This window comes from Halorubrum hochsteinianum (genome assembly GCF_023702125.1).
GTDB lineage: Archaea > Halobacteriota > Halobacteria > Halobacteriales > Haloferacaceae > Halorubrum > Halorubrum hochsteinianum.
On sequence record NZ_CP098415.1, the window covers coordinates 945,887 to 1,003,557 of the forward strand.

Below are 57,671 nucleotides of genomic sequence, written 5' to 3' on the forward strand. Positions count from 1 at the left end.
GGCGAGTCTCGGGTCCGCGAGCGCGTTCGCGAGTACGACCTCGCGGACGCGGTCGTCCACGTCGAGATCACCGGCGAGGGCGACCCGGTCACGCCGGCGGCCGTCGAGGAGTTCGCGACCGAGGAGGGCGCGCTGATCGCCCGCGTCGCGGACCGACGCGACGTCGAGGCCGACGGCGAGGTCGACGTGAGCTTCGCGGACCCCGAAGACGCCGTCCGCGACCGGTTGGACGAACTGTCGCTCTCGACCGCCGCGCGCGACGTGGAGTCGGCGGTCCGCTCGGACACCGTCAGCGACGCCAACGTCCGCGAAACGGTGAAACGACGGGTCGAGGAGCGGCTCGACGAGGATGACGGCCTCGGCGCGTTCGACCCAGTCGATCCGGACGCCGAGACCGACGAGGTCGGTGGAGGGGAGCAGGAAGCCGACGGCGACGAAGCCGAGCGGGAAGCCGACGGCGACGAAGCCGAGCGGGAAGCCGACGGCGACGACGGACCCGACGAGAGCGACGCCTCGGACGAACCGGACGCCGACGAGTCGGCCCCTGACCCGGCGTCGACCGACGGACAGGTCTCAATGGAGGACTACCTGTGAAGTTCGACCGCGTCCGTCTCGTCAACTTCAAGCCGTACGGCGACGCCGACCTGCGACTGACCGAGGGCGTCACCGTCATCCACGGGCTCAACGGCAGCGGGAAATCCTCGCTGTTGGAGGGCTGCTTCTTCGCGCTGTACGGCTCGAAGGCGCTCGACGGCACCCTCGAAGACGTCATCACGAACGGCGAGGAGGAGACCGAAGTCGAACTGTGGTTCACCCACGACGGCGTCTCCTACCGCGTCGAGCGACGTCTCAAGGCCTACGACGGCCGGATCGATCACAAGTGTACGCTCGAATCGACCGACGGGAGCGACGTGACCCGCGACGGCGCGCGAGCGGTCCGCGAGTTCGTCACGGAGCTGCTGCGGATGGACGCCGAGGCGTTCGTCAACTGCGCGTACGTCCGGCAGGGGGAGGTGAACAAGCTGATCAACGCCACGCCGCGCGAGCGGCAAGACACGATCGACGACCTGCTCCAACTGGGGAAGCTAGAGGAGTACCGCGAGCGCGCCGGGGACGCTCGGCTCGGCGTCGAGGACGTGCTGGAGAACCGGCGCGGGCGGCTCGACCAGCTCGACGAGCAGATCGCCGCGAAGGAGGACCGGGATCTCCACGGGCGGCTCAACGAACTCGAGGGGGAACTCGGCGAGGTCACGGCGGAGATCGAGCGCTACGAGACCCAGCGGGAGCAGGCGAGGGAGACGCGCGAGGCCGCCGCGGAGACGCTGTCGACGTACGCCGAGAAACGCGAGAAACTGGAGGCGGTCGAGGCCGAGATCGACGAGATCGAGGCGTCGATCCGGAGCGCCGAGCGCGAGCGCGACGACCACCGGGACGCGATCCGCGAGACCCGCGAGCGGATCGAGGAGATCGAGACCGCGATCGACGGGCAACTCGACGACGCCGGACTCGACGCGGCGAGCGAGGCGGCGATCGGGGAGCGGCGCGCCGAACTCGACGATCGGGAGGCCGAGATCCGCGACGACCTCGACGAGGAGCGGGTGAACGCCGAGGCGCTCCGGAATCAGGCGACGAACCTCGCGGGGAAGGCCGACGACCGCGTCGAGCGGGCCGACGAGGTCGAGTCGGAGGCCGACGGCCTCGCGGACGAGGCCGAGGCGGCCGACGAGGCGGCCGACGAGCGGGAGTCGTCGATCGAGGAACTCACCCAGGAGGCGGAGGCGTTGCGCGAGCGGTTCGCGGCCGCCGACGCCGACGTCGATCGCGACGGCGTCGAGGAGGAGCGGGAGTCGCTGCGCGACGAGCGCGGGGAGGTCCGCGAGCGGGTCGCCGAACTGTCGACGGAGCTGAAGAACGCCCGCGAGCGCGTCGAGGAGGCCGAGGAGCTGCTCGCCGCGGGGAAGTGCCCCGAGTGCGGGCAGCCGGTCGAGGACTCGCCGCACGCGAGCGGGATCGACGAGGACCGCGAGCGCGTCGCGGGGCTGGAGTCGGAACTGGAAGACGCCCGCGAGCGCGAGGCGTCCCTCGACGAGCGGATCGCGGAGCTCGACGAACTGGCGAGCGCCGCGGACCGGCTCGACGAGATCGACGAGGCGGTCGAGACCCTCGGCGACCGGGCGGCGGAGAAGCGCGAGGAGGCGGAGCGGAAACGCGAGGCGGCGGCGGAGAAGCGCGAGCGCGCCGTCGGTCTCCGCGAGGAGGCCGAGGAGACCCGCGAGGTCGCCGCGGAGAAGCGCGAGGAGGCCGAGGCGGCCGCGGAGCGGGTCGAGGAGCTGGAGGCGTCGCTGTCGGCGGTCGACGACGCCCGCGAGGCGGTGACCACGACCGAGGAGCGGCTCGGAGCGATCGCCGACGCGGAAGACGAGATCGAACGCCGACGCGAGAAGCGCGAGAACCTGAAGGAGGTGAACGACGAGCGGCGCGACCGGCTCGCGGACAAGCGCGAGCGCCGCGACGAGCTCGCGGACGCGGTCGACGAGTCCGCGGTGGAGACGGCGAGAGAGCGGAAGCAGGACGCCGAACGGTACCTCGAAGAGGTCGGCGAAGAACTCGACCGCCTCGGCGAGCGACGGACCGAACTCCAGAACGCGATCGGCGGCGTGAAGGGCGAGCTCCGAGAGCTGTCGGAGCTCCGCGAGGAGCGCGAGGCGTTCGCCGACCGCGTCGCGGCGCTCGAAGCCCTCCACGACGAGACGAGCGAACTGGAGTCGATGTACGGCGACCTGCGCGCGGAGCTCCGCCAGCGCAACGTCACCGAACTGGAGCGCACCCTGAACGAGACGTTCGAACTGGTGTACGGCAACGACGCCTACTCGCACATCGAGCTCGACGGCGAGTACGTCCTCACCGTCTACCAGAAAGACGGCGAGCCGCTTGACCCGGAACAGCTCTCCGGCGGCGAGCGCGCCCTGTTCAACCTCTCGCTGCGCTGTGCGATCTACCGGCTGCTCTCGGAGGGCATCGAGGGCGCGGCACCGACCCCACCCCTCATCCTCGACGAGCCGACCGTCTTCCTCGACTCCGGCCACGTCTCGCGGCTCGTCCGGCTCGTCGAGGAGATGCGCGGCTTCGGCGTGGCGCAGATCGTCATCGTGAGCCACGACGACGAGCTGGTTGGCGCGGCCGACGAGCTGGTCACCGTCGAGAAGGACCCGCGCTCGAACCGCTCGACGGTCCGCCGGGAGGACGCGGCGGAGCTCGGCGTTGCGGAACTCGCCGACGACTGAGCGGGCGTCGCGGCGGACGGGACGATCCCGGGTCGGACCGGCCGGGTACGGGCGGGGTCGGTCCGTTGGCGTCGGCGGCTACGCCTGCGTTGGGCTGAACGCGTAGACGAACGCGCCGAGAGCGCCGCCGACGGCCAGCCCGCCGTACAAGGGGAGATACCGCCACGAAGTGGTCGAGGAGTACCGGAACGCGCCCACGGCGGCGACCCCCGCGAGGCCGACGGACGCGTACAGCACGGGCGGTCCCGCCAGTCCGAGTCGATGGGCCAGGACCCGTTCCGAGACGAGCGGAGAGAGGAGTCCGCAGCAGACCGCGAGGAGTCCGGCGGTGACGCGGCGATCCGGCCGAAGCGTCATGAACGGAGATAGCCGGAAGGACCGTAAGTGCTTTTTGTCGGCGTCGAGTGCGCAGGTCGGCCGGATTCAGTCGTCGTCGCGCTCGCCGCCGCGGTCGCCCCGGAGCGACGCCATCGCCTCGACCGCGACCGGGGTCGCCTCGTAGCCCCGCCGGCCCGCGACCTCGGCCTCCCCGACCAGTCCGGCGGCGCGGAACTCGGAGAGCGCACCGTGGAGGTCCGACTCGCCCAGTCGGACGCGTCGAGGAGGTCGATCGCGGCGATCGGCCCCTCGTCGACGACCACCGCGAGCAGGCCGAGCGACCGGTCGTCGCGGACCGCACCGAGCGTCCGCCGGACCGGCTCGGGGACGCCCGACGCGGCGGTCGCGAGCGGCGACTCGCCGTCGACGACGCGGAGGTCGTCGTTGTCGACGTACCGCTCCTCGCCGGTTTCGGGGTCGCGCACCCGGCTCGACTCGGCGGAGCGTTTCACGAGGAGGTACGTCTCGCCGTCGTCGTCGCGGACCGTCTGCATGGTCGAACAGGCGCGCGTGTCGGACATTACGCTTCCGGGGTCGAGTCGGGGACCGGGTCGTTCTCGTCCGCTTCCGCGTCCGCAGTCGACGCGCCGCTCTCGCCGTCCTTCGAGTCCGACTCGTCGGCGTCGTCCCGGGACCGCTCCCACGCCCGGTACGTCTGGTAGGTCCGCACGCTCGCGAGGAGGCCGCCGACGAACAGGCCGGCACCGATCCGGGACCAGCCCTCGAAGAACCACACCATCGGGCCGAGCGCGACGAGGAGGACGGCGGCGTTGGCGTAGATCACCGCGACGACGAACGCGCGGAGCGTGCCGGAGTCGACGTCGCTCGCGCCCTCGAAGTCTCCGCCGTCGTCGAACGTCTTCACCGAGGGGGCCTCAGGGATGTCGGGCGTCATCTCGCGCTCGGCGTCGGAGCTCTCGCCGACGGAGATCTCGCCCTCGTCGTCCTCGTCGAGGCTGAACACGCCCGAGCCTACGCCGCGCCGGGGCAAAGGGGTTCCGTCCGAACGCGGCGCTGACGGGAACGGGCGGGGCCGCAGGGACATCGGGCGGGCGAGCGGGACCGCGGAGGCGTCGAGGGGTCGACGCGCGGCGCTCGCGGTCAGACCGCGTCGGCGAGCCGCACCGTTCGGCTCGCTTCGACCCACGCGAGGGGGTTCGTGGCGTCGAAGATCACCACGTTCCCGTCGTCCTCGTACACCTCCACCTCGTCGTCGACCGTGTCGGAATCGGCCGGGCGAGCCGCCTGAGAGTCGGAACGTGGGTCCGAAGACATACCGCGTGGTAAGCCGTCACACATTAAATGCCTTTCCGTGGCGGGGGACCTCGCCGGACCCGAAAGCCGAGTTTTTTAGCCGGGTGACGCCGAAGCACGGGTATGACTCAGTCGGGGCTGTCGGACTTCTCGTCGACCGGAGACGCGGGCGACGGGGCCGACGGCGACACGGACACCGAACGGGAGGAGCTGGCCGCACAGGAGGCGGCCGTCGTCGCCGGCGGCGGGCGCGGGCGCGTCAGCGACGTGGTCGACGTCGACGAGGCGAAGTTCCCGGAGTCGACGGGAACCGTCGAGCTGATGATCACCCAGGTCGACTACGCCGTCGAGGGGTACGGCAGCGACGAGTACCCGGTCGTCCACGTGTTCGGCCGGCGGCCCGCGGCGAACGTCGACGACGCCGAACACGACGCCGTCGAGCACGTCCGGGTGCTCGGGGTGGAGCCGTACTTCTACGTCCCGACCGCCGACCTCGACAGCGACCCCGTCGAGGAGTACGACGTGGTGATCGGGACCCGCGAGGAGGGGCCGGACGGCGAGCCGTACGAGAGCATCCGCGGCGAGCCGCTCACCCGGATCGTCACGCGGACGCCCCGCGACGTGGGGAACATCCGCGACGACTTCCGGACAACGTTCGAGGCGGACATCCTCTTCCCGAACCGATTCCTGATCGACAACGGGATCAACGGCGGGATCCGCGTCGAGGAGCGGCGGCTCGACGACGAGGACGGGACGATCCAAGTCCATCAGGGCCACCTCGAACCCGCCGACGTCGACGCCGACCTCCGCGTGAACACCTTCGACATCGAGGTCGACGACCGCCGCGGCTTCCCAGAGGACGGCGAAGAGCCGATCATCTGTCTCACCAGCCACGACTCCTACGACGACGAGTACGTCGTCTGGCTGTACGACGCCCCCGAGGCGGAGGTGCCGTCCCCGGAGGACCTCCCCGACTACGAGGGGATCGTCGGGGAGGAGGACGGGAACGGCGAGGACGCGGCGCTCGACTTCGAGGTCCGGACCTTCGAGGAGGAGGCCGCGATGCTCGACGCGTTCGTCGCGTACATCGACGAGACGGACCCGGACGTGCTGACCGGGTGGAACTTCGAGGACTTCGACGCCCCGTACGTCCTCGATCGGCTGGAGGTGCTCGACGACGGGAGCCAGTACGACCTCTCCGTCGACCGGCTCTCCCGGATCGGCGAGGTGTGGCGCTCCGGCTGGGGCGGCCCGGACATCAAGGGCCGGGTCGTCTTCGACCTGCTGTACGCCTACAAGCGCACGATGTTCACGGAGCTGGAGTCGTACCGGCTCGACGCGGTCGGGGAGCGCGAACTCGGCGTCGGCAAGGAGCGGTACACGGGCGACATCGGCGATCTGTGGGAGCAGGACCCCGAACGCTTACTGGAGTACAGCATCCGCGACGTGGAGCTGTGCGTCGAGATCGACCGGACGCAGGACGTGATCGCCTTCTGGGACGACGCCCGGAAGATCGTCGGCTGTAAGCTGGAGGACGCCACGACCCCCGGCGACGCGGTCGACATGTACGTGCTCCACATGGCCTACGGGAACTTCGCGCTCCCGTCGAAGGGGCAACAGGAGGCCGAGGAGTTCGAGGGCGGCGCGGTGTTCGAGCCGATCTCCGGCGTCCGGGAGATGGTGAGCGTGCTCGACCTGAAGAGCCTCTACCCCATGTCGATGGTGACGATCAACGCCTCGCCGGAGACGAAGGTCGATCCGGAGGAGTACGACGGCGAGACGTACCGCACCCCGACTGGCGTCCACTTCCGGAAGGAGCCTGACGGCATCATCCGGGAGATGGTGAACGAGCTGCTCGACGAGCGCGAGGAGAAGAAGGCGCTCCGCAACGAGCACGACCCGGGGACCGAGGCGTACGAGCAGTACGACCGACAGCAGGGGGCGGTCAAGGTGCTGATGAACTCGCTGTACGGCGTGTTCGGCTGGGACCGGTTCCGGCTGTACGACCGGGAGATGAGCGCGGGCGTCACCTCCACCAACCGCGAGGTGATCGCCTTCACCGCCGACGTGACCGACGAACTTGATAGGAAAGTTACATACGGGGACACCGACAGCGTCATGCTTTCACTTGGTGACCTATCGAAAGAAGATGCGATCGAGACCTCCTTCGAGATCGCGGACCACATCAACAGCCGGTACGACGACTTCGCGCGCGAGGAGCTGAACGCCGACTCGCACCGCTTCGAGATCGAGTTCGAGAAGCTCTACCGGCGCTTCTTCCAGGCGGGCAAGAAGAAGCGGTACGCGGGCCACATCGTCTGGAAGGAGGGGAAAGACGTCGACGACATCGACATCACCGGCTTCGAGTACAAGCGCTCGGACATCGCGGGAATCACCAAGGAGGTCCAGCAGAACGTCATCGAGACGATCGTGACGGGCGATAACATCGACGAGGACATGCAGGAGGTGAAGTCGTACCTCGTGGACGTGATCGCCGAGGTGCTCGACGGCGAGATAAGCGTCGAGGAGATCGGGATCCCGGGCGGGATCGGGAAGAAGCTCGACGCCTACGAGACGCCGACCGCGCAGGTCCGGGGGGCGAAGTACGCCAACATGATGCTCGGGACCAACTTCGGGAGCGGGTCGAAGCCGAAGCGGCTGTACATCGAGAAGGTCCATCCCGACTTCTGGGCGCGGATGGAGGACGAGGAGGACCTCGACCCGCAGCGCGACCGCCTCTACGGGGAGTTCAAGCGCGATCCGGACGTGATCTGCTTCGAGTACGCGGACCAGGTGCCCGAGGAGTTCGAGGTCGACTGGGAGAAGATGCTCGACAAGACGCTGAAAGGGCCGATAGAGCGCGTGATCGAGGCGCTCGGGATGTCGTGGGAGGAGGTCAAGACGGGGCAAGAACAGACCGGACTCGGCTCGTTCATGTGACCGTTGGCGAGCGAGAACGCCGTCTATCGAAAGCAGTTTTCGATCGGTAGAAAATTTCTTGGTCGATCTGCGAGTTTTGACGGGGAGATGCGTAACCATTAACCCCCTCAACTCCTACTGTTAGTGTACGAGGCACGAGAATACATATGGCTACTCTCGAAATCAACAATCTCCACGCACGAGTGGCGGAAGAGGGCGGCGAACGCATCCTTCTCGGGGTCGACCTGACCGTCGAGTCCGGCGACATCCACGCGCTGATGGGACCGAACGGGTCCGGGAAATCGACGCTCGCGAAGGTCATCGCCGGCCATCCCGCCTACGAGGTGACCGACGGCGAGATCCTCCTCCACCTCAGCGAGGAGGACGTCGCCGACGTCGACGTCGACCTCGACGACGAGGACTACCACTGGGAACTCCTCGATCTGGAGCCGAACGAGCGCGCCGCGCTCGGCATCTTCCTCGGCTTCCAGTACCCCGCGGAGATCGAGGGCGTCACCATGACGAACTTCCTCCGGCAGGCGCTCAACGCGAAGGCGGACGAGCGCGAGGAGCTGTTCGGCGAGGAAGACGAAGCGGAGGAGGCGGAGGACGACGAAGGCTACGAGACCTCCCCGATGGAGGGCCCCGCGGACGACGGCGAGATCGGCGTCGCCGAGTTCCAGGAGATCCTCTCGGAGAAGATGGAGCTCCTCGACATGGACGAGAAGTTCATGCAGCGCTACCTCAACGCCGGCTTCTCCGGCGGCGAGAAGAAGCAGAACGAGGTCCTCCAGGCCGCGATGTTGGAGCCGAGCGTCGCCGTGCTCGACGAGATCGACTCCGGGCTCGACATCGACCGCCTGAAGGACGTCTCGAAGGGGATCAACGCGCTCCGCGACGAGCAGGGCACGGGCATCCTCCAGATCACTCACTACCAGCGCATCCTCGACTACGTCGAGCCGGACCACGTCCACGTCATGCTCGACGGCGAGGTCGTGAAGAGCGGCGGCGCGGAGCTCGCCGAGAAGCTCGAAGACGAGGGGTACGACTGGGTCCGCGAGGACGCCTTCGAGGCGGCGTAACCGAATGTGGTAACGCGACACACGTAAACACGCAAACCCGTAACAAGACACTATGAGTTCACAACAGGACGACCTCAAGGAGACAGACACCGAGGCCCGCTTCGAATTCAAGAAGGAGGAGAAGTCCGCCTTCAAGAGCGAGAAGGGCCTCACCGAGGAGACGGTCCGCGTCATCTCGGAGGACAAGGACGAACCGGAGTGGATGCTGGAGCGCCGCCTGCGCGCGCTCGAGCAGTTCCAGGAGATGCCGATGCCGACCGACTGGCCCGGCCAGCCGGACCTCTCGGAGATCGACATCGACGAGATCGTACCGTACATCCGTCCGGACATCGACGTCCGCGGCGGCGCGGAGAGCTGGGAGGATCTCCCGGAGGAGATCCAGGACACGTTCGACAAGCTCGGCATCCCGGAGGCCGAGAAGAACGCGCTCTCGGGCGTCGGCGCGCAGTACGAGTCCGAGATCGTCTACCAGAACATGCAGGAGCGGTGGGAGGAGAAGGGCGTCATCTTCTGTGACATGGACAAGGCCGTCCGTGACCACGAGGAGATCGTCCGCGAGCACTTCATGACGAAGTGCGTCCCGCCGAGCGACAACAAGTTCGCCGCGCTTCACGGCGCGATCTGGTCGGGCGGCTCGTTCGTCTACGTCCCGGAGAACACCACCGTGGAGATGCCGATCCAGGCGTACTTCCGGATGAACTCCGAGGGGATGGGGCAGTTCGAGCACACGCTCATCATCGCCGAGGAGGGCTCGGAGGTCCACTACATCGAGGGCTGTTCCGCCCCGAAGTACTCCGCGTTCAACCTCCACTCGGGCGGCGTCGAGGTGTTCGTCGGCGAGGACGCCCACGTTCAGTACTCGACCGTCCAGAACTGGTCGAAGAACACGTACAACCTCAACACCAAGCGCGCCATCGCCGAGAAGGGCGGGCGCATGGAGTGGATCTCCGGCTCGATGGGGTCGAAGGCGACGATGCTGTACCCGTCGACGATCCTGAAGGGCCGCGGCGCGTCCGACAACCACATCACCATCGCCTTCGCGGGCGAGGGGCAGGACATCGACACCGGCGCGAAGGTGTACCACAACGCGCCGGAGACGAAGTCCACCGTCGAGTCGAAGTCGATCGCGAAGGACGGCGGCCGCACGAACTACCGCGGGCTCGTCCACATCGCAGACGGCGCGGAGAACTCCTCGACCGCCGTGGAGTGCGACGCGCTGATGTTCGACAACGAGTCGACCTCGGACACGATGCCGTACATGGAGATCAACGAGTCGAAGGTCGACGTCGCCCACGAGGCGACCGTCGGGAAGATCGGCGACGAGGACATCTTCTACCTCCAGTCGCGCGGTCTCGACGACGACGACGCGAAGCAGATGATCGTCTCGGGCTTCATCGAGCCGATCACGGAGGAGCTGCCGATCGAGTACGCCGTCGAGCTGAACCGGCTCGTCGAACTCGAGATGGAGGGTTCGCTCGGATAACATGAGCACGCAAGCAATCGAGAGCCTCTCGGAGGACACGGTACGACGCATCGCGGACGAACGCGACGAGCCCGAGTGGCTCCGACAGACCCGTCTAGACGCGCTCGCCGCGTTGGAGACGGCGGAGCTGCCGGACGTCATCCAGACGCCCGGCCGCCGCTGGACCGATCTGGAGGCGCTGGACTTCGAGGCGCTCGTCGACCCGCTGAACCAGGCGGACGAGACCGAACGGACCGCGGGCGACGACGAGGTCGTCGTCCTCCCGTTCACCGAGGCGCTCGCCGAGTACGGCGACGTGATCGAGGCGAACTTCGGCTCCGTCCTCGACCCCGAACACAACTACCTCACGGCGCTTTCGGTCGCGCTGTTCACCACCGGCACGTTCGTCTACGTCCCCGAGGGCGTCGACGTCGAGGATGTGACGGTGCGCGCGGAGATGAACTCCCGCTCGCTTTTCAGCCAGACGCTCGTCGTCGCCGAGGAGTCCTCGTCGGTGACGATCCTCGAGTCGATCAAGACGGGTGAAAGCGAGGTCGCCGACGACCGGTACTTCTCGAACCTCGTCGAGGTCGTCGCGGGCGAGAACGCGAACGTCCAGTTCGGCTCGCTCCAGAACCTCGACACCGACTCGTACACCTACTCGCTGAAGCGCGCCGTGACGGACACGTACGCGACGGTCGACTGGATCGAGAGCAACTTCGGCTCGAAGCTCACCCGGTCGGACATCGAGACCGAACTCGACGGCGACGGCTCGGAGAGCCAGATCGTCGGGACGTTCTTCGGCACCGACGACCAGCACTTCGACATCAACGCCCGCGTCTGGCACCAGGCGGAGCAGACGACCGCCGACCTCGTCACGCGCGGCGTGCTCGACGACGTGGCCCGCTCGGTGTACGAGGGGGTTCAGGACGTCGGCGAGGACGCGTGGAACACCTCCAGCTACCAGCGCGAGAACACGCTGATGCTGTCGGACGACGCCGAAGCGGACGCGTCGCCGAAGCTGATCATCCACAACCACGACACCGAGGCCTCGCACTCGGCGACGGTCGGACAGGTCGACGCCGAGGACCTGTTCTACCTAGAGAGCCGGTCGATCGACTCGCGGACGGCGCGGAACATGCTCGTCGAGGGCTTCTTCGTGCCCGTCTTAGAGGAGATCGCGGTCGACGAGTTCCGCGACGACGTCGAGGACCTCGTCGTCGAGCGGCTCCAGTAGGCCGCCGGCATCGCTCGGCTCGGATCCGGTTTTTTCGGCTGGCGCGGCGTTCCGGGAGTGGAGCGGTCGACCCGCGAGGGGAACCGCTTAAGACCGCCCACGCCCGAGACGGAGGTATGCGAACCCGCGTGTCGTACCGTCTCGGGTGGTCGCGGTGAGCGTGAGCCAGCGGGTCGCCTCCGACGACCAACTCGCGCGGCTGCTCCAGATCGGAATCGTCCTTGAGGAGGTCGTCGAAGCGCGAACGCACCGTCACTACCAGCAGTTGGACGCCGAACTCGACGCGGAGGTGGAGACGCTGCTCGCGGACGCGGCCGAGGAGTCGGCCGACCACCGCGAGCGGCTCGAGGGCCTCATCGAGGGGCTGGGCGTGGAGAGTGTCCCGTTCGGCGAGATCGAGTCGCTGGTCGACGCCCGCTACGGCCGGACGCGGCCGGAGGACTTCGACGACGTGTTGTACGACCAGCTGTGTAACGAGGAGACCGCCTACAAGTTCTACGACGACCTCATCGAGGCGATCGAGGGGTCGGACGCGGTGTTCTCGATCGACCGCGAGGATCTGCTCACGACCCTGACGACGATCCGCGACGAGGAGGCCGAGGGAGTGCGCGAGGTCACGGAGGTCATGGAGCGCCGATGAACCGGGCAGATGAGCCGACGACGAGCGCCGACGGAGGACAGCCGTGAACACCGCAGATCAGTACCTCAAGACGATATACGTCGTACAGGACAGCGAAGACGGCCCCGCGTCGACCGGGTCGATAGCCGACGCGCTCGGCGTCAGCCCGGCCAGCGCCAACGAGATGATCGGCAAGCTCGAGGAGCGCGGGCTCGCGGAACACGAGAAGTACAAGGGCGTCACGCTCACCGACGACGGCATCGTGCGGGCGCGAGACGCCCTCCAGACCTACTGTATCATCGAGCGGTTCCTCGCAAACGTCCTCGCGGTCGAGGACTTCCAAGCCGAGGCCCGCGAGCTTGAGGCGGTCATCGACGACACGGTCGCCGAGCGGCTCGACACGATCATCGACCGGCAGCCGGAGTGTCCGGACTGCTTCGACCCCGAGTCGGACGCCTGCGCGTGTCTGGAGATCGCGCCGACGCCGGTCGAACCCGAAAAGCAGTAGCGACGGTCTCAGCGGTCCTTTTCGGGATCTAGACGCCCGTCGAGTACCGCAGAATTCCGGCGATGCCGCCGAACGCGTCGAGCAACTGTTCGCCCTTCTCGAAGTCCGTGGAGATGAACTTCGTGTCCGTGCCGCGCTGTTCGGCGATGGCCATCAGGTGTTCGATGACGTCCTCGCGCTCGTCGACCTCGGCCGGCTCGCCGCACTCGCTACACTCGTGGTCCGGGGTCGAGTGCCGGGAGTCGATCACCTCGTACTCCTCGTGGCCGTTGGGGCACTCGTAGACGACGACGTCCGAGCGGAGGTCCTCCGAGATGAGGAGTCGGTCGACCGATCCCATGATCAGGTTCCGGCGGGTCTGTTCGAACCCGTAGGTCGCCTCCTCGCCGGTGTTGAGGTTCTCGAAGAACGTCTCCATGTCGCGTTTGTCCTCGACGATCTCCTGGTCGGCGAGCACCTCGCTGGCGTTGTCGACGAGGTCCTTCAGGCCGGACTCGTCGGTGTACGCGACGTCGAACTTGCCGAGGACCTTGTCCTGTAGCTCGTGGTGGAGGTAGTCGCCGTCGAGGAACTCGTCTTTCGTCGGGGACGGGCCGCCGACGAGGATGCCGTCGAGCTCGTGGCGCTTGTCGACGAACAGGTCGTCGGCCATCCCCGCGACCTCCTGATAGAAGTTGTCGATCGCTTCGAGCCGCAGGCGGGCGAACCGCTGCGCGGACTGGCCCCCTTTCCGCTGTTTGCCGGGTACGAGCGAGGAGGCGGACTTGACCGGCTCGACGCGTTTCCCCTTCAGCCAGCCGACGTTCGCCTCGCGGCGGTCCAAGACGATGAGCCCGAAGAGCCCGGTGTCTTCGAGCATGTGTTCGAGCGGCTCGGTGAGGAACTCGGAGTCGCAGTGGTAGCGGAACGACGTCACCGGCTGCGGGGGCGACTCCAGCGTCCGGGTGACCATGTCGGTCTGGCCGCCGCCGGCGTCGATGGCCCCGGAGAAGATCACGATCCCGTTCTCCGGCGGGAAGGTGTCGTAGTAGCGCAGTCGGTCCTTGATCGAGGTGAGCGCGTCCTGAACGGCGGTCCGGGTCTGCTTGGACTTGATGTTCGACGCCTCGCTGTGCTCTTGGGTGACGTGGGCCACCACGTCGGATATCTGCTTGTCCTCGGGGATGTAGATGGTGACGAGCTGGGTGCCGGAGCCCTCGAAGTCTTTGAGTTCCTCGATCACCTTGCGGAACTCGTACTTCCGGCGGTCCTCGTTCGCCTCCTGTGCGTCGCTACTCATTGTCGAAACTACGGCGGCGTGCCGGTAAGTAAGCTTTGACCTGCGAGACGCGTCGCCCAGGAAACGGGGCGGAGGGGACGGAAGTTCGGGGGCGAGGCGGTCCGGAGGGGGTTACATCGACTCCGGCGCGTCGACGCCCAGCACGTCAAGCGCGTTCGCCATCGTGTGCTTCGCGGCCGCGACGACCGCGAGGCGGGCGGCGCGCAGGTCGTCCGTCTCGGCGGTCACGACCGGGCACTCGCGGTAGAACGCGTTGTAGGCGTCGGCGAACTCGCGGGTGAACGTCGCGATCGTGTGGGGCTCCAAGTCCTCCGCGGCGGCCTCGATCACCGCGGGGAACCGCGCGACCTCGCGGAGGAGGTCGCGGGCCGCGTCGGTCTCGAGGTCGCTCGCGTCCACGTCGAGCGCGTCGGCGTCGACCGCGCCGTCGGCGTCCGCCGTCACGACCGGCACGTCGATCCCGGCGGCCGCGGCCTCGCTCAGGATGCCGGCGCAGCGCGCGTGGACGTACTGGACGAACGGGGCGGACTGCGCCTCGAAGTCGAGCGCGTCCTCCCACTCGAAGGTGATCGCCTTCGCGGGCTGTTTGGAGACGATGTCGTACCGGACCGCGCCGATCCCGACCTGATGAGCGATGCGCTCGACGTCCGCCTCGGTGAGGTCGTCGTCGCGGATCCGGTCGTCCATCCGGGACTCGACGGCGTCGCGGGCGCGGTCGATCGCCTCGTCGAGCAGGTCGTCGAGCATCACGCCGGTCCCCCGGCGGGTGGACATCTTCCCGTCGGGGAGGTTGACGTACGAGTAGATGACGTTGCCGAGGCGGTCGGTGTCGTTGCCGAGCAGTTCGAGCGTCGCGTCCAGTTGGTCGGCCTGGAGCTTGTGGTCCTCGCCGAGGACGGTGACCGCGCGGTCGTAGTTCGCGAACTTCCACTCGTGGTGAGCCAGGTCGCGGGTGGTGTAGAGGCTCGTGTCGTCCGAGCGCAGGAAGACGAGGTTCTTATCGATCCCCCACTCGTCGAGTTCGAGCTGCCAGGCGTCCTCCTCGTAGACGGCCTGATCGGTCTCTTTGAGCCGCTCGGCGACGTCGTCCGTCGAGCCGTCGCGCATGAACCGCGTCTCCTTGACGAACTCGTCGAACTCGGCGGGCAGGCGGGCGAGACAGTCCTTCATGCCGCCGAGGACGGTGTCGACGACCTCGCCGACGCGCTCGTAGGTCTCCTCGTCGCCGGCTTCGAGCCCCTGAAGGATCGACTGGATCTCCGCTTCGGCCGCCTCGACGGCGTCCTCGTCGGCCTCCTCCAGGTAGGCGTTCCCCTTCCGGTAGTAGCGCACGAGGTCGTACTCGGCGCGGTCGCGGGCGGGCGCTTCGTCGAGGTCGGCCTCGTCGAACCGCTCGTAGGCCCACGTGAACACCGCCATCTGCCGGCCGGCGTCGTTGACGTAGTAGTGGCGGTCGACGTCGTAGCCGGCGTATTCGAGGAGGTTCGCCACCGCGTCGCCGACGATGGGGTTCCGGGCGCGGCCGACGTGGACCGGCCCCGTCGGGTTCGCGCTCGTGTGTTCGACCACGACGGAGGTCTCCCTGTCGGGGAGCGCGCCGTAGCCGGCGTCGGCGGCCGCCGCGTCGAGCGTGTCGGCGAGGTAGCGCGCGTTCGCGTGGAAGTTGACGTACGGGCCGGCGGTGTCGACCGACGCGACGTAGTCGGTCCCAGAGACGTTGACGGCCTCGGCGACCGTCGCCGCGACGTTCGGGGGGGCGTCCCCGACCTCGCCGGCGAGTCGGAAGGCGACGCTGGAGGCGAGCGTCGCGTCCATCTCCTCCGGCGGGCGTTCGATGCCGAGGTCGTCGGTCGGGAGGTCGAGGTCGGCGAGCGCCGCTTCGACCGCGGCCTCGACCTCCGACCGGAACTGCCTGAACATACCGTCCGTTCGACGGGCGGGTTAAAAGGCCCTTCCGAAGCGGCTCGGCGCGGAATGACGGACACTACGAGACCGGCCGACCTGCGGTGGCGTCGTCGGCGGCTCCGCCGCCGGCTGCCAGAGGCGCGTCGCGCCTCACTGCGCGCCTGCGAGCGGTCGCCCCCGCCGACCGCGACGCAGCGCCGCGCGAGGGAGTCGGCCGACCGTAGGGAGGCCGACGAGGTTGGGGAGGCGTGAGGTGCCGTGCGGAGCGGTATGGGGCGGGACTCGAAGGGCCAGTCGCGAGGCGGGCAGAGGTGACGTAAGGACCACAGCGAGTGAGCGAAGCGAACGAGCGAGGACCGCAACGAGCGTCTGCCCGCCTCGCGACTGGGGCTTCGGTGGTCGCAGTCACGGAGGTACTCTCAGCGAAACCACTCACGTACAGCCGAGCGGCTGGGGCTTCGGTGGTCGCAGTCACGGAGGTACTCTCAGCGAAACCACTCACGTACAGCCGAGCGGCTGGGGCTTCGGTGGTCGCAGTCACGGAGGTACTCTCAGCGAAACCACTCACGTACAGCCGAGCGGCTGGGGCTTCGGTGGTCGCAGTCACGGAGGTACTCTCAGCGAAACCACTCACGTACAGCCGAGCGGCTGGGGCTTCGGCGGTCTCGGTTACAGCGTCGATCTCGACGAAAACAGTCCCGTACTGCCGGTCGTCCGCGTCTCAGTCGACGATCCCCTCGATCAGCTCGCGCGCGCTCCGCCGGACCGCATCGTCGCTCTCGATCGAGGGCTCCCAACCCAGATCGACCAGCTTCTCGATCGACAGCCGCATCTTCGGCACGTCGCCCGTCCAGCCGCGGTCGCCGCCCGTGTAGGAGTACTCGGGGTCGACGCCCAGCTCCTCGCTGACGATGTCGGCAATCTGGGTCACCGAGGTCGTCGTCCGCGTCCCGAGGTTGTAGACGTTGTACTCGTCGTCCGCGTGCTCGACGACGTGCTGGATGGCGTCGACGCACTCGGTGACGTGCATGTACGACTTCTCCTGTCTGCCGTCGCCGAGGATCTCGAGTTCCGTCGGGTCCTCGTCGAGTTTCTGGATGAAGTCGGGGATCACGTTCCCGCGCTGGTGCGGGCCGACGATGTTCGCGAAGCGGAACACCCACGACTGAATCCCGTACGAGTGGGCGTGCGTCGAGATCAGTCCCTCGTCGGCGAGCTTCGAGGAGCCGTAGATCGAGATGGGTTCGGGGGGGGCGTAGTCCTCCGGAGTCGGCCGGGGAGCCTCACCGTACACGGTCGACGAGGAGGTGAACGCGAACCGGTCGATCCCGGCCTCGCGCATCCGGTCTAAGACGTTGTACGTCATCTCCGTGTTCTCCTCGAAGAGGACACGGTCGTCGTCGTAGTTCGTGTCCGTGTACGCCGCGAAGTGGAAGACGGCGTCGAGGTCGTCGGTGACCGCGTGGGCGACGTCGTCGGGGTCGGTCAGGTCCGCCCCGACGAACGCGGCCCCGTCCGGCACGCGGTCGCGGGTCCCCTTCGAGAGGTCGTCGGCGACGCGGACGGTCGCCCCGCGGTCGAGCAGGCTCGCGGCGAGGTGGCTTCCGACCAGCCCGGCTCCGCCGGTGACGAGGACGCGCGAATCGGCGAGGTTCATACCGGTCCGTCGGCGGTGGCGGGTAAGTACGTGTGGGATCGCGAGCGCGGTCGGTGGCGCTCGCTTCGGAGCGCGGTCGTTCGTCCGGGCGGAAGACCGGCGTGTTACAGCCCCTCTTGCCCGCCCTCCTGCGAGAGGAGGACGACCATCGAGAGCCCGGAGATGACGAGCAGGATCAGCGTCGGCACCACCGCGTACTGGTACAGCGCTGACGCCTGTGCGCGCCAGATCTGGGTGACGATCGTCTCGAACCCGGAGGGGCGGAGGATCAGCGTGACGGGGAGTTCCTTCATCGCGGTGAGGAACACGAGGGCAGCGCCGGCGACGATTCCCGACCGGGTGAGCGGGAGCGTGACCCGCTTGAACGCCCCCATCGAGGACTCGCCGAGCGTCCGGCCCGCCTCCACGAGCCGGGGGTCGACCTGGAGGATCGACGTGCGGCTCGACCCGACCGCCTGCGGGAGGAAGCGCACGACGTACGCGAACACGAGGAGCGGCAGCGTCTGGTAGATCCACGGCAGGTAGCCGGAGCCGAAGTAGACGAGCGCCAGCGCGAGGACGATACCGGGCACCGCGAAGCCGACGTACGTCGCGCGCTCGAAGAGGACGGCGAGCCGCGAGTCGTGGTTCGCGGCGAAGTACGCGATGGGGATCGCCGCCAGCGCGGCGACGACCGCCGCCGCGAGCGACACCGACAGCGAGTTGAGGACGTAGACCGGCTCGAACGCCATCGACGGGCGGCGGCCCGCCTCCGACCGGAGCAGCCACAGGCCGAGGATCCACAGCGGGACGAGGAGCGCGAGCCCGGACACCCCCGCGGGCAGGAGCGTCGCCGGCCACCGGAGCCGGCCGAGCGACACCCGGTCGTCGGTGCGGCCCGCGTCGTCGCCGTGCGAGGACGCGTCGGAGCGCACGAGCCACTCCAGCGCGAGCACGAACAGGACGACGACGAGCAGCTGTAAGGAGAGCAGCGCGGCGTAGTCGCTCCCGAAGGAGTTGTACTCGACGTATATCTGCCGGGTGAACACCGACAGCCGCATGATCGACGGCGTCCCGAAGTCGGAGACCGCGTACAGCGCCGCGAGCAGCGACCCGGCGGCGATCGCCGGGCGGATCGCGGGCAGCGTCACCCGGCGGAACGACGCGAGGCGACCGTGGTTCAGCGTCCGCGCCGCCTCCAACAGCGTGGTGTCGAACGACAGCAGCGCGGCCCGCGTCGTCAGGTAGACGTAGGGGTACGTGTACAGCGTGATGACGAGTATCGACCCGGGGAGGCCGTATATCTCCGGAACCCGCTCGATCCCGAGCGGCGAGAGAATCTCGTGGAACTCCCCGCGGGGGCCGAACGCGGAGACGAACGAGAACGCGCCGACGTAGCTGGGCACGACGAGCGGGAGCGCGGCCGCCACCGCCCAGAACCGCCGGAACGGGAGGTCGGTCCGGGCGGTGAGGTACGCGAGCGGGACGCCGATCGCGATCGACAGCGTCGTGACGCCGACCATCAGGAGGAGGCTGTTGACGACGGTCTCGGCGGTGCGGATGCTGAGGGTGAGTTCGACGGCGCGCGCGGGATCGACGGTGACCGCCTCGATCACGAGCCACGCCAGCGGGAAGACGAGGACGGCCGCGATCGCCGCACACAGCAGCGTCAGCCCCAGCGGTACTCGGTCCTCCCCGTCGGTCAGCCGGTCGCGGATCCGGGTTATCGGGCTCATGGTCGGGGACGCCTGTCGGTCGAAGGATGGACGCAACCGCCGTTAGGGGTTCCGATCGCGCTCCGACGGATATATTAATTTAGGGCTGCCTAAAACCTCTATGGAACTGACGCGGCGCGACGCGGCGGCGGCGCTGGCCGCCCTCGGCGCGAGCGGCGGGGTCGCGCTCGGCGCGCGGGTCGCCGCGGACCGCGGCCGCGACGCCGACGCCGCCGGCGGTCCGGAAGGCGACGGGACCGGGGACGGCGCGCCGGCCGACGACGAGACGGTCCGCGAGACGCTGACCGCCGTCGCGGCGGTCGTCTACCCCGACGACGCGTCCGGCGTCGACGAGTTCGTCGAGGGGTTCCTCGACGGTCGGCTCGACGGCTCCGCGCACGCGGCGGGCGTCCGCGAGGCGGTCGCGGAGCTGAACCGGCTCGCCCGCTCGTGGCACGGCGGCGCGGTCGCCGACCTCGACCCCGCGGACCGCGACCGACACCTCAGGGAGATCGGCGCTGACGTCGCCGAGGAGGACCCGGACGGGACGACCGCCGAGCGGGTCCGCTACTACGTCGTCAACGAGCTGCTGCTCGCGTTCTACGCCTCGCCGACCGGGGGCGAGCTCGTCGGGATCGAGAACCCGCAGGGACACCCGGGCGGCGCGGAGAGCTACCGACGGGGGCCGCGATGAGCGCGGGGGACGGGCCGGCGGGAAGCGCCGGGAACGCGGCCGCCGTCGACCGGACGCCCGTCCCCGACGCGGACGTCTGCGTCGTCGGGGCGGGCCCCGCCGGGGCGCTCGTCGCCGACCGGCTCGCGGCCGACCGCGAGGTGGTGATACTCGACGCCGGACCGCGGTTCGACGCCGGCGACCGGCTCGCGCGACAGGAGCGGGCGATCCGACCGTCCTACGGCCGACCCGACGTGTGGGACGTGGGCGGTGCGCGCGACGCCTACGAGAACGCCGGGTCGACGGAGTGGCGCTACCCGCTGAACCACGCCCGGGTGAAGGGGGTCGGCGGATCGACGCTCCACTGGCAGGGGATGGTGATGCGGCTCCACGAGGACGACTTCAACTCCGGAGCCGAGCGCGGCGCGGGCCCCGGCTGGCCGATCGACTACGCGGACCTGCGGCCCTACTACGCCGAGGCGGAGCGCGAACTCGGCGTCGCGGGCGCGTCCGACAACCCCTACGCGCCGCCCCGGGAGGAGCCGCACCCGATGCCGGCGTTCGAGCCGTCCTACAGCGACTCGCTGTTCGCCGAGGCCTGCGAGTCGGTCGGGATCGACATGCACTCGGTGCCGAACGCGCGCAACTCCGAGGCGTACGACGGCCGGTCGGCCTGCGTCGGCTACGGCACCTGCCAGCCGGTGTGCCCCTCGGGCGCGAAGTACGACGCGACGGTCCACGTCGAGCGCGCCGAGGACGCCGGCGCGACCGTGATCGACCGCGCGCCGGTCGAGCGGCTCGACCACGACGGCGACGACCGGGTGACGGCCGCCGTCTACGCGACGCCCGACGGCGAGCGACACCGGCAGGAGGCGGACGCGTTCGTCGTCGCCGCCGGCGGAGTGGAGACGCCGCGGCTCCTCCTGCTCTCCGCGTCCGACCGCCATCCCGACGGGCTGGCGAACTCCAGCGGGGCGGTCGGGCGGTTCTTCATGGACCACCTGTTCGCGGGGGCGGGCGGGACGCTCGACGAGCCGACGCGACAGAACCACGTCGGCTTCTACACCAGCGCCTGCGACCAGTTCTACGACGAGGCGGACGAGACGCAGGCCCCGTTCAAGCTGGAGTTCTTCAACTACGCCGGCCCCTCGCCCGTGGAGTCGGCGCTGGCCGGCGACGACTGGGGCGACCCCCTCTTAGAGCGGCTGCGCGGCGAGTACGGGAACCACGTCGCGATGGGCGCGCTCGTCGAGCAGCTCCCCGACGCCGACAGCCGGATCACGCTCGCCGACGACCGCGTCGACGACCGCGGCAACCCCGTCCCCGAGATCGACTGGACCGTCGGCGACCGCGCGCTCGACACGATCGAACGGGCCAACGAGATTCAGGTGGAGGTCTTAGAGGAGCTCGGGGCCGACGTCGAGTGGGTCGCCGGCCCCGACGCCACCGGACCCGCGTACCACCACATGGGCACGACGCGGATGAGCGACGACCCCGATCGGGGCGTCGTCGACGCCCGCTGCCGGACCCACGACCTGGAGAACTGCTGGATCGCCTCCAGCTCCGTCTTCCCGACGAGCGGCGCGATGAACCCCACGCTCACCATCGCCGCGCTCGCGCTCCGCGTCGGCGACGACGTGGCCGGCTGGCTCGCGGGCGAGACCTGACGGCGCTGCGTCACTAATTTAGGCAAACCTAAAAACTCAAGTGCGTGCGGGCGGAGTTCCGGGTAATGAGCGACTCAGCGCACGCGACGAACGGGTCCGCGGCCGCCGTCGACGGCGACGCGGACACGGTGAGCCACGCGGACGAGGCGACCGGCGAGGCCGCCGAACCGTACACCTTCGCGGACCTCAGCGTCGTGATGGGGACGTACAACGAGGAGGAGGCGATCGGGACGGTGCTGGAGGACATCGACGAGGTCACCGACGGGGAGGCGGAGGTCGTCTGCGTCGACGGCTCCTCGGACCGGACGCCGGAGATCGCCCGCGAACACGGCGCGACGGTGATCGAACAGGAGCCGCAGGGGTACGGCGTCGCCGTTCGGGAGGCGGTCTTGACGCCCGACCGCCCCGTGGTCGTCACGACCGACTGCGACGACACCTACCCGATGGAGGCGCTGCCGGAGTTTCTCGCGGCGATCAACGACGGCGCGGACGTGGTGAGCGGCGACCGGCTCTACCACGGCGCGGAGGCGATGCCCGCGTTCAACAGGCTCGGCAACCACGCGTTCGCGGCGATCGCCTCGCTCCTGATGGGCGAGCGCGTCCACGACACCACCACCGGAATGCGCGCGTACCGCCGCGAGGTCGTCGAGGAGATCGGCTGGACCGAGAACACCGGCCTCTCCGCCGAACTCCTGATCCGGCCGCTGATGCGCGGCCACGACGTGCGCGAGCGCCCGATTCACTACGCCGAGCGCCTCGGCGAGACGAAGCTCGACCCGATCGGCGGCGGGGCCGCCATCGCGAAGTCGATCGTCACCGTCTGTCTCGAAGAGCAGCTGCGGCGCTTCTGAGCGGCGACAGCTCTTTTTCAATCATCTGCGGTGGCGCGTGCCTGCGAGCGGTCGCCCTCGGCGACCGCGAGACGGCACGCGCGAGGTTGCCGGCGCTGCGCGCCGGCTGCCAGAGGGGCCGAAGGTCCCTCGCTGGACGCGGCGAGCGCTCGGAGAGCGTGAGCCGCGAGGCTGGGGAGGCGTGAGGTGCTGTGCGGTCGCGGTGGGCGGGGCTCGAAGGGGCAGCCCGGAGGTGGACAGAGGCGACGTAAGCACCGCAGGAACGAGCGAAGCGAGTGAAGAGGAGCGCAGCGAGCGTCTGTCCACCTCCGGGCCAGGGCTTCGGCGGCCATGTCGCCAGAATGGATCGCGTCGTGGTGAGCGGCTGAGACTTCGACGGCCACACCACTCGATCCGGTACCGCGAGCGCGACCGACCTCCCGATCTCACTCGGTTTCGGCGGCCGTCTCGAAGACCACCCACTCCGAGTGCTCGTTGGGCTGGTCGGGGAGGTACGTCCCCTCGCTCCCGCACTCCGTGACGAGCCGACAGACAGACCGCTCGGGCGGCCAGACGACCTCGACGCGACCGGAATCGACCCCGCGGACCGTCGCCTCCTGTCGGTAGGTGAACGTCGAGCCGTCGGGCGCGACCAGCGTCACGGTGAGGACCGCGACGTCGCCCGCCGGGTCGATCGACGCCGAGCCGTTCGGCGCGCCCGCCAGCCGGACCCCGTCGGGACCGACGGACCACTCGACCGCGAGCGGGTCGCCGGCGTCGGGGTCGCTCACCGCGTACGTCGTCCGCCCCTCGCCGCGGCGCGTCTCGATCCGGACCCGAGCGGTGTCGACGCGCTCGGGGACCCCCACCGTCGTCTCGGCGTCCACGCGCGAGCCGGACCGCACCGCGATCGGCTCCAGTTTCGGCGTGACGCGGTCGTCCGGGTCCGCGGTCCACGCCCCGCGGTAGCCGTAACGGTAGTGAGTGCGGTTCGGGTAGGCGTCGAGGACCGCGAAGTCCTCGACCGGGTCGCGGTCGAGCGCGTACACCGCGTCCCCGTCGAGTCCCGGCTCGTTCCGAAGCCCCTGGAACGGGTGGTTGAGCCACTCGCCGTACGGCGTGGGGACGAACACCAGCGCGTCCTCGAACTCGGTCTCCTCGAACGGGGCGTAGGCGGCCTCGTGTTTGGCGTCGATGGCCGCGTTGCGCTCGACCGGCTCCGAGGCGGTCGCGACCGCGGCCCCGCCGGCGGCGAGCAGCGCGACCGCGACGACGAGCGCGACCGCGGCGCGCGCGCTCCCGTCGGACCCGGTCCGGGCCGCGATCCGCGCGCGGAGCCGCGGCAGCGACCGCGCTCCGGCGGCGACGGCGACCCCGCCGAACACCGAGAACGGGACGAGCAGGTCGAAGTGGTAGAACGGCCCGAACAGCGACGCCAGCCCGTCGGCCGGGTCCGACAGCGTCGCGAGCGCGTTGTGCGTCCCCCAGAAGAACAGGTTGCCGACGACGACGGCGGGAACGACGCCGGCGACGAGCAGGGCCGCCGTCCGCCGGAACGCCGGCGACCCGGGTGAGTCGGGGGAGTGGGGAGAGTCGAGTGAGTCGGAGGAGTCGTCCCCGGGGGCGGCGGCCGGGAAGAGGTCGAGACCGGCGCGCCACCGCCGGACCGCGACCGCGCCGCCGGCGAGCGCGAGCAGCGTCCCGACCGGTCCCGCCGCGACCCACCGGGTCGCGAGCACCCACAGCGCGTACCCGTTCGATTCGAGCGCCAGCGCGGGCGTGTACTCGACCGAGTGGCCAAGGATGCGGCGCTCGCCGAACCCGGGACCGTCCATCGGCGCGAACGCCTGATACGGGAAGGTGAGCGCGGAGCCGGTCACCCGCAGGTTGTACGCGAGCGTGACGCCGACGAACAGCGTCCCGAACAGCGCCGTCAGGCCGTGCCTGCGGACCGGGGCGGGGAGCGTCGGGAGGTTCAGGCCCTCGGCCGCGACCGCCGACCCAACCCGCCACAGCGCGTGTGCGATGAACGGGGCCGCGAACAGCACCGCGGTGAACGGGCGCGCGAAGAAGGCGATCCCGATCGCGACGCCGGCGACGCCGGCGGCCGCGGTCGACCCGTCGCGGACGCTCCGGAGGTACGCGACCGCGAACAGGAGGTTGAAGAACGTCGTCGGCGCGTAGGGGAGAAATGTCGCACCGGTGAGGACCGCCATCGGCGACGCCGCGAACAGGACGGCCGCCGCGAGTCCGGCCCGCCGACCGGCGGTCATGGCCCCGAGCAGGTAGACGAGCGCGGCGTTGCCCGCGGCGACCGCCGCGAGCGTCACCCGCGGCTCGTCGAACAGGGCCATCGAAACCGCGTACGTCGCCGCCGGAACGGGGCTGTACTTCGGGTAGAGCCGCCCGCCGTCCTCGACGAAGAACCACGGGTGGACGGCGTCGGCGAGGGGACCGGCGTGGAACTCCAGTTGCCCGCCGAGCAGGAGCGCGGCCTGCGTGAGGTAGACGCCCTCGTCGTGGTTCGCGGAGTGGTGCGAGAACAGGGTGGCGGCGACCGCGAACGTGAGGAGCCCCGCGGCGAGCGAGACGCAGACCGCGGCGGCCGTCGTCCGGTCCGCGCGAGCGACGCGCTGGCGGAACCAAGACGCGGACCACGCGAGAGGGGACGGGGCGGGGCGGGACGACACGGGGCGGGACGCGTCAGATGTCGACGCCGGCCTCGCGCATGAGGTCGACGGTCGCCTCCAGGTCGGACAGCTCCGTCAGGTCGATGTCCGGCACGTCGAGTTCATCGATCGTCGGGAGGTCGCCGATCGGCTCCACGTCGGGGATGAGCGGGTACTCGAACGTCGAGCGCGCGAAGTAGTCCTGCGCCTCCGCGGACAGCAGGTGCCGGACGAAGTTCCCGGCGAGGTCGACGTCCGAGGCGCTGTCGACGATCGCAGCGCCCGCGACGTTGAACACCGCGCCGGCGTCGCCCTCGGTGAAGGCGGTGTCTATCGTCGCGTCCGGGCTGCCGTCGAGGACGCGCTGGATGTAGTAGTGGTTCGTGAACCCGGCGTCGACGGTCCCGTTCGCGATCTCCTCGCAGACGCGGAACTCGTCGTCGTAGGCCGTCGCACCCGACTCGACGACGGCTTCGAGCCACTCGCGGGTGGTCTCGTCGCCTTCGAGGATCCGCATCGCGGTGACGAACGCCTGACAGGACCCGTACGAGGGGGCCCACGCGAGGTCGCCGTCGAACGCCTCGGGGAACTCCATGATGTCGCTCGGCACGTCGTCGGCGTCGTACTCGCCGCTGTCGTACGGGACGGTCCGGGCGCGCCCGGAGGTGCCGATCCACTGGTCGGTCCGGAACTCCTCGCGGACCAGTTCGGCCACGTCGCTCGGGATCGCCTGCGTGCGCCCCTCGTCGGCGAGCGCGCCGAGCGACCCGGCGTTGACGGAGTAGAACACGTCCGCCGGCGACCCCTCGCCCTCGTTGAGGATCGCGTTGACGTGGTCGGTGGAGTCGGCGTACCGGACGGTCAGGTCGAGGTCCGGGTACTGCTCGTTGATGTACTCGACGAGCGGGCCGACGAGGAACTCGTTGCGGCCGGAGTACACCGTCAGTTCGCCCGAGAGGTCGGGCATCTCGGAGATCGGCGTGCCGCCCGGGAGCTCGCGCCCCTCGCGGCCGGAGCCGATCTGTCCGATGTTCGACTGCGCGTCGCCGCCGGAGTCATCCGTCGTCCCGTTACAGCCAGCGAGGCCGACCGCGCCGACCGCGGCGGCGCTCGCGAGGAACCGCCTGCGGTTCGCGTTCGTGAGGTCGTGGTTCGTCATGTGTTTTAGGCTTGCCTAAATGGTTTTAGTCGTGTCGGTTCAGTCGTCCGCGACCGCCGACGTCCGGCTGACGGCGTCGAGGCAGTCGAGCCAGTCGCGCATGTACTCCCCGCAGTGGTTGAGGAACGCGCCGTTGTTCCACTCGTCGAACTCGCCCTCCGCGAGCGCGTCGGCCATCGCGGCGAACGCGGCCGCGTACGAGTCCGCGTCCTCTCCCACGCTGTCGATCACCTCCCAGACGTGTTCGTTCAGCTCCAGTCCGGCCACCTCGTTCGCGAGGTCGTCGAACGTCGAGCGCGGGGCCTTGTTGTGCTCGCAGAGCGGGTCGCCGTTGTAGATCCGCTTTCCGAGCACGTCGCAGGCGCGTTTTAAGAACAGCCCCGACCAGATGTCGTCGAACCGGCCCACGTCCCACTCGTTGTCGTCCATCGGCAGCTGGTAGAACGCGGGGATCACCTCGCGGCGGAACGCGAGGTTCATCGAGCAGACGGTGAGGTAGTTGCCGCGCGCGGCGACGAAGTCACGCTCGAAGTCGGCGGCGCTCGTGCGGGTCTGCGCCTGCCCTTCGAGGTCGCCGTCCATCAGGATCCGAACGGCGTCGAGGTCGGGGACGTTGGTCCACAGCCCCTGCGAGGCGACGACCTCGCCGGACTCGACCGCGACCGAGCCCGTCTCGACCGTCTCGTCCATCGCGGCGTACGGGTATCCGCGGGGGTACAGCCCGTGTTCGTCGGCGTTCTGGTAGAGGACGTTGACCCAGTCCTCGTCGGAGGCGACGCGCTCGATCTCGCCGCCGAACGCGAGGTTCCACATGTGACGGCCGAAGTAGTCCACGTCGTCGTGCGGGAGCGTGTCGTCGTCGATGAACACGCCGTAGTCGAACGACTCGTCGGCCCACATGTAGAGGAGGCCGAAGCTCGTCTCGGCGTGGCTCGCGGCCGGGACGACGTGACCGTACGCCGCCGCGTCGTTCGCCTCGTACCACTCCTCGCGGCGAGTCCCGTCGAACACCTCGCCGGAGACGCCGAGGTCGTCGAGCATCGCGCGCATCTCGTCGGTCTCACAGAAGTCCTCGGTGACCAGGACGAAGTGGAGCCGCGAGACGTCGAACCCGTGTTCGCGCGCGTTCTCGACGTACGCGCGAACGCATTCGTACTCCCGGATCGTCGGGACGATCACGCAGATATCCGGACCGTTGCGGTCCGAGACGGTCGCGTCCATACGAGCTTGTTTTTAGGCTTGCCTAAAAGTTTAGCGGTCCGACGCCGACCGCGTCGCGGCCGCGTCCGGTTCTGGCTCCGGATCGTCCGGGGAGCGGGTCACCGAGAGGTCGAACGCGGCCGCGACGACGCCCCCGCCGGCGATCGTGACGGCGTTTTTCAGCGCGTGGTCGAGCGCCGCCGCGGCGAGCGCGGTCTCGGCCGGGACGGGCGTGACCGCGACGACGATGCCGGTGAACGCCGCCTCGTAGAGGCCGATCCCGCCCTGCGAGAGCGGCAGCACCTTCGCGAGGTTCCCGGCCGAGACCGCGAGCGTGCCGACGACGAGGAGCGTCGCGGGGTCGACCCCGCCCCCGAAGCCGCCCACGAGCGCGGCGAGCACGAGCACCGCGGTCAGGGCGTCCGCCGCCCACACGACGCCGCTCGCGAGCGCCACCCGAGCGACCGCCCCGGCGTCGGCGGCGACCACCCGGACGGCGGCACCGAACCGGACGGCGGCGTCGACGGCCCCGGAGAGCCGGGAGCCGGCCGCGCGCTCGCGGAGGGTCGGACCGAACCGTCGGTCGCCGCGAGCGACCGCGACGCCGACGGCGGAGAGCGCCGCGGCCGCGAGCGCGGTCCCGGCGGCGGCCGCGACCGCCCGCCCCGACCCGTCCGGGGGCACGGACCGGCCCCCGGCGAGGAGGGCCGCGAGCGCGGCCCCGCCGGCCCCGCCGAGCGCGCCGAGCGCGACCAGGTCGAAGGCGCGCTCGACCGCCAACGACGCGACGCCAGTCGGGTACGGTACCTCGCGCCGGCGCTTCAGGAGGTACGCGCGGACCCCGTCGCCGGCCCGCGCGGGGACGACCAAGTTCGCGGTCTGGCTGGCGAACACGGCCGCCGTGAGGAAGCCGGTCCGACAGCGGTGCCCCATCGGCGCGAGGATGTCGCCGTACCGCCGGCCCCGGACCGGCCACGACAGCAGGTAGACGACGAGCGCCGCGAGGAGGAGCCGCGGGTCCGCGGCGGCCGCGGCCGCGACGACGGCCTCGGCGTCCAGCGTCCGCGCCAGCACCGCGCCGCCGACGGCGAGGACGAGGACCGTCCCCGCGACCGCGATAGAGCCCCGCGGGAGCCGCTCGCGGATTCCGGAGAGCCGCTCGCGGAGCCGAGCGGCGACGACGCGCGGATTCATCATTTGTTTAGGTCGCCCTAAAGAACATAACGCTGGCGGTTCGGAGAGGCGAATCTCGGGCCAAGACCGACGGCGTCCCGGCGTAACGCGTTTGCTCGTTGGTGTCGAACGACGCGTCATGAACGCGAGCGAAGCGACCGATGGCGACGGGGTTCGAATGTGGCTCGTCGAGCGAACGTACTCGGACGACGAGCAGAACATGGTGATCCTCACGTACGCGACGCCGGACGGCGAGCGCTACTTCCGTAAGGAGCAGGCGCTCACCTCCTTCGCGGACGTGCGCGACACCACGGCCGCCGTCGACGCGCCGCCGTCGAACGTCGGGACCGTCGACGACCCCGACGACCGCGAGCGGTACGCCGCGGAGGCGACGCGGATGGCGGACGCGCACGACCCCGACGACGTGATCTGACCGACGGCCGACGCGGATCCGCGAGCGACCCCGCACACCCTTTTGACCGTTCGGGCCCAACGGCCGTTCGATGCGTGCGACCCTCGAAACGCTCGGAATCGCCCTCCTCGTCGGCGCTGTTCAGGCCGCGCTCGGCGTCGTCGGTCTCGCGGGGCTGTTCGCGCTGTCGACCCCGCTGTCCGTCGCCCCGTGGACGCTCGTCACCAGCGTGTACGCGCACGGCTCCGTGAGTCACCTGCTGGCGAACGCCCTCTCGCTGCTGCTCGTCGGTCCCCTCGTCGAGCGGCGGACGACCCGCGGCCGCTTCCACGCGTTCGTCGTGACCGCCGGCGCGCTCGCGGGCGTCGCGCAGGTGACCGTCGGCGGCCTGCTCGGTCCCCGGGCCGCCGTCCTCGGACTCAGCGGCGCGGTGTTCGCGCTCGGCGGCTACCTGCTCGCGGGCAACGTTGTGAGCGCGACGCTGTTCGACCGCCTGCGGCTCTCGCCGCGCGTCCAGTTCCTGCTGTTCGGTCTCGTCGCCGTCGCCCTCACCGCGACGACGGCCGCGCCGGGCGTCGCGCTGATCGCGCACGCGACCGGCGCGTTCTGCGGGCTCGCGGCCGGTCGGGTCGGGCTCCTCGACGCGCGGTGAGGCGGAGTCCCGCTCCGGCGGCGTCGCCGGCGCAGTCGCTCGGCGGGTGAAAACAAAGAGAGGGTAGAGAAACGCCCTAGCGCTCAGTCTTCCAGAACGATCTCGATGCTGACGTCGTTCGGCACTTGGACGCGCATGAGCTGGCGGAGCGCGCGTTCGTCGGCGTCGATGTCGATCAGACGCTTGTGGACGCGCATCTCCCAGTGCTCCCACGTCGCCGTCCCCTCACCGTCCGGGGACTTTCGCGACGGGATCTCGAGCGTCTTCGTCGGCAGCGGGATCGGGCCCGACAGGGCGACTCCCGTCGAGTCCGCGATCTCGCGGACGTCGTCGCAGATGTCGTCGAGGTCCTCGGGGCTCGTGCCGGCGAGGCGGACGCGTGCCTGCTGCATCGATTATCGCTCGTTGACTTCCAGCACCTTGCCGGCCGCGATGGTCTGACCCATGTCGCGGATGGCGAAGCTGCCGAGTTCCGGAATCTCGCCGGACGGCTCGATGCTGAGCGGCTTCTGCGGGCGCACGGTGACGACCGCGGCGTCGCCGGACTTGATGAAGTCCGGGTTCTCCTCGGCGACCTCACCGGACGAGGGGTCGATCTTCTGATCGATGGACTCGATCGTACAGGCGACCTGCGCCGTGTGGGCGTGGAAGACCGGCGTGTAGCCGGCCGTGATCACCGACGGGTGCTGCATGACGACGACCTGCGCCTTGAACGTCTCGGCGACGCTCGGCGGGTCGTCGGCCGGGCCACAGACGTCGCCGCGGCGGATGTCGTCCTTGCCGATGCCGCGGACGTTGAACCCGACGTTGTCACCGGGCTCGGCCTTGGGCACCTCTTCGTGGTGCATCTCGACCGTCTTCACCTCGCCGCCCACGTCGGACGGCTGGAAGGAGACGTTGTCGCCGGTGTTGAGGATCCCGGTCTCGACGCGTCCCACGGGGACGGTCCCGATACCGGAGATGGTGTAGACGTCCTGGATCGGCAGGCGGAGCGGCGCGTCCGTCGGCGGCTCGGCCTCCGGCAGGTCGTTGAGCGACTCCAGCAGGGTCGGACCGTCGTACCAGTCGGTGTTCTCGGACGCCTCGGCGACGTTGTCGCCCTCGAACGCCGAGATCGGCACGAACGTGGTGTCGTCGGTCGCGAAGCGGACCTGGTTGAGCAGGTCCTCGACCTCGCCGATGACCTCCTTGTAGGAGGACTCCTGGTAGTCGACCAGGTCCATCTTGTTGACGCCGATGATGAGCTCGTTGATGCCCAGCGTGCGGGCCAGGAACACGTGCTCGCGGGTCTGGGGCGCGACGCCGTCGTCGGCCGCGACGACGAGCACCGCGTTGTCGGCCTGCGAGGCACCCGTGATCATGTTTTTCACGAAGTCACGGTGGCCCGGGCAGTCGACGATGGTGAAGTAGTACTCGTCGGTGTCGAACTCCTGGTGGGCGATGTCGATCGTGACGCCGCGCTCGCGCTCCTCGGCGAGGTTGTCCATCACGTAGGCGAACTCGAAGCCGCCCTTGCCCTTCTCTTCGGCTTCCTCGCGGTGCTGCTCGATTACGTGCTCGGGGACGCTCCCCGTCTCGAAGAGGAGGCGACCCACGAGCGTACTCTTGCCGTGGTCGACGTGGCCGATGATGGCCAGATTCTGGTGCGGTTTGTCACTCATGGGGTAATCACGCGCTAAGGCGCTCTGTGAGTAAGTTTCGGTTGATTCCACTAAAACGGTTTCGATACGTACCACAGAGTATCGGGCCGCAGTCCGGCGATTCTCGACAACGCGGGGCACGCCACGCCGCCGCACGCGACGGCCGGTCGACCGATAGGAGGGTCGATCGCCGGCGTGATCACTCCAGCCGCCCCACGTCGCCGAGGACCGCGCTCGCGGTCTCGGGACCGCCCGCGCCGCGCCCGGAGATGTTGAGCCGGCCGGCGTGAGAGGTCTCGATCTGGACGATGTTCTGGGTCCCGGAGACCGCGAGCGTCCCGTTCTCGGGGACGAGCCGCGGCGCGACGCGGACCGTGTCGCCGGTCGCCTCGCCGATCAGCCGCACCGTCCGCCCGTCCTCGGCCGCGAGCCGGAGCGCCGAGCCGGGCACGTCGCGGATCCCCTCCACGTCGGCGTCGGCGAGCGTGAACTCCCGGGCGTCAGCCGGGTCGTCGGCCGCGCCGAACGAGAGGACGTTCGCGAGGATGACGCACTTCAGCGCCGCGTCGGTCCCGTCCACGTCGAAGGAGGGGTCCGCCTCGGCGACGCCGAGGTCCTGCGCCTCCGCGAGCACGTGGTCGTAGTCGAGCCCCTCCGCGGCCATCCGCGTGAGGATGAAGTTCGCCGTCCCGTTGAGCACGCCGCGGACCGCGGTGACGTGGCCCGGCTCGATGTCCTCGACGGTCGAGACCGCCGGGATCGCGCCGCCGACCGTCGCCTCGAACCTGATCTCGCCGTCGCTGTCCGCGACGGCCGCACGCAGGTCGCCGAACCGCTCCGCGACCGGCCCCTTGTTCGCGAGGACGGCGTGGCGGTCGCGCTCCAGCGCGCGGGTCACGTGCGAGAAGCCGGGCTCTGCGTCGTCCAGCGTCGTCGGCGTCGCCTCGACGAGGACGTCGTAGTCGGCCGCGAGCGCGTCGTCCGGGTCGTCGTCGCCGACGATCCCGCGTTCCGCCTTCCGCGCGACGACGGCGTCCGGGTCGACGCCGACGGCCCCGTCAGCGCCTGCGCCGGCCGTTCCGTCCGCGACGACCGCGCTCGACGAGTCCGCGACGGCGACGACCTCGTGGCCGTACTCGCCCGCGAGTTCGACGACGGAGCGCCCGACCGCGCCCGCGCCGATAACGGCGAGTCTCACGCGTCCACCCCCGTGAGCGGCTCGACGACGCGGAGCTCCTTGTCGGCCGCGAGGTCCCGGACGGCCGCGATCGCCGCGTCCGTCTCGCCCGCGCGGGCTTCGAGCCGGAGCCGCGCGCTCGACACCTCCTCGGTCCCCTGCGGGGCCGCCAGCGACACGTCGGCGACCGAGGCCGACTCGCAGGCCTCGATCCGCGAGAGCGTGTCCGAGAGGTCCGTGTCGATGAGGTGGCCGAACAGGAGGATCGTCACCTCCTCTGCGTACCGCTCCGTCCCCGCCTGCATCACGTTCACGCCCTCGCTGCGGAGGGCGTCGACGATCCCCTCGAACCGCTCCGCGGTCGCCTCGAAGTCGACCTCGACGGGGATCCGGCCGCGGGGGGTCTTGTTCCCGCGCTCGTGGTAGATCGACAGGAGGTTCCCGCCGTTGTCCGCGATCGGCTGGAGCGCGGCGAGCAGCTGGCCGGGCTCGTCGACGAGCTCCAGCCGGACCGTGTGCGTCGAGGGCGTCGCGGCCGCGTGACCCCCGTCCGGAGACGCGCCCGGAGCCGACGACTCCGACTCGTCGGACGCGGTCTCGGGGACCCCGTCGCGACCGTCGCTCACGCCGCCACCTCCGCGACCCCACCGCGGACGGTTCGGTCGCGGGTCGGCGTCCGCGGACACGCTCCTGTCCCCAACGTGGAGCGGTCGCTCGGTGGCTCCGTCGCGGTGCGCCAGAGGGGAGTCGTGCCCGTCTGCATACCCGAACGGAGTCGGACGATCCGGTATAAGCCTTCGGCGGGGGCAGGCGTTGCCTCGCCGCCGCGGTTGTCAACGTACCCCACGGAATCGGGTGAGCCCGCCTCGAACGGACGCCGCCACCCATACAGTTATCCGAGACCCGGACCGACGGCGGGGCGTGCGCTACCCTCCACGAGTCCCGTCGAGCGCCGGGACGCGATTCGCCGCACAGAGTTACCGCCAGTCGGGTCGCCGTCCGCCGAATCGGGGTCGTCGATCCACATGAGCGACGGCGGCCTCTCGGTCAACGGCCCGAAGACGCTCAAGGGCGCAGTCGCCGTGCTGCTCATCGGGCTCGCGGTGACCGGGTACGGCGCGTACGACTACACCCAGCAGTCGGACGCCGTGGACGACGCCGTCGAGGTCGACGCGACGATCACCGAACTCGACGTGGAGTCGACGTCGAGCGGTAGCAGCCGGGACGTTGACTATCGACCGACGGTCCGGTTCACCTACGAGTACGAGGGGACCGAGTACGCGGGGACGAACCTGTTCCCGTCGACGATCACGTCCGACTACGACACCGAGTCGGAGGCCCGCGAGGTCCTCGACGGCTACGCCGTCGGCGAGCCCGCCACCGCCTACGTCGACCCGTCGGACCCCGACGGAGCGTTCCTGCGGACCGAGACGTCGAACGCCCCGCTCGTCGCGGTGGCGGTCGGACTGCTGTTCGCGTTCGTCGGCGCGCGGGTGGCGCTCCGGCGCGTCCGCGGCTGACGAGCCAGCGTCGAACGGACCTGTCGCTGACGGCGGGAGCGCTTCGGACGGAGGCGTCGAGAAAGAAGTTCGCAGAAGGAAACCGCAGAGCCCGCGGACCGCGTCGCCGACTTAGAAGTAGTCGATCGACTGCGGCAGTTCGAGCTTCATGCCCTTGCGCTCGCGGATCTCCATGATCTTCTCGCGCTGAAGGTTGTCCACGAGCACGCGGAAACCCGCGTTCTCGGTGTTCCACGAGGCGCGGCCCTCGGTGGCCGAGCGGATGTCGGAGGAGAACCCGATCATCTCCTCGACGGGCGCGATGCCCTCGACGACCATGAGGTCGCCCTCCTGGTACATGTCGTCGACGCGGCCGCGGCGACCTTGGATCTCACCGGACGCCGCGCCCATGTGCTCGGAGGGCACGTCGATCCGGACGTCCTGGATCGGCTCGAGCAGGCGGACCTCGCCGTCGATCAGCGCGCGGTGGACCGCGTCGCGGACCGCGGGGATGACCTGCGCCGGACCGCGGTGGATGGTGTCCTCGTGGAGCTTCGCGTCGTGGAGGCGGAACAGCGACCCCTGGACCGGCTCGGCGGCCAGCGGGCCGTCGTCGAGCGCCTCCTGAAGCCCCTCAAGCACGAGCTCCATCGTCTCGTTGAGGTGCTGGATACCCTTCGTGTCGTCGATGAGGATGTTCGTCCGGTGGATGTCCTCGACGTTCTGGGAGGTGTCCTTGTCCATGCCGGCCTCCTGCAGCGCCTCGCGGCGCTCCAGTTCGGGCATGTCCATCGAGACCTCGCCGAGCTGGATGGCGTCGACGATCTCCTGGTCGAGCGGCTCGACGGTGATGTAGAACTTGTTGTGGCGGTTCGGCGACTGCCCCTCGACCTCGCGGGAGGACTCCTGGGGCTGCTCGCGGAACACGACGATCGGCTCGCCGGTGATGACCGGGATGCCCTGGTTGTCGCGGATCCGCTGGGTGATCACTTCGAGGTGAAGCTCCCCCTGCCCGCTGATGAGGTGCTCGCCGGTGTCCTCGTTGATCTCGATCTGGATCGTCGGGTCCTCCTTGGCGACCTGCTGGAGCGTCTCGATGAGCTTCGGCAGGTCGTCCATGTTCTGGGCCTCGACGGACTTCGTGATGACCGGCTCGGAGATGTGCTCGATCGACTCGAACGGCGTCATCTCGACGGACGAGACGGTGGAGCCGGCGATGGCGTCGCGCAGTCCGGTGACCGAGGCGATGTTCCCGGCCGGGACGCGGTCCACCTCCTCGCGCTCGGACCCCATGAAGAGGCCGACGCTCTGGATGCGGTTCTTGCCCGCCGTCCCCGAGACGTACAGCTCCTGACCCTTCTCCAGCGTGCCGGAGAAGACGCGGCCCGTCGCGATCTCGCCCGCGTGCGGGTCCATCGAGATGTCCGTGACCATGAAGACGACATCGCCGTCCTCGTCGACGAGCTGCATCCCCTCGGCCAGCTCGGTGTCCGGGTCGCCGCGCCAGATGCGCGGGACGCGGCGGGGCTGCGCGTCGACCGGGTTCGGGAAGTGCTCGCAGACCATGTCGAGCACGACGTCCGACAGCGGCGTGCGCTCGTGGAGCTCCTGCCGCTTGTCGTTCTGCTCCAGCTCCATGATGTCGCCGAAGTCCATCCCGGTCCGCTGCATCGAGGGCATCGAGACGCCCCACTTGTACAGCGCGGAGCCGAACCCGACCGTGCCGTCCTCGACGGAGACGGTCCAGTCCTCGGGGATGTCGTCCATGTTCTCGGCCATCCCGCGGATGAGCTCGTTGACGTCGGCGATGACCGACATCAGCCGCTCCTGCATCTCCTGGGGCCCCTCCTGGAGCTCCGAGATGAGGCGGTCGACCTTGTTGATGAACAGCGTCGGCTTCACGCCCTCGCGGAGCGCCTGCCGGAGCACCGTCTCCGTCTGCGGCATCGCGCCCTCGACGGCGTCGACGACCACCAGCGCGCCGTCGACCGCGCGCATCGCGCGGGTGACGTCGCCCCCGAAGTCCACGTGGCCCGGGGTGTCGATGAGGTTGATGAGGTGGTTGGTGTCCTCGTACTCGTGGGTCATCGAGACGTTCGCCGCGTCGATGGTGATGCCGCGCTCCTGTTCGTCCTCCTTCGTGTCCATCGCGAGCTGCTCTCCCGCGGTGTCCTCGGAGATCATGCCCGCGCCCGCCAGCAGGTTGTCGGAGAGCGTCGTCTTCCCGTGGTCGACGTGGGCGGCGATGGCGATGTTCCGGATGTGCTCCGGGTTGTCCATCAGCCGCTCACATTCCTGAACGATCTTCTTGCGTCGGCCCATTATACCGAGTGTTATCGAAAGCAGGGTCAAAAGGGTAGTGTTTCGTCGCGGCCGTTTCGGCGGGGATCGACCCCAATCGCCGCCGATTTCGTGTCGATCGCTGTCACGGAACGGTCGGCGGGCCGGACCGTTCCGCGGCCGCCGACGTGACCGGTAGCCGGGGGAGCCGCCCGGAGGCATCGGGGCGGTTTTAAGTCCCGACTCGGGAAACGGGGACGCATGAACGAGACGCTCTCGCACCTCGTCGACAGCGGCGTCGTCGCGGTGTTACGCGGGGTCCCGGCCGACCAGCTCATCGAGATCACCGAGGCGCTGCGCGAGGGCGGCGTCACCGCCGTCGAGATCACCGCCGACACGCCGGACGTGGCGGAGAAGCTCGGCGAGGTCGCCGGCTCGTTCGACGACGAGGTCGTCGTCGGGACCGGGACGGTCCTCGACAGCGAGACCGCCCGGACCACGCTGATGGCGGGCGCGGAGTTCGTCGTCTCGCCGAGCCTCCACGAGGACGTGATCGAGACGTGCAACCGGTACGGTGCCGTCACCGCGCCGGGCGTGATGACGCCGACCGAGGCGATCCGCGGTTACGAGGCCGGGGCCGACTTCGTGAAGGTGTTCCCCGCCAAGACCGTCGGTCCGGACCACCTCGGCGCGATGAAGGGGCCGCTCGGACAGATCCCGATGATGCCGACCGGGGGCGTGAGCCCGGACAACGCCGGCGAGTACATCGACGCGGGCGCGTTCGCGGTCGGCGCGGGCGGCGCGCTCGTCGACTACGACGCCGCCGAGCGCGGCGACTACGAGGTCATCACCGAGACCGCCCGGGAGTTCACGCGGGTCGTCGAGGAGGCCCGCGGAGACGACTGAGACGCCTCGACTCCGAACGCGGCCGCCCCGCGGATCTCCCGACGTGTGCCGCGGCCGGACGACTGCCGTCCCCTTTTCCGAGCGAGCGGCGTAGCGCTGGTGATGCTCGTCGTACACGCGGCATTCCCGATCGACCCGGATCGGATCGACGAAGCGCTCGACCACGCCGAGACCCTCGTCGCGGAGTCGAACCGCGAGGAGGGCGTGATCGACTACAGGGCGGCGAGAGACGTGGAGAACGGGGCGACGCTCCGCTTCTTCGAGCGGTACGAGGACGCGGAGGCGTTCGAGGCGCACTCGGGGACGGACCACTTCGAGGCGTTCGAGGCGGCCCTCCCCGACCTGCTCGCGGGAGAGCCGGAGGTGTGGCGGTTCGAGGTGGAGTCGGCCGCGCAGTTGGATCTCTGAGGCGGGGACGCTCCCGGACCCGGGGCGAGTCGCGGGCGGGCGGCGCGGGACCCGACCGCTCTTCACATGAAGTCCGCGATGCCGGACTGCTTGTTCGTGTCGTCCTCGAAGATCGACTCCAGCGACTGGTCTAACACCTTTAGCCGCTGTTTCGTGTAGGGGCGACAGCCGAACCGCTCCGCCACCTCAATGGCGGTGTCGACGTACTTGCTCACCGACCCCTCGTGGACGGTGAGGTTCACCCGCCCGCCGCACTCGCGGCACTCGCCCGTCAGGGGCATCCGGCGGTACTTCTCGCCGCAGTCGAGACAGCGCGTCTCCTGCCGCGAGAACGCCCGGAGGTTCCCGATGATGTCCGGCAGGAAGTGGTACTCGATCACCCGCTCGGCAACGTCCGTCTCGTCGACCGCGCGGAGCTTCCGGGCCAGCTCCAGCTGCGCGTCCATCTTCTCCATCATGTCGCCGAGCGTCTTGTACGCCGACAGGTCCGGTCCCATCGCGATGTCCGTCGTGTCGTGGGTGTGGTCGAACCCGTGGTACTCGTCGTCGGTCCCTAGTGTGTCCTCGCCGATCTGGATCAGCTCCTCGACCTCCTCGGGGTCGGCCAGCTCCCGCGAGGCCTCGTACAGCTCCACCGGATACTCCCGGACGATGTCGACGTTGTGCGCCTCGTCGTCGATCTCGGAGGGGTCGATCCGCGAGGACATCACGAGCGGCGCGTCCATCCGCCCGCCGCGCTGGTCGGGGAGAAATTCTTTCGAGAAGTTGAGAAGTCCGTCCATGAGCAGCATCACGCAGTCCTCGTCGCCGTCGCACTGCTGGACCCACAATCCGTTCGCAGCGAGCGTGTGCGTTCCAGAAACCGTGAGATTGTAGGTGTACTCGACGTCACTCTCGACGATCTCCGTTTCGACAATCTCGTCGGTATCGACTCCTCCATCAGCGCTAGCCGCCGGAGCGTCAGTCGCTCGCTCAGGGTTCCTCGGGTTCGCCTCGGGAACGCGATCGCCGGCGGCCAACTCACGGGCGGGCGTCTGGTAGATTTCTCCATCGGCGACTCGAAGCATTGTGTGGTCCGGAGTGACCCGAATCGTCCGCCCGGAACGCGTCCGAATCCGTACGAGGTGGTCCTGAGTCGGGTGTTTGGAAACCGCCGTCACCGACCGAGTCGTCGTGTTTCCGTGTTCATCGATCGAAGGGACGCGAACGTCGCCGTCGAGTTCCTGAACGAGCGTCCCGAAGTCGTCGGTTCGGGGGTCTTCGAGTCGGGATTCGACGAACTTCTCGATTGAGATCTCCCGGCGCTCTCCGTCTTCCAGATACGCGATCTCCGTCTCCGGATGGAAGCAGTTCCGACGCTTCGCGGCGTGGAAGTACGGATGCGCGTATCCGACGGCGGCCGAGGTGAAACCGACCACTCTCCCGACGGTCGCCGCGCTGGTGTGGGGAGCCATCCCGAAGACGAGTTCGCCGACGAGGTCGTCGCGCTCGTTCACCTCGTAGAAGCGGTCGAGCCCGTAGAACTGTTCGAGGAGGTCGTCGACGAAGTCCGCGGTCTTCAGCATGTGCTCGGCTGCGCCATCCGAGAGGACGATGTCCTGGACGCGCAGTTCGACGACCTGGTCGTCGTGACGCAGCGGCTCGCCGTCGATGTCGGTCTCGTAGCCGAGCTCGCGGAAGTGGTCCGCGGTGACGTCGAGTTCCTCTGGCTTGACCGCGGTCACCGGGAGGTCGGTCATGTCGTACCGGACCGTCCCGTCCTTGAACGAGGTGACGCCGTTCTTCGCGCGGAGGACCCCCTTCTCGATCGGCTCGGGCGTCTTGTTCCGCGAGGTCAGCCCCTGGACGCCTTTCAGGATCTCGAAGGCGGACTCGCGCTCGCCGACGGTCTCCAGCGCGGAGCGGTACGCGTCGTTGACGTCGACCTCCTGGTAGGTCGCGGCGGTCACCTCCCACTCGCAGTTCGGGCACTCGACGCGGCCGGCCTCGTCCGGCTCGCAGACGGTGCCGCAGTCGCCGCACTCGTAGTGCGGCTCCGTGTGCGTCTCGCAGTCGGGACACAGGGCGGCGTAGGTGTGCTCGCCGCAGTCGGGGCAGACCCGGTCGGAGACCTCCAGGTCGTGCCGCCCGCGGTGGCCGGTGTCGTCCATCACGTTCGCCGCCTCGGCCACGTCGCGCTGGGGACCGCCCGCCTCGTTGATCGGGAACAGGGTGTGGACCGCGGGCGAGAGGTCGCGGCTCTCCGACTTCTCCGGGCGGCCCATCCGGTTGCCGATCCGGGTCGGGGCTCGCTCGCGCACCTCGAAGGGGGCGACCTCGTTGACGGCGCGGATCGCGTTCTCGCCGTCGGCGTACTCGCGGGCAGCGTCCGAGAGGTCCGCCTCGTCCCATTCCTTCCGCAGTCCGTCGTCGACCCCGAGCGAGCGCGCGAGCGGCCGCCACGTCGGGATCCGGAGCGCGTCCGGGGTCGCCGCGTGTTCGACCAGCAGCGACTCTAACGCGTCCTGAACCGGGTCGGTACGTTCGACGGCGAGGACGCCCTCGACGACGTCGCCGGCGGCGACCGCCTCGGCCAGCGCCTCGAACGCGTCGACCGACACGTCGTGCCAGAGGTAAGTGTACTCGGGGTGGAGCGGGCAGTCGTACTCCGTCGCCCACGCGAGCGCCTCGTCGACGCCGGGGTGTTCGAGGTCGACGTGGGGGTCGTCGCGCAGCGCCGCGACGTCCGCGCCGGCCGCCTCGAACTCCTGGACCCACCACTCGGGCGCGTACGACGCGGGCGCGAGCGGGTGGTTGTTCTCGATGAACTCCCCGTAGTTGACGAGGTACTCGCCTAAGTCGAGCACCTTCTCGATCCCGTTGCGGACCTCCTTGGCCTCCTCGGGGTCGTCGATCCGGCGGACCTCGCCGTTCGCGAGCCGGACCGTCGGGCCCTCGATGGAGTCGACCGGGACGACGCCGTGGGCCTTCCCGGGGCGCTCGGTCTTGATCTGCGTCCCGGCCGCGAGGAAGTCGTCGACGATGTGCATCGTCGCGGGGTGGACGCCGCCGGTCGCGAACCCGTGGTTACGCGCGCGACCGTACCGGAGCCGGAACCCGCCCGCCTCGCTCGGATGGGTGAAGACGGGCCGGCCCGCGATGAGGTCGCGGAGGAACTTCTGTGAGGGGTCGGCCCGGACCGGGCCGGCCGGCTCTTCCGCGTTCGAGCCGTCTCCCTCGCCGTCACTTCCGGCGTCGTCCGCGCCGGCGTCGCCCTCGCTGCCTTCGTCCGCGTCGGCGTCTCCGTTCCCGTTCGCCGCCTCGTCGCCGTCGCCGGCCCCGTCCTTCCCGATGGTGCCGTCGATCAGGTCCTGGAGCCACGGCCAGTCGACCTCGTCGAGGTTCCGGGTGTACCGCTGGATCTTCGGGGCCTTCAGCGCGATCCCCTCGGCGGCGACGAGACACATCCCGCCGCGCGCGGAGTTGGTGTCGATGCGTTCGAGGTCGCGGAACCCGGAGACCTCCTCGTCGCTCGTCGCCTCCCCGTCGAGCATCACCGGGATGTGCTTGGCGATGAACTTCGACTCCTTGTCCTTCGGCGTGTACTGGAGCCCGGTCTCCTTGTCGTAGAGCGCGATCTCCTCGGCGTAGCGCTCGACCTCCACGTCGCGGGGCTTGTACTCGTCGACGCCGAGCAGCGACCGGGCGTAGTCGGCGACGAGCACGGAGAGCGCCTGCGCGGTCCCGCCCGCCGAGCGGATCGGGCCGGCGTAGTAGACGTTGACGAACTCGGTGCCGTCGTCGTTCTCCAACAGCTCCACGCGGTCGATCCCCTCGATCGGGGCGGCGACGACCCCCTCGGTCAGGAGGGCGACCGCGGTCCGGACGGCCCCCTCGATCTTCCCCTCGCGGGAGTCGTAGTCGCCGACGTTGCCGTCGACGAAGTCGGTGACCAGCTCCAGGGCCGCCTCCTCGCGGGACATCTCGCCCTCGAGGTCGCGGACGCGCTCGGCGACCCCGTCGATCCCGAGGATGTTCTCGACGCGGTCGGCCATGTCGCGGGCGACCGGGATCTCGATCTCCGGCTCCGGGTCCCGGCCCTGCTCTTTGGCCGTCTCCGCCACGTCCCACGCCTCGTCGAGGCGCTCCTCGATCTGCGCGAAGTAGCGCTCGTCGTCCGGTCTCATCGGGCGTCGAGCGCGGGGGGCGCGGGGTGCGCGCTCCGGGTCACAGCCACAGGTCCAGGTCCGTGGCCTCGTCGTGCGAGCGCTCCAGCGGCTCGGCGAACGCGCGCAGGTGGCACTCGCCGGCCCAGACGGTCGCGGAGTCGAGGTGCCCCGCGAGCGCCTGCCCGCTCGGGCGCGAGAGCACGGCGTGGGTGTGCGCGAACACGTCGCCCTCCAGCAGCGAGACGTTGCCGACGCAGGCCGCCACCTCCAGCGGCTCGTCGAAAGTGACCGACCGGTACTCGGTGTCGTCCTGGTCGTAGAACCAGACGTCCGCGTCCTGAACCGCGCCGAGCGCCGTGAACCAGCCGGCCTCGACGTCCTCCTCGCGGGCCAGCGACTCGATCTCCTCGCGCCAGTCGGCCCCCGTCTCGAACCGCGCGACGTACTCCGCCGTGGGTTCGACCTCGCGATGGTACATAGAGCGCTCCAACGGGTGCCGGGGGCAAAAAGGCTTCAGTCGCCCCCGTTTCGGGCAGAGCCCTAATTCGATATAGTGAAATATGGTTTATACTGTCGTCGGGCGGCTACACACGGGATCCGATCATAACAACAGAAAAACGGCAGCGGACGGACTAAGCGCCGGATATTCGGCGATATCAGTGCGACTCAACGGCCGAAAGAAACGGAGAAGGGTCGACCGCGGTCGACCGGCTCAGAACGGGGCCTGCGGGCCTTCGTCGTCGCCGCCGTCGTCGGTCGTCTCCCCGGGGAAGGAGGGGGACATCCCGCCGCTGCTCGTTCCGCCGAGGTCGCCGTCGGCACCAGCGGCCGCGCCGGTGTCGGCGTGGACCGTCTCGATCTCGGGGATCTCCTTGACCATCCGGGACTTGATCGCCTGGATCGTCATCGGGGAGATGCCGCAGCCGGAACAGGCTCCGCCGAGCTGGACCGTGACCTCGCCCTTCTCGCGGTCGAGGTGGGCGATGGCGGCGCTGCCGCCGTGCATCTGGATCTGCGGGAAGTTGCGCCGCAGGAAGTTCGTGATCCGCTCGCGGAGTTCGTTGTCCGCGTCAGCTCCGTCGGTCGTGTCCGTGCTCATGTCCGCGAGTTGGCGGGCGGCGGGCTTATGCCTTTGGTTCGGCCGGATCCGGACGGAGACCGCCGGCGCTCACTCGGGGCGGTCGACGCCGAGCGTCCGGTACAGTTCGGACTCGATCCGCTCGACGTACTCCTCCAGCGTCTCCTCGAACGTCTCGTCGTCCACCGCGACGGCTCCGCGGATCCGCTCGCGCGGGTTCTCGGGGAGTTCGACGCGGAACTCGCCGTCCTCGTAGAACGGTTCCGACTCGTTGAGCACGGTCTGGTCGATACCGTGGATCAGCTCCGAGTCGTACCGGTCGTTCATCTGGTTGAAGGCGTTCTTGTACGCCCGCTGGAGCTCGTTGAAGTAGTGCGCGTACTTGTCCTCGAACTTCTCCGGGTCGAACTCGTCGGCCATGTCGCGAGCGACGGTCCGGCGGGAAAAAAGCGGGTCGATCGCCGCCGAGACGCCGAAAGGGACGGGTGACGTGGGGCGTGCCGAAGGAGGAGTGATCGGCACCGGGGGGACAGTAGTAAACCGTATGTCGCGATATGGAATACTTGGATCGCCGTGCCGGGCGACGCGCCGGAGTCGGACTACGGGGCTCGGAGACGGGGGGACTCGGCGAGAGACCCGCGAGCGACGAACGACGGAGCGGTGTCTCCGACAGACGCGGAGAATAGAGAGAAAGAAGCCGAACCGGGGTGACCGCGTTACTCGAGGTCGAAGCGGTCGAGCTTCATCACATCGCTCCACACCTCGGCGAAGTCCTCGACGAACTTCTCCTCGTCGCTGGCGTACACGTCAGCGATGGTGCGGAGGCGGGCGTTCGAGCCGAAGATGAGGTCGGCGCGCGTCGCCTCCCACGCGACCTCGCCGGTCTCGCGGTGGCGGATCTCGAAGACGTCCTCGTCTTCGGTGACCGCGTCCCACTCGTACTGCATGTCGAGTAGGTTGTCGAAGAAGTCGTTCGTGAGCGTGCCGGGCTGGTCGGTGAAGATGCCGCGGTCGGAGTCGCCGTAGGTCGCGCCCAGCGCACGCAGGCCGCCGGCCAGCGCGGTCATCTCGCTGGCGGTCAGGTTCAGCAGGTCCGCCTTGTCGACCATGAGGTCCTCGACGTCGTCGTCGGTGTCGCCGAGGTAGTTGCGGAAGCCGTCGGCGTCGGGCTTGAGCGCCTCGAACGACTCCGCGTCGGTCTGTTCCTCGGTGGCGTCGACGCGACCGGGCTCGAAGGGGGCCTCGATGTCGTAGCCCGCGTCGGCCGCGGCCTGCTCGACGGCCGCGGTCCCGCCCAGCACGATGAGGTCGGCGAGCGAGACGCGGACGTCGTCGGAGCGCGACTCGTTGAACTCGGCCTGAATCCCCTCAAGCGTCGAGAGGACCGCTTCCAGCTGCTCCGGCTCGTTGGCCTCCCAGCTCCGCTGCGGTTCGAGGCGGATGCGCGCGCCGTTCGCGCCGCCGCGCTTGTCGCTGTCGCGGTAGGTGGACGCCGCCGCCCACGCGGTCTTGACGAGCTCGCCGACCGAGAGGTCGGAGTCGAGGAGCTGGCCCTTGAGGTCGGAGATCTCCGCCTCACCGATCGTCTCGTAGTCGGCGTCCGGCAGGGGGTCCTGCCAGAGCATCGTCTCGTCCGGGACCTCGGGACCGAGGAACCGCTCCGGCGGACCCATGTCGCGGTGGAGGAGCTTGTACCACGCCTTCGCGAACGTGTCCTGGAACTCGTCGGGGTCGTCGCGGAACTCCTCTAAGACGGCCCGGAAGTCGTCGTCCTCTTTGAGGGCGACGTCCGTCGTGAGCATCATGATGTCCTCCTTGTCGTCGGGGTCCGCGACGCCGGGCGCGGCGTCGTCGAGCTCGTCGTTCTTCGTGGTCCACTGCCACGCGCCGCCGGGACCCTTCTCCGGCTCCCAGTCGTACGAGAGCAGGTTGTTGACGTAGCTCATGTCCCAGACGGTGGGCGTGGCGTTCCACGGTCCCTCGATGCCGCTCGTGATCGTGTCGGGACCCTTGCCCTCGCCGAACTCGTTGTCCCAGCCGAGGCCCTGGAGGTCGATGGGGGCGTCCTCCGGCTCGGGACCGAGGTTGTCGCCGTCGTCCGCGCCGTGGACCTTCCCGAACGTGTGACCGCCGGCGATGAGCGCGACGGTCTCTTTGTCGTTCATCGCCATCCGGCTGAACGACTGCCGGATGTTCTTCGCGGAGCCTTCCAAGTCCGGCTCGCCGTTGGGGCCCTCGGGGTTGACGTAGATGAGGCCCATCACGGTGTTGCCGAGCGGCTCCTTGAGGTTCCCCTCCTCGTCGAAGCGCTCCTCGGAGGTGGTCTCGAACTCGCTTTCCGGACCCCAGTCGACGGCGTCGTCGCCCTTGAAATCGTCCTGGCGGCCACCCGCGAAGCCGAACGTCTCGAAGCCCATCGACTCCAGCGCGACGTTGCCGGTGAGCACGATGAGGTCGGCCCACGAGAGCTTCTCGCCGTACTTCGTCTTGATCGGCTCCAGCAGCCGCCGGGCCTTGTCGAGGTTGACGTTGTCGGGCCAGCTGCTGATCGGCGGGAGCCGCTGGTGTCCGCCGGCCGCACCGCCGCGCCCGTCGAGCGAGCGGTACGTGCCGGCCGCGTGCCACGTCATGCGGATGAACAGCGGGCCGTAGTGGCCGTAGTCGGCGGGCCACCAGTCCTTCGAGTCCGTCAGCACCTCCTCGATGTCAGCCTTGACCTCGTCGAGGTCCAGCTCTTCGAACTTCTCCGCGTAGTCGAACTCCTCGTCGTAGGGACCGACGTCGTACCCGTTCTGATCGAGTAACTCCAAGTCCAACTGGTCCGGCCACCAGTCTTGCGTATTACTAGCCATCACGAAACGGTCCGGCCTCGCCGCTGATAATATTGTCTACTTCGGCGAGGGAAACATCGTTATAATAGAGGAATTGTATCGAAATAATGAAGTTCTATTTGTGGATTCGCGAAATCCTCGCCGAGAGGGCTCGGCGTCGCCCTCGGGCGGGTGCGCGCGTCTCGGAGACGCCGGTCGAGAGACGGACCGCTCCGATGACAGACGTTTCGAGCGGAGAACGGTCCCGTATCGGGGCGAGGAATCGCGATCGCAACGCCGCGGACGGCGGTCCGACGCCGCCTCTCAGCGATTCAGCGTGTGGATCGCCTGTCCGCGCGCGTTCTCGGCCGCCTCCATCACGGCCTCCGCGAGGGTCGGGTGAGTGTGGACGGTGGCGGCCACGTCTTCGAGGGTCGCTCCCATCTCGACCGCGAGCGCGACCTCGGCGATCAGCTCCGAGGCCTCCCCCCCGACGATCTGTCCGCCCAGCACGAAGCCGGTCTCGTCGTCGGCGACGATCCGGACGAACCCCTCCGTGTGGCCGGTCGTCATCGCCCGGCCGGAGGCGTTGAAGGGCATCTCGCCGACGACCGGGTCGAAGCCGGCGTCGTCCGCTTCCGCCTCGGTCATCCCCACCGTGCCGATTTCGGGGTCGGTGAAGACGGCCGCCGGGACCGCCTGCCGGTCGAGCGCAGCGGGCTCGCCCGCGATCACCTCGGCGGCGACGATACCCTCGTTGGAGGCCGCGTGCGCGAGCATCGGGTCGCCGGCGACGTCGCCGACGGCGTGGATTCCCTCGACCGCGGTGCGAGTGCGATCGTCCGTCTCGACGAAGCCGCGGTCGTCCGTCTCGATCCCGGCGTTCCCGACGCCGAGCCCGTCGGTGACGGGCTGGCGACCCACCGCGACGAGGATTTTATCGACGCCGTACGACGACTCCTCGCCCTCCTCCGTCTCCGTGTGGAGGAGGTAGCCCCCGTCGGGTGCCTCCGACCACTCGCTCGCCCCCTCGCCGAAGTGGAACTCGACGCCCAGCTCCTCGGCGCGCTTGCGGACGATCCGCTTCACGTCGTCCTCGTAGGGGTCGAGAATGTCGTCGAGCATCTCGATCACGGTCACGTCGGCACCGAGCTTGGCGTACGTCGTCGCCAGCTCCATGCCGATGTAGCCGCCGCCGACGACGCCGAGCCGGTCCGGGACGGTGTCGGCGTCGAGCGCGTCCGCGGAGCTCCAGACGTGGTCTTCCGCGAACTCGAAACCGGGGATCTGGATCGGCCGCGAGCCGGTGGCGATCACCGCGTGCTCGAACGAGAGCGTCTCGGAGCCCTGTCCCTCTCCGCCGTGCGCGACCCGGACGGTGTCCTCGTCGACGAACGACGCCTCCCCCTCGATCAGGTTCACGCCGTTCGCCTTACAGAGCTTCTCGACGCCGCTCGTCAGGCGGTCGACGACGCCGTCCTTCCACTCGATCATCTTCCCCATGTCGACGGCGGGGTCCGCGTGGACGCCCATGAACTCCGCGTTGCCCGCCTCGTGGGCGAGGCCGCTGCCCGTGATGAGCGCCTTCGAGGGGATACAGCCGCGGTTGAGACACGCGCCCCCGTAGGCGTCCTTCTCGACCAGCGTCGTGTCCAGCCCCTCCTGTGCGGCTCGGATGGCGGCGACGTAGCCGCCCGGCCCCGCGCCGATGACCAGTACCTCCGTTCCCGTGGTGACGTCTCCGACGACCATTATTCGTTGAGTAGCAGCAGCGGGTTTTCTAAGTGTTCCATGACGGTGTTGGCGAACTCGGCCGCGATCGCGCCGTCGACGACCCGGTGGTCGATCGACAGCGACAGCGGGAGCGTCGGCGCGGGGACGGCCTCGCCGTCCCGGACGACGGGGCGCTCCTCGATGGCACCCAGGCCGAGGATCGCGGTCTCGGGGTAGTTGATGATCGGGGTGGCGTACTCGCCGCCGATGGCTCCGAAGTTGGTGATGGTGAACGTGCCGCCCTTCATCTCGGCCGGCTTGAGCTTCCGCTCGCGGGCGCGGGCGGCGAGGTCGTTCACCTCCTCGGCGAGTTCGAAGAGCCCCTTCTCGTCGACGCTCTCGACGACCGGGACCATCAGTCCCGCGTCGGTCGCGACCGCGATGCCGAGGTTGTACTCGCCTTTCAACACGATCTCCTCGTCGTCCTCGCGGAGCTCGCTGTTGAGGTACGGGTGGCGCTTCAGGCCGGCGACGATGGCCTTCATCACGAACGGCATGTACGTGAGCTTCACGTCTTCGGCCTCGGCCGTCGGCTTCAGCTCCTCGCGCGCCTCGACGAGGGAGTCGACCTCGGCGGTGTCGTGGTGGGTGACGTGCGGCGCGGTGAACTTCGACCGCTCCATCTGCTTCCCGATCGTCCGCCGGACGCCCCGGTAGGGGACGGTCTCGTCGCCCGACGCGGTCGTCGCCTCCGTCGCGCCGCCCGTGGGGGTCGGGTCCGCCGGTTCCGGGTCGGTCGTGTTGGAGTCGCTCGCGGCGGGTTCGGCCGGCTCGGACTCGGCCGCCTCCAGCGCGTCCGCGTACGCCCGCACGCGGTCGGCCGTGACGAACGCCTCGCCGTCGCGGGTCTCGTCGGTCGGCACGTCGTCGAGGTCGACGCCGCGGTCGCGCGCGACCTTCCGCGTCGCGGGCGTCGCGAGCGTCGTCTCCCGCCCCGCCGGCTCGGGACCGGCCGCGGCCGTCCCGGAGGACGCCGCGGATCCGTCGGCGTCGCGCTTGCTGACCGCGGACTTCCGCCCGTCCGAACCGGTGTCGGTCGGAGCGGGTCGCGGTTCGGGGGCGTCGGCGTCGTCCGCGCCGGCGGACCCGGCGTCGCCCTCGGCGTGGGCCCGCACGTCGGCCTCGCTCACGCGACCGCCGGGACCGCTCCCGTCGACGGCCGCGACGTCGACGCCGAGTTCGCGGGCGAGCCGCCTCGCCGACGGCGGCGCGAAGGTCCGACCCGACGGCGTGTCGGGCTCGGCGTCGGCTCCGCCGTCCTCGGCTTGGCCGGCGTCCGACTCCGCCGCCGGACCGTCGGACGGTGCGGATTCGGACTCGGTGCCGGCCGACTCCTCGTCGGGCGTTTCCGCGTCGCCCGCGCCCTCCTCGTCGACGCGGAACGAGATGATCACGTCGCCGACGGGGACCATCTGCCCCTCCTCGGCGAACAGCTCCTCGACGACGCCGTCGTAGCTCGACGGGACCTCGACGAGCGCCTTGTCGGTCTCGACCTCGGCGACGGGCTGGTCCTCCTTGACGCGGTCACCGGGCGCGACCAGCCACGAGACCAGTTCGCCCTCCGCGACGCCCTCGCCGACGTCCGGCAGCTTGAACTCCTTGATCGTCACGCCTCAACCACCTCGGCAGCCGCGGTGACCCCCTCGGCGGTCGCGCGTCGACGGTCGACTGTCATGGGTGTATCTCCAACGGTCATCTTAAAATTCGACCGCCTCTAAGATTCCCTCCTCGATGCGCGCCGCGGACGGGAGGTAGTAGTCCTCCAAGGCGTACAGCGGGTACGGCACGTCGAACCCGGCGACGCGGCCGATCGGTGCCTCCTGGTGTAACAGCGCCTCCTCCTGCAGGATCGCCGTGATCTCGCCGCCGAGACCGCCGGTCTTGGGTGCCTCGTGGACGACGACCGCGCGGCCGGTCTTCTCGAACGCCTCGACGATCGCCTCCCGGTCGAGCGGCGAGACCGTGCGGAGGTCGACGACCTCGCACTCGATCCCCTCCTTGCCGAGCGTCTCGGCGGCCTCCAGCGTGGGGCGCGTCATCGCGCCGTAGGTGAACACGGCAACGTCGTCGCCCTCGCGGCGCGTGGCCGCCTCGCCGATCGGCACCGTGTACGGCTCGTCGGGCACCGCCTCGCGGAACGCCCGGTAGATCAGCTTCGGTTCGAGGAAGACCACCGGGTCGGGGTCGCGGATCGACGCCGCGAGCAGCCCCTTCGCCTCGTACGGGGTCGAGGGGACCACCACCTTCAGCCCGGCCTCGTGGGCGTAGAACGCCTCCTTCGACTCCGAGTGGTGTTCCGGCGCGCGGATGCCGCCGCCGTAGGGGGCGCGCAGCGTCATCGGGAGCGTGAACCGCCCGCGGCTCCGGGTGCGGAACCGCGCCATGTGCGAGACGACCTGATCGAAGCCGGGGTACATGAACCCCGAGAACTGGATCTCGGGGACCGGCCGCATCCCCATCGCGGACATCCCAACCGCGGTGCCGATGATCCCCGACTCGGCGAGCGGCGTGTCGATCACGCGGTCGCCGCCGAACTCGTCGAACAGTCCCTCCGTCGCGCGGAAGACGCCACCGTTCTTCCCGACGTCTTGGCCCATCACGACCACGTCGTCGTCCTCGCGCAGTTCGGTGTGCAGTCCGTCCCGTACCGCCTGTACCAGCGTGAGATTCTGTGTGTCGGTCATTCAGTCCTCCAGGAACGCCGCGTCGCCGCGGTCGTCGCGGAGCGCGGCGAGCGCCTCGTACTGTCGCTCCAGTTCGGGCGGGAGCTCCGCGTAGGCGTGTTCGAACAGCTCCCGCAGGTCGGGCCGCGCCATCGACTCCGCCTCGTCGATGGCGTCGGCGACTCGCGCCTCGACCGACGACTCGATTTCCGCGACGCGCTCGTCGTCGAGGACGCCCTCGTCGCGGAGGTACGACTCCAGCCGGTCGATCGGGTCCTTCCGCTTCCAGCGCTCCACCTCGTCGTCGTCGCGGTAGACGGTGGGGTCGTCCGCGGTCGTGTGCGCGCCGAAGCGGTACTGGACCGCCTCGATGAGCGTCGGGCGCGGCCGATCGCTGTCGGGGTCGCGCGCCTTCTTTAGGGCGGCCTTCGTGACGCTGTACACCGCGAGCGGGTCCATCCCGTCGACCTGAACGCCGTCGATGCCGTACGCCTCCGCCTTCTGCGCCAGCGTCGCGCTCCGGGTCTGCCGCTCGCGGGGGACGGAGATCGCCCACTGGTTGTTGTTACAGAAGAAGACGGTCGGCGTGTCGAACACGCCGGCGAAGTTGACCCCCTCGTGGAAGTCGCCCTCGCTCGTCGCGCCGTCGCCGAAGTAGCAGATGAACGCGTCGTTCTCGCCGCGGAGCTTCGAGGCCCACGCGGCCCCCGTGGCGTGGGGGACCTGCGACGCGATGGGGACGGCGACGGGGAAGACGTTGACGTCCGGCGGCGCGTTGTTGCCGTCCTCGTGTCCCATCCAGTAGAGCAGCGTCTGTTTCAGCGGGAGCCCGTGGACCAGCGCGGCCCCGTGTTCGCGGTACGACGGGACCATCCAGTCGTCGTCGTCGAGCGCGTACGCCGAGCCGATCTGCGCGCCCTCCTGCCCGGAGAGCGGGGGGTACGTCCCCATCCGGCCCTGCCGCTGGAGGCTCACCGCGCGGCCGTCGAAGTGACGCGCCAACCGCATGTGCCTGTACATCTCGACGAGCGAGTCGTCGTCGAGGTCGGGTACGTCGCCGACGACCTCCCCGTCCTCGTCGAGGACGCGAACGGTGTCGTCGTACGCCCTGTCGAACACGGTCACGGTCGAACCCACCTTCGCATGTCCGATATGTTCACCGCCCGGGTAATATCGTTTTCGTAAATAATTTAGTATAATCAGAAATAGCGGCTTCGGGATGAGAAACCGTCCATCAGACGGGGAGAGAATCGGACGTTTCTGAACAAACTACGAGCCATTTGGCAATATTTTCGCCAACATGTGCGTTTCGCAGGTCAGTAACGGACGAACAGGAAGGTTTTCGCGACCGGTCGCCCGCGAACGGGAAGGCCGGAGTCGCGGCACCGCGGCTCGACGGTTCGGGGGCGGACCGGGAAAACGGGCAATCGGACCGGGAAAGCGGAGAAACGGACCGGCAAAACGGACTGTCGCGCTGCGGCCGGCGGGCGGCGCTACCCGAGGCGGAAGGAGGGTTCGTCCGGCTCGCCGTCGAGGTCCTCCAAGTGGATCACCTCGTCTTCGCCCTCCTCTAGCTGTTCGCGGAGGTAGTTGACGTAGCGCTTGTGCTCGTCGAGCTGCTCGCGGAGGTGTTCGGCCTCAAGCTCCAGCCGCTCGTGCTCGCGGACGAAGCTCTTCGGGACCTCGACCTTCGGGGGGAACGGCTCGCCGTCGTCGCCCGCGTCGTCCAGTTCGGACTCGGGTACGACCCGGACCTGACCGTCGTGGGCGACGAGCGCGTCCACGTAGTCCCGGAAGACCGCCGACAGCGAGAGGTCTCGCTCCTCGGCGATGTCGCGGAGGGACTCGAACGCGCCCTCGTTGACGCGGAACGAGATCGTCTTGTTCTTGTTACCCATTGTGGACGAGTCCGTCCGCGTCTCACTTAATCGTTTGTCAGACGGTGTCACGAGCCGAACGCGACCGGACTGTCGGCGCGCGCCGGCCGTCTCAGGGCTCCGGCGCGCCGGCCGGGTCCGTCTCGTCCGGGGCGGCGTCGTCGGGCGCGGCGTCGCCTGCGAGTTCGTCGCCGCCGTCGAGGTCTTCGAGCGCCGACAGCGCGGCGGCCTTGTACGTCTCGGGGTCGAGGTCGTACTCCTCGCGCGCCATCCGCGCGTACTCGTTGCCTTCGTCGTCGAACGCGGCGACGCGCTCGACGGTGCGGCGGGCGGTCTCCGCGACCCAGCGGTCGCGGGTGGCAGCGTCGACCTCGGTGATCGACTCGGGGCGGACGGAGACCCGGACCGTGCCGTCGTCGGTCTCGTAGGTCCGGGGCTTCCCCACGACTGCGACGTACGCCGGGGGCTCCAGGTCCCGGAGTTTGGAAGCGGCTTCCGGCTGGTACTGGCCGGCGTACACGAAGAACGTGCCCGTCGGGTCGACGATGCGGCCGCGCCAGTACTCGCTGTCGTCGCCGACGTCCTCCTTCTCGGTGAGCGTGCCCACGAAGAACACGCGGTTCGAGGACTCGCCGGTCGGCAACAGCGCGTAGACGGGGGCGCGCTCGTCGTCGGACTCGGTGAACGTGTAGCCGGCGTCGTTGAACTCGCTCGCGAACACGCGCCGGGCGACCTCTCGGGTGGGTGCTGACTGGCTCATTTAGATCGACCTCGCTTCGATCAGCGCAGTTTCAACGTCGACGGTGCCGGGGTCCTCCATGTCGTCGACCAGGACGTACCGGCCGAACGTCGGGCCGGTGACGCGGTAGTAGCGCCCGAGCACGTCCTCGCCCATCTCCTCGGCGACGACGGTGGTGTCGAGCGCGTCCATCGCCATGTCCTTCGCCTCTTCGAGGGTCATGCCGGTGAGCGCCTCGGTGGCCTCGCGGTCGAAGATGACCTCGGTGACGGTCTCGCCGTCGTCGAGGACGCCCTTGATCCGGAGGTCGAACTCGCCCTCGACCTGCCCGTGTTCGGAGCAGCGGCCGTTCTGGAGGACGCGCGTACAGTCGTCCTCGGGACAGCGCTTGATCAGCCCGGAGCCGGACTGGATGTCGACCAAGGCTCCCTCGACGGTGTCGGCGTTGTCGCCGACCTCGATCGCCTCGTCGATCTCGGTGATTCCGGTCGTCCGGTTGAGCTTCACCGAGTAGCTGCCCTCGTACTCGTCGGTGACGACGTTCGAGAGCTCGTAGGACTGCCCCTCCGTCAGCTCGGGGAGGTCGGAGGTCTCGAAGGCGACGAACTTGATCGTGCCCGACTCGTCGCCGAGCAGGCCGACCTGCGAGATGGAGTCGCTGCGCGGCTCCCACAGATCGACCAGCTTCACGCGCAGGTCGACCCACTGCTCGTCCTCGTCGATGTCGTTGACGAGGACCTCCTCGCTGCCGCCGCGGCCGAGTTCGTCGCGCTCCATCCCGGCGTCTTCGAGGTAGCTGTTAGTGACGCTCCGGCGCGCCTCGTCGAGGGGCACGCGGTACTCGTCGACGAGCGTCGCCAGCCGTTCCTCGACGTCGTCGGGATCGACGTCTGTGTGGTCCGAGAACTGTTCCGCTATCGCTTCCGCTTCCTGTCGCAGTTCGCTCATGGGGTGTCTCCGCCTCCGGTGTTGTTTCGGTGGGAGGCGTACGAGGGTTGGTTCCTCACCGTATTAAAACGACGGTGACCGGGGTGAAAGTGAACAGAAAACGCCGTTTGAAGGCGTCTAAACCGACTTCTCTCGATCAGGAGTGATCCGGCGACGGGACGACCCCGACCGCGTCAGACGCCCGTCAGCCACGCGCGGGCTTCGTTTCGAGTGGAACGATCACACGGATCGAGGTCACACGGAGCGGGGTTCAGCGAGCGTGACGGAAGGATGGCGGTGGCGCGTGCCTCCGAGCGTGCCGCCGAAGGCGGCCGCGAGGAGCACGCGCGAGGGAGTCGGCGGCGACCACCGGGAGCCGCCGACGAGGCTGGGGAGGTGTGAGGTGCGGTCGCGGTCGGGTGGGACTCGAAGGGGCAGTCGCGAGGGAGTCAGAGGCGACGCAAGCACCGCAGGAACGAGCGGAGCGAGTGACGAGGAGCGCAGCAAGCGTCTGACTCCCTCGCGACTGGGGCTTCGGCGGTCACAGTTGTGACCAGATCAGCAGCGTATAGCCGAGCGACTGGGGCTTCGGCGGTCACAGTTGTGACCAGATCAGCAGCGTATAGCCGAGCGACTGGGGCTTCGGCGGTCTCGGCCACGGGACCAGCCGTCGAACGTCGGTTCTCCCCGACGTAGTCGCCGTCTCAGTCCGCGTCGGGGAACGGGACCTCGATCAGATCGCCGTCGTCGGGCAGGAGACACTCGCCGTCGAACGCCTCGCGGGCCTCGTCGCGGATCGGGCGCGGGTCGGCGGCGTACCGCGAGGAGATGTGGACCAGAGCGAGTCGCTTCGCGTTCGCGCGGGCCGCGATCGACCCCGCCTCGCGGCCGGTGGAGTGGGCCGTGTCGCGGGCGCGGTCGGCCATGTCGTCGGCGAAGGTGGCGTCGTGGATCAGCAGGTCGGCGTCCTCGGCGGCCTCAGCCGTTGATTCACGCGGGCGCGTGTCCGCGGTGTACACCAGCTTACGTCCCGGACGCGGCGGCCCGACCACCTGCGCCGGCTCGACGACCGTGCCGTCCTCGGCCTCGACCGCCTCGCCCTCGTGGAGCCGACCGAACTTCGGGCCGACCGGGACGCCGAGTTCCTCCGCCTTCGGGCGGTCGAACCGACCGGGGCGGTCGTCCTCCGCCAGCACGTACCCCTGCGACTTGGTCCGGTGTTCCGTCTCGAAGGCGCGCACGGCGTACTCGTCGGTCTCGTAGGCGACCTCGCCGGGGGCGACCGGCTCGATCCGGACGGGGAACGCCGGGTCGTGGCCGACCGCGTGGACGAGGTTCCGGAGGTGGTCGGCGGTCCCGGGCGGGCAGTGGACCGTCAGCGGGTCGGTGCGGTCGTTGAACCCGAGCGTCTGGACGAGGCCGGGGATCCCGAGGACGTGGTCGCCGTGGAGGTGCGAGACGAAGATGCGGTCGACGGCGAACCCGGTGCCGGCGCGCATCATCTCGCGCTGGGTGCCCTCGCCGCAGTCGAAGAGGAAGCGGTCGCCCTCGCGGTTGACGAAGACGGCGCTCGCCGCGCGCTCGACGGTCGGGACGGCACCGCCCGTCCCGAGGAACGTGACGCGAAGAGACATGGCGATCCGTCCGGGCGGCGGTTGTAAACCGGTGTCGATGCGGACGGACGGGGCGGCCGGATCGCCGGCGAGCGCGTCAACGGGGCCGCCGCGACGCGGCCGACACCCACATGAGGCCGGCGGCCCGAGCGCGGCCATGCGAGAGCCGATCGCCGCCTTGGTCCGACAGGAGGGGTGGCGCGCCGAGGGCGCGGCCGCCCGCGTCCACTACGAGGGGGCTAGCGAGCAGTTCGCGGTGGAGTTCTACGCCGAGACGGAGCGCGTCCTCTACTGGTCCGTCCCGACCGAGGAGGCGGAGTCCGGCACGGCCGCGCCGGTCCCGCGCGAGCGCATCCCCGATCCCCTCAGGCGTCGGGTCCGAGGCGATCTGGAGGCCGCCGACATCGACCCCGGGATCGAGCGCCGGGACCTCTGACGCCGCGGGCGGCGAGCGAGCGCCGGGACCCCCGACGCCGCGAGCCGCGAGCGACGCCGCTGCGAACAACAGTCGAGTCGAACGGGCCCGGTCGCACGCCCGTTACCGGCGTTTTCTGCCGACGTATTTCGGTTCGAAGGAAACCTATTTGCCCGCTTACCTGATAAGAGGATTCGATGAGTGGCGTCGACTGGGAAGAAGACGATCCCTTCGAGGAGCAGCGGGACAAGATAGAGAATCCGATGAAGCGGCTGTTCGTCGAGTACGGCCGCGACTACGTCCCGCAGGTGACGGTGGGGATCTTCGCGAGCGTCTTCGCGCGGCTCCTCGATCTCCTCCCCCCGCTCATGCTCGGGATCGCCGTCGACGCCATCTTCTACACCGACTCGCAGGAGGCTGCCGGCGAGGTCCCCGCGTTCAGCGAGCAGATCCCGCTCGTCGTCCTCCCCGACGCGTGGCTGCCGACGGCCCAGACGGGGCAGTTCTGGTTCACCATCGCTGTCATCGGCGGGGCGTTCGGGATCGGGGCGGGGTTCCACTGGATACGCAACTGGGGGTTCAACGCCTTCGCCCAGAACATCCAGCACGACGTGCGGACGGACACCTACGACAAGATGCAGCGGCTGAACATGGAGTTCTTCTCGGACAAGCAGACCGGGGAGATGATGTCCATCCTCTCGAACGACGTGAACCGGCTCGAACGGTTCCTCAACGACGGGATGAACTCCCTGTTCCGGCTGTCGGTGATGGTGATCGGCATCGGGGTCCTCCTGTTCTGGATCAACTGGCAGCTCGCCTTGGTCGCGCTGCTTCCCGTCCCGGTCATCGGCGGGTTCACGTACCTGTTCATCCGGATCATCCAGCCGAAGTACGCCGAGGTGCGCTCGTCGGTCGGGAAGATGAACTCCCGGCTGGAGAACAACCTCGGCGGCATTCAGGTGATCAAGTCGTCGAACACCGAACACTACGAGTCCGACCGCGTCGACGACGTCTCGATGGACTACTTCGACGCCAACTGGGACGCGATCACGACCCGGATCAAGTTCTTCCCGGCGCTGCGCGTGCTCGCCGGCGTCGGCTTCGTGTTCACGTTCATCGTCGGCGGCCTCTGGGTGTTCCAGGACACGCCGCCGGGACCGTTCACCGGGGACCTCTCGGTCGGGATGTTCGTCGTGTTCATCCTCTACACCCAGCGGTTCATCTGGCCGATGGCGCAGTTCGGCCAGATCATCAACATGTACCAGCGCGCCCGCGCCTCCTCGGCGCGCATATTCGGCCTGATGGACGAGCCGTCGCGGCTCGCCGAGGAGCCGGACGCCGAGGACCTGGTCGTCGGCGAGGGGGACGTGGTGTACGACGACGTCTCCTTCGGCTACGACGACGAGACGATAATCGAGGACGTCGACTTCTCAGTCGAGGGCGGCGAGACGCTCGCCTTAGTGGGTCCGACCGGTGCCGGGAAGTCGACCGTCCTCAAGCTCCTGCTCCGCATGTACGACGTCGACGAGGGAGCGATCGAGATCGACGGGCAGGACGTCCGCGACGTGACGCTCAAGTCGCTCCGCCGGTCGATCGGCTACGTCGGGCAGTCCTCGTACCTGTTCTACGGCACCGTCCGCGAGAACATCACCTACGGGACCTTCGACGCGACCGACGAGGAGGTCGAGGAGGCGGCGCGGGCGGCCGAGGCGCACGACTTCATCGAGAACCTCCCCGACGGCTACGACACGATGGTCGGCGAGCGCGGCGTGAAGCTCTCCGGCGGCCAGCGCCAGCGCGTCACCATCGCCCGCGCGGTCCTCAAGGACCCCGACATCCTCATCCTCGACGAGGCGACCTCCGACGTGGACACGGAGACGGAGATGCTGATCCAGCGCTCGCTCGACCGGCTCACCGCCGATCGGACGACGTTCGCGATCGCCCACCGGCTCTCGACGATCAAGGACGCGGACACCATCCTCGTGCTGGAGGGCGGGAAGATCGC

At 69.3% G+C, this 57,671-nt stretch carries 48 protein-coding genes and 1 pseudogene (2 of these 49 running past the window's edge); 18 read left to right on the plus strand and 31 right to left on the minus strand.

Annotation, left to right across the window (positions count from 1 at the left end; all coding sequences use genetic code 11):
- Together mre11 and rad50 are read left to right on the plus strand one after the other, a co-directional pair.
- On the plus strand, positions 1-594 hold the end of the coding sequence (gene mre11 / locus NAF06_RS04660; RefSeq protein ID WP_008582638.1) for a DNA double-strand break repair protein Mre11. The gene continues 759 nt to the left of window position 1, outside the view; 594 of the gene's 1,353 nt are visible here — the last part of the coding sequence; its start codon lies beyond the left edge, outside the window; its stop codon occupies positions 592-594.
- The gene (gene rad50, locus NAF06_RS04665) at positions 591-3,284 is read left to right on the plus strand and encodes a DNA double-strand break repair ATPase Rad50 (RefSeq protein ID WP_008582641.1); all 2,694 of its coding nucleotides are present in this window, start codon (positions 591-593) and stop codon (positions 3,282-3,284) included. The genes mre11 and rad50 overlap by 4 nt, the downstream gene beginning before the upstream one ends.
- Positions 3,285-3,362: 78 nt before the next feature.
- Here rad50 and NAF06_RS04670 read toward each other — a convergent pair whose 3' ends face one another.
- The 4 genes and pseudogenes from NAF06_RS04670 to NAF06_RS04685 form a co-directional block, all read right to left on the minus strand.
- Positions 3,363-3,641: a hypothetical protein gene (locus tag NAF06_RS04670; RefSeq protein WP_008582644.1), complete on the minus strand. Its 279-nt coding sequence runs from the start codon at positions 3,639-3,641 to the stop codon at positions 3,363-3,365.
- Positions 3,642-3,707: 66 nt separating this feature from the next.
- Positions 3,708-4,156: pseudogene (locus tag NAF06_RS04675) on the minus strand (DUF7346 family protein).
- Between the two features lie 26 nt (positions 4,157-4,182).
- The gene (locus NAF06_RS04680; RefSeq protein WP_008582647.1) at positions 4,183-4,626 is read right to left on the minus strand and encodes a DUF7322 domain-containing protein; all 444 of its coding nucleotides are present in this window, start codon (positions 4,624-4,626) and stop codon (positions 4,183-4,185) included.
- Between the two features lie 137 nt (positions 4,627-4,763).
- Entirely contained in the window at positions 4,764-4,937 is a 174-nt protein-coding gene (locus NAF06_RS04685; RefSeq protein ID WP_008582649.1) for a DUF7331 family protein, read from the minus strand.
- Positions 4,938-5,039: 102 nt separating this feature from the next.
- Between NAF06_RS04685 and NAF06_RS04690 the strand changes: the two genes are divergently transcribed.
- The 6 genes from NAF06_RS04690 (at position 5,040) to NAF06_RS04715 (ending at position 12,743) form a co-directional block, all read left to right on the plus strand.
- The gene (locus tag NAF06_RS04690) at positions 5,040-7,856 is read left to right on the plus strand and encodes a DNA-directed DNA polymerase (protein ID WP_008582652.1); all 2,817 of its coding nucleotides are present in this window, start codon (positions 5,040-5,042) and stop codon (positions 7,854-7,856) included.
- A 146-nt stretch (positions 7,857-8,002) separates the two neighbouring features.
- Entirely contained in the window at positions 8,003-8,917 is a 915-nt protein-coding gene (locus tag NAF06_RS04695; protein ID WP_008582658.1) for an ABC transporter ATP-binding protein, read from the plus strand.
- Between the two features lie 52 nt (positions 8,918-8,969).
- Positions 8,970-10,400: a Fe-S cluster assembly protein SufB gene (gene sufB / locus NAF06_RS04700; RefSeq protein WP_006629352.1), complete on the plus strand. Its 1,431-nt coding sequence runs from the start codon at positions 8,970-8,972 to the stop codon at positions 10,398-10,400.
- Between the two features lies 1 nt (position 10,401).
- Positions 10,402-11,616, plus strand: coding sequence for a Fe-S cluster assembly protein SufD (gene sufD, locus NAF06_RS04705; RefSeq protein ID WP_008582661.1), 1,215 nt, complete (start codon positions 10,402-10,404; stop codon positions 11,614-11,616).
- Positions 11,617-11,770: 154 nt separating this feature from the next.
- A complete protein-coding gene (locus NAF06_RS04710) occupies positions 11,771-12,256 on the plus strand; it encodes a hypothetical protein (protein ID WP_008582663.1) in 486 nt (161 codons plus the stop codon).
- Between the two features lie 43 nt (positions 12,257-12,299).
- Entirely contained in the window at positions 12,300-12,743 is a 444-nt protein-coding gene (locus NAF06_RS04715) for a metal-dependent transcriptional regulator (RefSeq protein WP_006629349.1), read from the plus strand.
- 28 nt (positions 12,744-12,771) lie between these two features.
- Here NAF06_RS04715 and prf1 read toward each other — a convergent pair whose 3' ends face one another.
- The 4 genes from prf1 to NAF06_RS04735 form a co-directional block, all read right to left on the minus strand.
- Complete coding sequence (prf1, locus tag NAF06_RS04720) at positions 12,772-14,022, minus strand: peptide chain release factor aRF-1 (protein ID WP_008582666.1); 1,251 nt, start codon at positions 14,020-14,022, stop codon at positions 12,772-12,774.
- 111 nt (positions 14,023-14,133) lie between these two features.
- Entirely contained in the window at positions 14,134-15,942 is a 1,809-nt protein-coding gene (argS, locus tag NAF06_RS04725; protein WP_008582669.1) for an arginine--tRNA ligase, read from the minus strand.
- Positions 15,943-16,648: 706 nt separating this feature from the next.
- On the minus strand, positions 16,649-17,584 hold the full coding sequence (locus NAF06_RS04730) for an NAD-dependent epimerase/dehydratase family protein (protein ID WP_008582679.1): 936 nt from the start codon (positions 17,582-17,584) through the stop codon (positions 16,649-16,651).
- A 104-nt stretch (positions 17,585-17,688) separates the two neighbouring features.
- Positions 17,689-19,299, minus strand: a complete 1,611-nt coding sequence (locus NAF06_RS04735; RefSeq protein ID WP_008582680.1) for an ABC transporter permease — start codon at positions 19,297-19,299, stop codon at positions 17,689-17,691.
- Between the two features lie 100 nt (positions 19,300-19,399).
- On the opposite strand from NAF06_RS04735, the gene NAF06_RS04740 reads away from it, so the two are divergent.
- From NAF06_RS04740 to NAF06_RS04750, 3 genes are all read left to right on the plus strand, one after another.
- Complete coding sequence (locus NAF06_RS04740) at positions 19,400-19,972, plus strand: gluconate 2-dehydrogenase subunit 3 family protein (protein WP_008582681.1); 573 nt, start codon at positions 19,400-19,402, stop codon at positions 19,970-19,972.
- A complete protein-coding gene (locus tag NAF06_RS04745; RefSeq protein ID WP_008582682.1) occupies positions 19,969-21,618 on the plus strand; it encodes a GMC family oxidoreductase in 1,650 nt (549 codons plus the stop codon). Before NAF06_RS04740 ends, NAF06_RS04745 begins: the two co-directional genes overlap by 4 nt.
- A gap of 197 nt (positions 21,619-21,815) precedes the next feature.
- Positions 21,816-22,469, plus strand: coding sequence for a dolichyl-phosphate hexose transferase (locus NAF06_RS04750; RefSeq protein ID WP_239638702.1), 654 nt, complete (start codon positions 21,816-21,818; stop codon positions 22,467-22,469).
- 425 nt (positions 22,470-22,894) lie between these two features.
- Here NAF06_RS04750 and NAF06_RS04755 read toward each other — a convergent pair whose 3' ends face one another.
- Genes NAF06_RS04755 through NAF06_RS04770 form a run of 4 tightly spaced genes read right to left on the minus strand, consistent with a single transcriptional unit; the run spans position 22,895 to position 28,670 of the window.
- Positions 22,895-25,138, minus strand: coding sequence for a DUF7846 domain-containing protein (locus NAF06_RS04755; protein WP_008582684.1), 2,244 nt, complete (start codon positions 25,136-25,138; stop codon positions 22,895-22,897).
- A 13-nt stretch (positions 25,139-25,151) separates the two neighbouring features.
- A complete protein-coding gene (locus NAF06_RS04760; protein ID WP_008582685.1) occupies positions 25,152-26,276 on the minus strand; it encodes an extracellular solute-binding protein in 1,125 nt (374 codons plus the stop codon).
- Between the two features lie 39 nt (positions 26,277-26,315).
- Complete coding sequence (locus NAF06_RS04765; protein ID WP_008582686.1) at positions 26,316-27,497, minus strand: hypothetical protein; 1,182 nt, start codon at positions 27,495-27,497, stop codon at positions 26,316-26,318.
- A 30-nt stretch (positions 27,498-27,527) separates the two neighbouring features.
- Positions 27,528-28,670, minus strand: a complete 1,143-nt coding sequence (locus NAF06_RS04770; protein ID WP_049908656.1) for a lysylphosphatidylglycerol synthase transmembrane domain-containing protein — start codon at positions 28,668-28,670, stop codon at positions 27,528-27,530.
- 118 nt (positions 28,671-28,788) lie between these two features.
- Between NAF06_RS04770 and NAF06_RS04775 the strand changes: the two genes are divergently transcribed.
- A complete protein-coding gene (locus NAF06_RS04775) occupies positions 28,789-29,082 on the plus strand; it encodes a DUF7967 family protein (protein ID WP_008582688.1) in 294 nt (97 codons plus the stop codon).
- 70 nt (positions 29,083-29,152) lie between these two features.
- Positions 29,153-29,713 carry a rhomboid family intramembrane serine protease gene (locus NAF06_RS04780; RefSeq protein ID WP_008582689.1) on the plus strand — a complete coding sequence of 187 codons (561 nt, stop codon included), beginning with the start codon at positions 29,153-29,155 and terminating at the stop codon, positions 29,711-29,713.
- 83 nt (positions 29,714-29,796) lie between these two features.
- On the opposite strand, the gene rpsJ is transcribed toward NAF06_RS04780, so the two are convergent.
- The 5 genes from rpsJ to NAF06_RS04805 all read right to left on the minus strand — a co-directional run bounded on the left by rpsJ (position 29,797) and on the right by NAF06_RS04805 (position 33,293).
- Entirely contained in the window at positions 29,797-30,105 is a 309-nt protein-coding gene (gene rpsJ / locus NAF06_RS04785) for a 30S ribosomal protein S10 (protein WP_004048854.1), read from the minus strand.
- A gap of 3 nt (positions 30,106-30,108) precedes the next feature.
- On the minus strand, positions 30,109-31,374 hold the full coding sequence (tuf, locus tag NAF06_RS04790; RefSeq protein WP_008582690.1) for a translation elongation factor EF-1 subunit alpha: 1,266 nt from the start codon (positions 31,372-31,374) through the stop codon (positions 30,109-30,111).
- A gap of 178 nt (positions 31,375-31,552) precedes the next feature.
- The gene (locus NAF06_RS04795; RefSeq protein WP_008582691.1) at positions 31,553-32,551 is read right to left on the minus strand and encodes a homoserine dehydrogenase; all 999 of its coding nucleotides are present in this window, start codon (positions 32,549-32,551) and stop codon (positions 31,553-31,555) included.
- Positions 32,548-33,156 carry an amino acid-binding ACT domain protein gene (locus NAF06_RS04800; protein ID WP_008582692.1) on the minus strand — a complete coding sequence of 203 codons (609 nt, stop codon included), beginning with the start codon at positions 33,154-33,156 and terminating at the stop codon, positions 32,548-32,550. The genes NAF06_RS04795 and NAF06_RS04800 overlap by 4 nt, the downstream gene beginning before the upstream one ends.
- On the minus strand, positions 33,153-33,293 hold the full coding sequence (locus NAF06_RS04805; RefSeq protein ID WP_160162868.1) for a hypothetical protein: 141 nt from the start codon (positions 33,291-33,293) through the stop codon (positions 33,153-33,155). Before NAF06_RS04805 ends, NAF06_RS04800 begins: the two co-directional genes overlap by 4 nt.
- A gap of 262 nt (positions 33,294-33,555) precedes the next feature.
- Here NAF06_RS04805 and NAF06_RS04810 point away from each other — a divergent pair, with 262 nt between their 5' ends.
- Complete coding sequence (locus NAF06_RS04810; protein ID WP_008582693.1) at positions 33,556-34,050, plus strand: DUF3592 domain-containing protein; 495 nt, start codon at positions 33,556-33,558, stop codon at positions 34,048-34,050.
- Positions 34,051-34,161: 111 nt separating this feature from the next.
- Here NAF06_RS04810 and NAF06_RS04815 read toward each other — a convergent pair whose 3' ends face one another.
- Entirely contained in the window at positions 34,162-36,351 is a 2,190-nt protein-coding gene (locus NAF06_RS04815; RefSeq protein ID WP_008582694.1) for an elongation factor EF-2, read from the minus strand.
- Positions 36,352-36,570: 219 nt separating this feature from the next.
- Here NAF06_RS04815 and NAF06_RS04820 point away from each other — a divergent pair, with 219 nt between their 5' ends.
- Together NAF06_RS04820 and NAF06_RS04825 are read left to right on the plus strand one after the other, a co-directional pair.
- A complete protein-coding gene (locus NAF06_RS04820) occupies positions 36,571-37,215 on the plus strand; it encodes a bifunctional 4-hydroxy-2-oxoglutarate aldolase/2-dehydro-3-deoxy-phosphogluconate aldolase (protein ID WP_008582695.1) in 645 nt (214 codons plus the stop codon).
- 102 nt (positions 37,216-37,317) lie between these two features.
- Positions 37,318-37,623 carry a putative quinol monooxygenase gene (locus tag NAF06_RS04825; RefSeq protein WP_008582696.1) on the plus strand — a complete coding sequence of 102 codons (306 nt, stop codon included), beginning with the start codon at positions 37,318-37,320 and terminating at the stop codon, positions 37,621-37,623.
- 62 nt (positions 37,624-37,685) lie between these two features.
- On the opposite strand, the gene NAF06_RS04830 is transcribed toward NAF06_RS04825, so the two are convergent.
- The 13 genes from NAF06_RS04830 to rnz form a co-directional block, all read right to left on the minus strand.
- Entirely contained in the window at positions 37,686-41,789 is a 4,104-nt protein-coding gene (locus tag NAF06_RS04830; protein WP_008582697.1) for a DNA-directed DNA polymerase II large subunit, read from the minus strand.
- Positions 41,790-41,829: 40 nt separating this feature from the next.
- Positions 41,830-42,249: a PPC domain-containing DNA-binding protein gene (locus NAF06_RS04835; protein ID WP_008582698.1), complete on the minus strand. Its 420-nt coding sequence runs from the start codon at positions 42,247-42,249 to the stop codon at positions 41,830-41,832.
- Positions 42,250-42,483: 234 nt separating this feature from the next.
- Complete coding sequence (locus NAF06_RS04840) at positions 42,484-42,870, minus strand: NifU family protein (RefSeq protein ID WP_008582699.1); 387 nt, start codon at positions 42,868-42,870, stop codon at positions 42,484-42,486.
- A gap of 69 nt (positions 42,871-42,939) precedes the next feature.
- Positions 42,940-43,269, minus strand: a complete 330-nt coding sequence (locus NAF06_RS04845) for a DUF5783 family protein (protein ID WP_007995328.1) — start codon at positions 43,267-43,269, stop codon at positions 42,940-42,942.
- A gap of 296 nt (positions 43,270-43,565) precedes the next feature.
- Positions 43,566-45,701 (minus strand): catalase/peroxidase HPI, encoded by a 2,136-nt coding sequence (katG, locus tag NAF06_RS04850; RefSeq protein ID WP_008582700.1) that lies wholly within the window; start codon positions 45,699-45,701, stop codon positions 43,566-43,568.
- Positions 45,702-45,983: 282 nt separating this feature from the next.
- A complete protein-coding gene (lpdA, locus tag NAF06_RS04855) occupies positions 45,984-47,411 on the minus strand; it encodes a dihydrolipoyl dehydrogenase (protein WP_008582704.1) in 1,428 nt (475 codons plus the stop codon).
- Entirely contained in the window at positions 47,411-49,042 is a 1,632-nt protein-coding gene (locus NAF06_RS15470; protein WP_008582706.1) for a 2-oxo acid dehydrogenase subunit E2, read from the minus strand. Before NAF06_RS15470 ends, lpdA begins: the two co-directional genes overlap by 1 nt.
- An 87-nt stretch (positions 49,043-49,129) precedes the next feature.
- Complete coding sequence (locus NAF06_RS04875) at positions 49,130-50,116, minus strand: alpha-ketoacid dehydrogenase subunit beta (protein WP_008582708.1); 987 nt, start codon at positions 50,114-50,116, stop codon at positions 49,130-49,132.
- Positions 50,117-51,220, minus strand: a complete 1,104-nt coding sequence (gene pdhA, locus NAF06_RS04880; RefSeq protein WP_008582711.1) for a pyruvate dehydrogenase (acetyl-transferring) E1 component subunit alpha — start codon at positions 51,218-51,220, stop codon at positions 50,117-50,119.
- 368 nt (positions 51,221-51,588) lie between these two features.
- A complete protein-coding gene (locus tag NAF06_RS04885) occupies positions 51,589-51,993 on the minus strand; it encodes a DUF8146 domain-containing protein (protein WP_008582713.1) in 405 nt (134 codons plus the stop codon).
- 91 nt (positions 51,994-52,084) lie between these two features.
- The gene (locus NAF06_RS04890) at positions 52,085-52,732 is read right to left on the minus strand and encodes an RPA family protein (RefSeq protein ID WP_006629314.1); all 648 of its coding nucleotides are present in this window, start codon (positions 52,730-52,732) and stop codon (positions 52,085-52,087) included.
- The gene (locus tag NAF06_RS04895) at positions 52,733-53,659 is read right to left on the minus strand and encodes a replication factor A (protein WP_008582717.1); all 927 of its coding nucleotides are present in this window, start codon (positions 53,657-53,659) and stop codon (positions 52,733-52,735) included.
- A gap of 683 nt (positions 53,660-54,342) precedes the next feature.
- Positions 54,343-55,272 (minus strand): ribonuclease Z, encoded by a 930-nt coding sequence (gene rnz / locus NAF06_RS04900; protein ID WP_251106188.1) that lies wholly within the window; start codon positions 55,270-55,272, stop codon positions 54,343-54,345.
- A 136-nt stretch (positions 55,273-55,408) separates the two neighbouring features.
- Between rnz and NAF06_RS04905 the strand changes: the two genes are divergently transcribed.
- Both NAF06_RS04905 and NAF06_RS04910 read left to right on the plus strand, forming a co-directional pair.
- Complete coding sequence (locus tag NAF06_RS04905; protein ID WP_251106189.1) at positions 55,409-55,687, plus strand: DUF7538 family protein; 279 nt, start codon at positions 55,409-55,411, stop codon at positions 55,685-55,687.
- Positions 55,688-55,863: 176 nt separating this feature from the next.
- Positions 55,864-57,671 carry the 5' portion of an ABC transporter ATP-binding protein gene (locus tag NAF06_RS04910; protein WP_008582736.1) on the plus strand. Its footprint extends 163 nt past the window's final position, so the window shows 1,808 of its 1,971 coding nt (coding positions 1-1,808); it begins with the start codon at positions 55,864-55,866; the stop codon falls past the right edge of the window.

Coding starts and splice junctions, on each gene's coding strand:
- NAF06_RS04695 (WP_008582658.1), top strand. CDS start 8,003: ATGGCTACTCTCGAAATCAACAATCTCCACGCACGAGTGGCGGAAGAG.
- NAF06_RS04830 (WP_008582697.1), bottom strand. CDS start 41,789: ATGAGACCGGACGACGAGCGCTACTTCGCGCAGATCGAGGAGCGCCTC.
- NAF06_RS04750 (WP_239638702.1), top strand. CDS start 21,816: ATGGGGACGTACAACGAGGAGGAGGCGATCGGGACGGTGCTGGAGGAC.
- NAF06_RS04740 (WP_008582681.1), top strand. CDS start 19,400: ATGGAACTGACGCGGCGCGACGCGGCGGCGGCGCTGGCCGCCCTCGGC.
- prf1 (WP_008582666.1), bottom strand. CDS start 14,022: ATGAGTAGCGACGCACAGGAGGCGAACGAGGACCGCCGGAAGTACGAG.
- NAF06_RS04810 (WP_008582693.1), top strand. CDS start 33,556: ATGAGCGACGGCGGCCTCTCGGTCAACGGCCCGAAGACGCTCAAGGGC.
- NAF06_RS04840 (WP_008582699.1), bottom strand. CDS start 42,870: ATGAGCACGGACACGACCGACGGAGCTGACGCGGACAACGAACTCCGC.
- NAF06_RS04890 (WP_006629314.1), bottom strand. CDS start 52,732: ATGAGCCAGTCAGCACCCACCCGAGAGGTCGCCCGGCGCGTGTTCGCG.
- NAF06_RS04730 (WP_008582679.1), bottom strand. CDS start 17,584: ATGAACCTCGCCGATTCGCGCGTCCTCGTCACCGGCGGAGCCGGGCTG.
- NAF06_RS04685 (WP_008582649.1), bottom strand. CDS start 4,937: ATGTCTTCGGACCCACGTTCCGACTCTCAGGCGGCTCGCCCGGCCGAT.
- NAF06_RS04905 (WP_251106189.1), top strand. CDS start 55,409: ATGCGAGAGCCGATCGCCGCCTTGGTCCGACAGGAGGGGTGGCGCGCC.
- NAF06_RS04820 (WP_008582695.1), top strand. CDS start 36,571: ATGAACGAGACGCTCTCGCACCTCGTCGACAGCGGCGTCGTCGCGGTG.
- rnz (WP_251106188.1), bottom strand. CDS start 55,272: ATGTCTCTTCGCGTCACGTTCCTCGGGACGGGCGGTGCCGTCCCGACC.
- NAF06_RS04875 (WP_008582708.1), bottom strand. CDS start 50,116: ATGACCGACACACAGAATCTCACGCTGGTACAGGCGGTACGGGACGGA.
- NAF06_RS04845 (WP_007995328.1), bottom strand. CDS start 43,269: ATGGCCGACGAGTTCGACCCGGAGAAGTTCGAGGACAAGTACGCGCAC.
- NAF06_RS04670 (WP_008582644.1), bottom strand. CDS start 3,641: ATGACGCTTCGGCCGGATCGCCGCGTCACCGCCGGACTCCTCGCGGTC.
- NAF06_RS04735 (WP_008582680.1), bottom strand. CDS start 19,299: ATGAGCCCGATAACCCGGATCCGCGACCGGCTGACCGACGGGGAGGAC.
- NAF06_RS04745 (WP_008582682.1), top strand. CDS start 19,969: ATGAGCGCGGGGGACGGGCCGGCGGGAAGCGCCGGGAACGCGGCCGCC.
- NAF06_RS04825 (WP_008582696.1), top strand. CDS start 37,318: ATGCTCGTCGTACACGCGGCATTCCCGATCGACCCGGATCGGATCGAC.
- NAF06_RS04780 (WP_008582689.1), top strand. CDS start 29,153: ATGCGTGCGACCCTCGAAACGCTCGGAATCGCCCTCCTCGTCGGCGCT.
- katG (WP_008582700.1), bottom strand. CDS start 45,701: ATGGCTAGTAATACGCAAGACTGGTGGCCGGACCAGTTGGACTTGGAG.
- rpsJ (WP_004048854.1), bottom strand. CDS start 30,105: ATGCAGCAGGCACGCGTCCGCCTCGCCGGCACGAGCCCCGAGGACCTC.
- NAF06_RS04690 (WP_008582652.1), top strand. CDS start 5,040: ATGACTCAGTCGGGGCTGTCGGACTTCTCGTCGACCGGAGACGCGGGC.
- NAF06_RS04885 (WP_008582713.1), bottom strand. CDS start 51,993: ATGGGTAACAAGAACAAGACGATCTCGTTCCGCGTCAACGAGGGCGCG.
- NAF06_RS04895 (WP_008582717.1), bottom strand. CDS start 53,659: ATGAGCGAACTGCGACAGGAAGCGGAAGCGATAGCGGAACAGTTCTCG.
- NAF06_RS04775 (WP_008582688.1), top strand. CDS start 28,789: ATGAACGCGAGCGAAGCGACCGATGGCGACGGGGTTCGAATGTGGCTC.
- NAF06_RS04815 (WP_008582694.1), bottom strand. CDS start 36,351: ATGGGCCGACGCAAGAAGATCGTTCAGGAATGTGAGCGGCTGATGGAC.
- NAF06_RS04835 (WP_008582698.1), bottom strand. CDS start 42,249: ATGTACCATCGCGAGGTCGAACCCACGGCGGAGTACGTCGCGCGGTTC.
- sufB (WP_006629352.1), top strand. CDS start 8,970: ATGAGTTCACAACAGGACGACCTCAAGGAGACAGACACCGAGGCCCGC.
- sufD (WP_008582661.1), top strand. CDS start 10,402: ATGAGCACGCAAGCAATCGAGAGCCTCTCGGAGGACACGGTACGACGC.
- NAF06_RS04765 (WP_008582686.1), bottom strand. CDS start 27,497: ATGGACGCGACCGTCTCGGACCGCAACGGTCCGGATATCTGCGTGATC.
- argS (WP_008582669.1), bottom strand. CDS start 15,942: ATGTTCAGGCAGTTCCGGTCGGAGGTCGAGGCCGCGGTCGAAGCGGCG.
- NAF06_RS04805 (WP_160162868.1), bottom strand. CDS start 33,293: ATGCAGACGGGCACGACTCCCCTCTGGCGCACCGCGACGGAGCCACCG.
- NAF06_RS04770 (WP_049908656.1), bottom strand. CDS start 28,670: ATGAATCCGCGCGTCGTCGCCGCTCGGCTCCGCGAGCGGCTCTCCGGA.
- NAF06_RS04760 (WP_008582685.1), bottom strand. CDS start 26,276: ATGACGAACCACGACCTCACGAACGCGAACCGCAGGCGGTTCCTCGCG.
- lpdA (WP_008582704.1), bottom strand. CDS start 47,411: ATGGTCGTCGGAGACGTCACCACGGGAACGGAGGTACTGGTCATCGGC.
- tuf (WP_008582690.1), bottom strand. CDS start 31,374: ATGAGTGACAAACCGCACCAGAATCTGGCCATCATCGGCCACGTCGAC.